Genomic DNA, 57,671 nt, shown 5'->3' with positions numbered 1-57,671 from the left:
CTCATTGGGATCGGCAATATCATCGGTCCAGGTGGATAAGCGCATGCTGAAATCGCCCTTGCGATAGCGGTCGGTTTCGGTGGCGTGGTCCACCTGGGTGATGGCGAGTTTAACCCCCACCTGCGCCCACATCTGCTGTAAGGCGGTGGCGATGCTGATTTCGTCCTCGTTGCCGGCCAACACCATGATGTTGGTGCTGAAACCGTTGGCGAAACCGGCTTCGCCGAGCAACTGTTTGGCCTTGGCCGCATCCACCGGATAAAGCGGCTTATCGCCCACATGTCCCGGGGTGCCGCTGGAAATATAGGATGTCATCGGCGTGCCGATGCCATAGGTCACCAGTTGGATAATGCCTTGCTTATCGGTGGCGTAGTTCAGCGCCTGGCGTACTTTGTCATTGGCCAGCGGATTGGCCGCGCCCTGGTACTGCGCACGCACGTTCAGGCTGACGTATTCCACCCGGGTGGACGGAAACAGCTTCATATCAAGGGCCGGATTGCCCTTGAGTTCATTGACGCGCGAGTAAGGGATAAATTCGGTGGCGTCCAGCTCGCCCGACTGCAATTTCAGGATCCGCGTGGCGTCGTCCGGCACGATCTCGAATTTAATGCCGTCAAGATAGGGCAGCGGCTTGCCGTCGGCGCCGTTGCGCCAGTAATACGGATTGCGCACCAGGGTCATTGTGGCGTTATGCTGCCAGGATTTAAGCACATAGGGGCCGGAGCCCACCGGATGTTCGGCGAAAGCTTCGGCTTTTTGCTGGTCGGTGGCGCCCGGCGTCGCCTCAAACTGCTTTTTCGGCATGATGGAGGTATTAAAGGCCGTCAGTGCGCTGAGAATCGCCGGATCAGGGTGCTTTAGATGCAGGGTAATGGCGTTGGCGCCGTCAATGGAGACGCTCTCGATGGAATCGACCATAAACTGCCATACCCCGTTGCCGGGTTTGCTGGCGCGTTCCAGCGACCATTTAACATCCTCGGCGGTGATCGGCGAGCCGTCGGAGAATTTAATATTATCACGCAGGGTCAGGCTGACGCTTTTGCCGTCGGCGGCAATGTTCCATTTGCTCGCCAGGCCAGGCTCGATGCCTTTGCCGTCGGCGGTGGGGAACAACAGCGTGTCATACAGATTCGACAGGATCCAGATATCGGTATTGTTTTCATTCAGCACCGGCTCCAGGAACGAACTATCGCTATAACGGCCATAAACCAGCGTGCCGCCGCGCTGGACCGTATCCGCCGCCCAAGCGCCGGCCAGTGGAAGCGCGCCCGCCGTCAGCAAGGCGATTAACGTTATTCGATGCATAACCTTCATTGTGCCCATCCCCTTATCGCTTGGAAAAATCATTCCCGCCGGAAAGTACCCGCGTCACTGTTCTAATGTAGTAGTACGATATTTGAAGCAATGATCGCTTAATGTCAATAAAAGGCAGTAAAAAAGGCATTATTTTGTCATAGGAAAATGCTATCGCTTGCGAAGAGCGAAAAACCGCCCGCTGTGCTTGCGTTACATAAGCTTATAACGATAGTGTATTAGTAAATTAGCACGCATTAATGGGCGGTTTGTGGACTTCCAACTTGATAGAACATTGTCGCTCCCGTTGGGGATGCAACTGCGGGGCCTGGTAGAGTACGCCATTACCTTTGGCGCGCTGAAACCCGGGGATAAATTGCCCTCGGTGCGCGATATGGCCGAGCGGGTCGGCGTGGCGCCGATGACCGTGGCGCAGGTTTATCGTGAACTGAAACAGGCGGAGCTTATCTACAGCAAACCCGGCTCCGGCACCTTTATCGCCGATGCCGCCCAGGCTCTGAACCACAGCGACAAACGGCTAACCGATCTGCATCGGCATATCGATTCCCTGATCGATCGGGCGCAGGACCTGTCTTTATCGGCGGGCGATCTCGCCGCCCTGGTCACCAACCGTTTCCACCATCGCCAGCGGCGCGCCAGGACCAAAACGGTACTGGTGGTGGGCAATTTTATCGATTCCGCCCGGGATTACGCGCAGATTATCGCCGACACCCTGGGCGATAGCGCGCAGTTGGACGCCACGACGCTGGCCCTGCTGACAACCGATAAAAGCGCGCGCGAGCAGGCGCACAGCGCCGATCTGATCCTGACCTTCGCCCATCGCCGGCGCGAGGTGATGAGCCTGCTGCCGGGCATGCGGGTCATCAACATCAGCTTTATCCCTTCCGAGCAGACCCGGCGGGCGCTGGCCTCCCTTGATCCCCTCGCCGGGGTGCTGGTGGTGTCGATTTTTCCGGAATTTACCGCGCTGATGAAAACCGGCGTGCAGCGCTTCGCGCCTCATGTGCAGTCTATTACCGTGGTGCACCGGGACGACGCCGAACTGACCCGCCATCTGGCCCTGGCCGATGTGCTGGTCTACGCCACCGGCGCCGAGGCGCTAAAGGATCTGTTGACTCCCGGCCAGCAGGCGTTTGAATACCGGCATATTCCCGACAGCGGCGATATCAGGCGCGTGGTGATGCCGCTGCTGTCGCCGGCTGTGCCCCCCGCGTCAGGATTGAAGGAAATATCATGAAAATCAGCGAAATGAATTGGCGGCAGCTTGAAGATTACCTGGGCCGGGACGACCGGGTGGTGGTGCCGCTGGGCAGCACGGAGCAGCATGCGTTTCTCAGCCTGTCGGTGGATTCCATCCTGGCGGAAAAAGTCGCCGTCGAGGCGGCCGAGCCGCTGGGCATACCGGTATTCCCGGTCATGCCGTTCGGCATGACGCCGGCGTTCAGTGATTTTCCCGGCACCATCAGCCTGCGGGTCGGCACCTATGTCCAATTGCTATACGATATTCTCGACAACCTGAAGCGCCAGGGTTTTAAGCGCATCCTGCTGGTGAACGGCCACGGCGGCAATATGCCGGCGCAGCATATCATCAGCGAATGGATGGTGGCCAATCCCGAGGTGATGGCGCAGTTGCATAACTGGTGGTGCGCGCCGTTAACCTGGGAAAAAGTTCAGCAAACCGACCCGGTGGCCTCGCATGCCTCCTGGATGGAGAATTTTCCCTGGACCCGGCTGCCGGGCGTTACCCAGCCGGACCGGCAAAAACCGATGCTCGATCTGGTCGGCTTTCGCAAGCTCAACCCGGCCAAGGCCCGCGCTATGCTGGGCGACGGCAACTACGGCGGCTATTACCAGCGCGCCGACCAGGAGATGCTGGCCATCTGGCGGGTGGGCGTTGAGGAAACCCGGCGCGTGATGGAACTGCTCTGATCGCCGCCCGGGCAATATAGCGTCCGGGGAGCCGTTCAGGCGGCGGGGCCAGGCACGCTGCCGGCGGCGTTCATTCACCCGGTGGCGAACGCTTAGCCCTGCTGTTCCCGATGCCGGCATTTACGCTCTTGCGCGACCAACAAAGGGCAGCTCGGGCAATATTCCAGTCCGCTGAGCTTATAGCGCAGGCAGCACAGACGACGGATGATTTTCGGGCCGGCGTCGTGCTCCACCAGGTGTACCGGCTTATACAGCCGGTTGGGCGCGCCGTCCGCCAGGGTTTTGGTGTCGAGAAACGCCCTGGCTGCCACGGTGTTGGCGCCTTGTTCCGCCGCCATATCGATGCCATGGGCGACCCTGATGGCGGCGTTATTCCAGAACAGGCCGGGTCTGATGCCGGCCATTAGGCTAAAGGTCCGGCATACCGGCAGCACATGCGTTTCCATCAATTGCCCCAATAAAGTAGGCATAGCGATGCCGTCGGCGATTTTCCCGCCGCGATCGGCCAGGATAAATTTTTCCGGCACGGCCGATTCCACGCCCTGGCTAAACCGGATATCGCGTGGGTCCATCGGCAGTCGCCAGCCATGCAACAGCGCGATCCGCGTCCAGGGCGCCAGCAGCAGGGCAAAATACCATTGCGACCACATGGAAATCACCGCCGCCCGGTCGCCGCCCTCGTGCAGTCGCAGGAAGGGTTCCAATAGCGCGGCCGCCGTGTCCGGCGCGCATAAATCCGCCGCGGAAAACCCGCCGTCGCCTGGGCCGGCGAATAAAAAACTGTCGTTGATATCGTTGGCGCATCCGGCAGTGGGTAATGCTGCGTCAGGCTTCATACGCTTCCTGTTTCGATCGGAACTCTTGATTAAGGACAAGGAAAGAGGCTCCGGCAGGCGGGCGGCTTGCGGTCTCTCTCCGAATGCGCATAATAGGCGATCAAAATCAGAATGATAACTATTAATATTTAAAATTTATGCAGACTCATGATGCTTATCGCCGACGTCTTTTGCAGGCGATGGCCGTGTTGCCCTGGTGGTTTTCCCGCCGCGCCGCCGCCGCGCCCATCGCCGACGCGGCGCGTGTCATCGCGCTGGAGTGGCGCCCGGCGGAACTGTTGCTGGCCCTTGGCGTAACGCCTCTCGCCATTGCCGACGCGCCGAATTACCGCAGCTGGGTGGCGCAACCGGCGCTGCCGCCGTCGGTGCTGGACGTGGGGCTGCGCAACGAACCGAATATGGAAGCGATGCAGCGCCTTAAACCGTCGCTTATCCTGCTGGCGGAGGGTTTCGGTCCGGCGCCGGCAAGCGTCGCGTCCATCGCCCCCACCATGACCTTTCGTTTCAGCCGGCAGGGCGATCGGCCTTTGGCCGTGGCGCGCCAGGATATCGCCGTCCTGGCCGCGCGCCTGGGAATGCCGGGACGGGCGCAACGGCATCTGGCCGCGCTCGATCGGCAACTGGATCACACCCGTCTGCGGCTGGCGTCCTTGCCGGGTCCGCTGCCCGCGGTATTGCTGTTTTCGTTTATCGACAGCCGGCGCATTATGGTTATCGGCAAGAACAGCCTGTTCCAGGATGTGCTGGATCGGGTGGGGGTGGCCAACGCCTGGGACGGTGAGGAAAATATCTGGGGCAGCGCGACGGTAGGCCTCGAGCGGCTGGCGCGGTTCCGCGGCGTCAGGGCGCTGTGTTTTCATCGCGGCGACCAGGATCCCCTGGCGGAAGTGGCCGGTTCCACGCTGTGGCAAACGCTGCCCTTTGTCCGGGAGGAACAGCTGCGCGTGATGCCCGCGGTGTGGTTTTTCGGCGCCACCCTTGCCGCCATGCGCTTTAGCCTGATGCTTGAACAGGCGATGGGGCTACCGGCATGAGCCAACGCGTTCCGCGCCTGTCCTTTGCGCTGGTCCTGGCGTTGGCGCTGTCCGGGCTGTCGCTTACCGTCTTTAATTTAATCCATCAGCTTGCGCCGGGGTTATGGTGGCTGGCGGCGAGCCATCCCGATACCGGCAGTATTGATCAAATGCTGTTTCACTACAGCCTGCTGCCGCGCACCGCGCTCTCGCTGCTGGTGGGCGCCGGCCTGGGCCTGGTGGGGGTGGTGTTCCAGCAGATCCTGCGCAATCCGCTGGCCGAACCCACCACGCTCGGCGTGTCGGCGGGCGCGCAGCTGGGGCTGACGCTTGCGACCCTCTGGGCGCTGCCGGGGGGCGAGGCGACCCGCCAACTGGCGACGATTACCGGCGCGCTGGCCGTGGGAGGGCTGGTGTTCGGCATATCCTGGGGCCGCAGATTATCGCCGGTCACCCTGATACTGGCGGGATTGGTGCTGGGGCTTTACTGCGGGGCGGCCAAAAGCCTGCTGGCGTTGCTTAACTACGAGCGGCTGCAAACCCTGTTTCTCTGGAGTAGCGGCATGCTCAACCAGCAGGATTGGGGTATGGTGCGGTTCCTGCTGCCCCGGCTGGCCGTTGGCCTGCTGCTGATATTGCTGATGCTGCGGCCGCTGATGCTGATGGGACTGGATGACGGGGTGGCGCGCAACCTGGGACTGGGTCTTATCGCTTCGCGCGTCGGCGGACTGGCCGTGGCTGTCGTATTGAGCGCGTTCCTGGTCAATGCCGCCGGCATTATCGGGTTTATCGGCCTGTTCGCGCCGCTGCTGGCGCGGATGCTTGGCGCCCGGCGTCTGCTGCCCCGCCTGGGGTTATCCTGCCTGTTGGGCGCGCTGTTGCTATTGCTTAGCGATCAACTGATGATTCTGCTGGCCCGGCTGTGGCGGGAAATCCCCACCGGCGCCGCCACCGCCCTGATTGGCGCGCCCCTGCTGCTGTGGCTGTTGCCCAAACTCAGGGACACGCGCGTTGCGGCGACGGATAACACCCTGACGCTCAGGCCGGAGCGGCGGATAACGCCGCCCGGCGTGCTGGCCGGGGTGGCGCTGCTGATTCTTGTCGCCGCCGTGGCGCTGACCCTGGGACGCGATAACCATGGCTGGTACTGGTCGGCGCAGGAAATGTGGCGCTGGCGCTGGCCGCGCGTACTGGCGGCCGGCGCGGCGGGCGTTATGCTGGCGGCGGCGGGCACCCTGATCCAGAAAATGACCGGCAATCCGATGGCCAGCCCGGAAGTGTTGGGCATCAGCTCCGGCGCCGCCTTTGGCGTGGTGCTATTGCTGCTGCTGGTGCCGGATGACGCGTTTGCCTGGCTGCTGCCGGCCGGCAGCCTGGGCGCGGCCCTGACCCTGCTGCTGATTATGCTGCTCGCGCAGCGCGGCGGTTTTTCCAGCGGACGTTTGCTGCTGGTGGGCATCGCGCTGAGCACACTGTTTACCACCTTGCTGACCCTGCTGCTGGCCAGCGGCGATCCGCGCATGTCATCGGTACTGACCTGGCTATCGGGTTCCACTTACAAAATCAGCGGCGCCCAGGCGATACGCACCGCCGTTATCGCCGTGGTACTGCTGGCGCTGGCCCCGCTGCTGCGCCGCTGGCTGACCCTGTTGCCGCTGGGGGGCGCCACCGCGCGCGCGGTGGGCGTAGCGCTGAAACCGGCGCGAATGGCTATTTTATTGCTGGCCGCCGGATTGGTCGCCACCGCCACCCTGAACGTCGGCCCGCTCAGTTTTATCGGCCTGATGGCGCCGCATATGGCAAGGCTTGGCGGTTTTCGCCGCCCCTTGGCGCAGATGCTGGCGGCCGGCCTGCTGGGCGGCATGTTGATGATGCTGGCCGACTGGTGCGGTCGATTTATCATTTTCCCTTATCAAATTCCGGCCGGCCTGCTGGCCACATTCTTTGGCGCGCCGTATTTTATCTACCTGCTGCGCCGTCAGGGCGGCTGATACGCGCGTAAACGCTGGATGAATTAACCTGGGACAACAGAATTACTAATTTTCAAAATATTATCTTGCAAATAATGAATGCTCTTGCATAATCCTGAACTCTCATAAGAATCATTCGCATTATTATTCAGCAAGGGTTTTCTGCACATGCGTACTGCCGATTTTTCTCCCATGGGGCGAATCACGCCCTCACCACGCCTGCTGGCGGTGATTATCGGCGCGTGCTGCGGCGCGATGGCGTTACCCGCCAACGCCGCCGCCGCATCCAGCGCCACAACGACCAGCGGCACTGCCGCCGCCACGCCTGCCGCCAATACGGGCACGGGTGAGACCATTACCGTGGTTGCCGCGCCTGAGTCCGGTTTCCAGCCGGGCGGCGATCGGCTGGTGCCGGCATACCTGGATGGCCAGATCGCCAACGGCGGCCGGGTGGGATTTTTAGGGCAGCAGGATGCCGGTAATGTTCCCTTCAGCGTGGTCGGGTTCACGTCAAAGCTGATTGCGGATCAGCAGGCGCGCACGTTGGCGGATGTGCTGAATAACGATGCCTCGGTGCAAAGCGGCTTTGGCTACGGCAACTATGCGGAAAACTTCGTGGTGCGCGGCTTTACCCTGAACGGCGATGATATCTCCTACGGCGGCCTGTACGGCATATTGCCGCGCCAGATATTGCCCACCGAGTTTGCCGAACGCATTGAATTGCTTAAGGGTTCCAGCGCGTTTCTCAACGGCGTGCCGCCGGGCGGCACCGGCGTCGGCGGTACGGTAAACGTCGAACCGAAACGCGCCGGCGATGAACCGCTTAACCGCGTTTCCCTGGACTATACCTCCAAATCCCAGGTCGGCGGCGGGGTTGATATCGCCCGTCGTTATGGGGATAACAACCAGTTCGGCGTGCGTATCAACGCGGCGCACCGCGAGGGCGGCACCGCCATTGATGACGAAAAACGCCGGCTGACCATGGCCTCCATCGGCCTGGATTACCGGGGCGATCGTTTCCGCACCTCGCTGGATTTGGGCGCGAGCAAACAAACGGTACACGGCGGCCGTTCGGTGGTGTATCTGGGCAATGCCACCAAGATCCCCGACGCGCCTTCCGCCAGCAATAACTACAGCCAGAAATGGGCTTACACCGACACGGAAAATGAGTTCGGCATGCTGCGCGGCGAATATGACCTGACGGATTCCTGGACCCTCTATGGCGCGGTCGGCGCCAATCACGATCATGAGAACGGTGACTACGCGTCGCCGACGTTGAGCGATGATAACGGCAACGGCACCATGAGCCGGCTGACGGTGCCATATTTTTCCGATAGTTTCGCAAGCCAGGCGGGGATTCGCGGTAAATTCGATACCGGCTTCGTGAAGCACAACGTCAATGTCGGCTTCTCCACCCTTAACCGCAAGGTGAGCACCGCCTACACTATGTCGGGCGCTGAGATAACCGACAATATCTACGATCCGCACTACTCCGACAGGCCGGAGGAAAATCTCTATACCGGCGGTCATATGGGCGATCCGGGCGTCTTCAACCGGGTGCGCAATAACGGCATCGCCATCGCCGACACCATGTCGGTACTGGATGACAAGGTACAGCTGACCGCCGGCGCCCGGCGCCAGAACGTGGTGGTGACCAATTACGCCTACACCGGCGAGCAGAGCACTCAGTTCGATGAAACCAAGGTGACCCCGGCCTTCGGCCTGGTGGTCAAACCCTGGGATCATATCTCGCTGTACGCCAACCATATCGAAGCGCTGCAGTCCGGCGATAGCGCGGGCCTGACCTATAACGACCAACTGGTGACCAACGGCGGCCAGGTGGCCGGCATCCAGACCTCCAAGCAAAACGAGGTGGGGATCAAGGCGGATTACGGCCGCGTCGCCGGTTCGGTGGCGCTGTTTGAAATCAAGAAACCGGTCGGCGTGTATACCCCCAACGGCGCCAACGGTTATTCCTTCAACAACAGCGGCGAGGTGCGTAACCGCGGCCTGGAGCTGAACGTCTTTGGCGAACCGGTCTACGGCGTGCGGTTAAACGGCAGCATGGCCTGGATGGACCCGGAAATGACCAAGACCCAGGACGGCACTTACAACGGCAATGACGCCATCGGCATTCCGCGCTACCAAATGGTGCTCGGCGGCGAGTGGGATCTTCCCGGCCTGACCGGCATTACCGCCACCGGCAAGGTGATTCATACCGGTTCGCAATATGCCGATTCGGCCAACAACCTGAAGGTGGATAGCTGGAATCGCCTGGACCTGGGCCTGCGCTATAATATGAACCTGCCGAAAAACAATATTATCTGGCGTGCCGGCGTCGAAAATGTCACCAATGAGAAATATTGGGCTTCGGCCTCCGGCGGCTACCTGACCCAGGGCGACCCGCGCGAAGCGAAAGTGTCCATGACGGTAGACTTCTGATAACGCCCGCGGCATAGCGCGCAGGCTGGGAGATAAGCCTCATATAAAACCGCAGCGGCCCGGGCCGCCGCGGTTTTTTTTATTCCGGCGCCGGCGCCTTGCCGCCGCGCTGGTTTTTTATTCCGGCGCCTGCGCCTTGCCGCCGCGCTGGTTTTTTATCGTCATCGGCGTCTTGCCGCCTACCGGCTCCCTTTTTTATGGGCGGCGTTATTCCCGCCGGTCTGAAGGACTTTCCTTGGTCTACAGTAATATCAGGAAATCCCATCAAGGAGCGCGCGATGTTAACCGTTCATCACCTGAATAAATCCCGTTCACACCGTATTCTGTGGCTATTGGAAGAGCTTGGCCTGCCTTATGACGTGATGTATTACCAGCGGGAAAAAACCATGCTGGCGCCTGAATCGTTAAAAAAGATCCACCCGCTGGGCAAATCGCCCATTATCACCGACGGCGCGCTGACGCTGGCGGAGTCGGGCGCCATTATCGATTATGTGCTGGATCGCCACGACGACGCGTTCCTGCTGGCGCCGCAGGACCATCGCGGCGAGGAATGGGTGCGCTATCGCTACTGGCTGCATTATGCCGAGGGTTCGCTCATGCCGTTACTGGTGATGAAGCTGATTTTCGGCATGCTGGGGAAAGCGCCGGTACCGCTGTTGGCGAGGCCTATCGGCGCGGCGGTGGGGAAGGGGGTGTCGCGGAAATACCTCGATCCGCAGTTGCAGACCCACCGGCGGTATCTGGAGAACCATCTCAGCCTTTATCCCTGGTTCGCCGGTGAGCAATTCAGCGCGGCGGATATCCAGATGAGCTTTCCGCTGGAGGGCATGGCGGCGCGCGTGGGCATCGACGGCTATCCGGCGCTGCGGGCCTATCTCGAAAAACTGCGGCTGCGCCCGGCCTATCAGCGGGCAACATTACGCGAACAGCCGCCCGGGCCGGCCTGAGGAGCCATGCCAAATCAATAAAAGGTCAGCTAACGGAATTTTAGGTTGAAACCTCCCCGTCGGGGGCAGGATAATCCCCGCCCTCGCAGGGTGATATCATCGCGTTCGTGACGATAGGTGATGATGAAGCCATATAATTCCAGGGGATTTTTTATGTCCAGTTCAACCCATCCGGCCGGCGGCAACGCCCGGCCGCATTCCTCTCTTGACGCCTGGTTCCAGATTTCCGCGCGCGGCAGTACCCTGCGCCAGGAAGTGCTGGCCGGCCTGACCACCTTTCTGGCCATGGTGTATTCGGTTATCGTGGTGCCCGGCATGTTGGGCAAGGCCGGGTTTCCGCCGGCGGCGGTGTTTGTCGCCACCTGCCTGGTGGCGGCGTTCGGCTCGCTGTTGATGGGGCTATGGGCCAACCTGCCGATGGCAATCGGCTGCGCCATATCCCTGACCGCCTTTACCGCGTTCAGCCTGGTGTTGGGCCAGCATATCAGCGTACCGGTGGCGTTGGGCGCGGTGTTCCTGATGGGGGTGGCGTTTACCCTGATTTCCGCCACCGGCATCCGTTCCTGGATCCTGCATAACCTGCCCCTGGGCGTCGCCCAGGGCACCGGTATCGGCATTGGACTGTTTTTATTGATTATCGCCGCCAACGGCGTCGGCCTGGTGGTAAAAAACCCCATCGAAGGCCTGCCGGTGGCGCTGGGCAATTTCGCTTCATTCCCGGTAATGATGGCGCTTACCGGGCTGGCGGCTATTTTTGGACTGGAAAAACTGCGGGTGCCGGGCGGCATTCTGCTGGTGATCATCGCCATCTCGCTGCTGGGCCTGATATTCGATCCCCAGGTCAGCTATCGCGGGCTGTTTGCCCTGCCGACCCTGTCCGATGCCAACGGGCGTTCGCTGATTTTTAACCTGGATATCAAGGGCGCGCTACAGCCGGCGGTATTGCCAAGCGTGCTGGCGCTGGTGATGACGGCGGTGTTCGACGCCACCGGTACCATTCGCGCGGTGGCCGGACAGGCCAACCTGCTGGATAAGGACGGCCAGATCATCAACGGCGGCCGGGCGCTGACGGCGGATTCCCTGAGCAGTATTTTTTCGTCGCTGGTGGGCGCGTCCCCGGCCGCGGTCTATATTGAATCCGCCGCCGGGACCGCCGCCGGCGGCAAGACCGGACTGACCGCGACCATTGTCGGCCTGCTGTTTCTGGTCATCCTGTTTTTATCGCCGCTGTCTTATCTGGTGCCGGCATATGCCACCGCGCCGGCGCTGATGTATGTCGGCCTGCTGATGCTCGGCAATGTCGCCAAACTGGATTTCAGCGATTTTGTCGACGCCATGTCGGGGCTGTTGTGCGCTACCTTTATCGTACTGACCTGCAATATCGTCACCGGCATCATGCTGGGCTTTGGATCGCTGGTCATCGGCCGCGTATTTGCCGGGGAATGGCGCAGGCTTAACGTCGGCACGGTGCTTATCGCCGTGGCGCTGGTGATGTTTTACGCCGGCGGCTGGGCTATCTGAGAGGTTTATTGCCATCCCCGCGCCGCCATCAGGCCCGCGGGGATAAAAAAATCCGTCCATGGCCGATAACAGGTTTTTAACTTTTGGCAAAATGATCTACTATCAAAACTCGCGTTTCGGTCCGGGATCTTTCCGGGCCGGACGGTAAAGGTTGCCAGAGGGACAAACAAAGGTAAGCATGGAAATCTTTTTCACAATTCTGATCCTCACCTTGATTGTCTCCTTATCAGGTGTGATCACGCGCATTCTCCCGTTTCAAATCCCTTTGCCGTTAATGCAAATTGCGCTGGGCGCGCTGCTGGCCTGGCCGCAGTTCGGCCTGCATGTGGATTTTAATCCGGAACTGTTCCTGGTGCTGTTTATCCCGCCGCTGCTGTTCGCCGACGGCTGGAAAACCCCGGCGCGGGAATTTTTGCGCCACGGCGGCGAAATCGTGGCGCTGGCCCTGGTGCTGGTGCTTATTACCGTGGTCGGCGTCGGTTACCTGATTTATTGGATGGTCCCCGGCATTCCGCTGGTGGCCGCGCTGGCGCTGGCGGCGGTATTGTCGCCTACCGATGCCGTGGCGCTCTCCGGCATTGTCGGCGAAGGGCGCATTCCCAAGAAGCTCATGGATATCCTGCAGGGCGAAGCGCTGATGAATGATGCGTCCGGCCTGGTATCGCTGAAGTTTGCCATTGCCGTGGCCATGGGCACCATGGTGTTCACCGTGGGCGGCGCGTCGCTGGAGTTTGTAAAAGTCGCGGCCGGCGGTTTACTGGCCGGGGTGGCGGTGACCTGGGCCTACAGCAAGTCGTTACGGCTTATCAACCGCTGGAGCGGCGATGACCCCGCCACCCAAACGGTTTTGCTGCTGCTGTTGCCCTTCGCCTCCTACCTGATCGCCGAGCATCTCGGCGTATCCGGCATCCTGGCGGCGGTAGCCTCCGGCATGACCATCGGCCAGTCCGGCATTATCCGCAACGCGCCGCTGGCCATGCGTCTGCGCGCCAACAGCGTCTGGGCGATGCTGGAATTTGTGTTTAACGGCATGGTGTTTATTCTCTTAGGCCTGCAGTTTCCGGAAATACTGGCCACCTCCATCACCCAGGCCGAGCTGGACCCGACCATCGAAACCTGGATGCTGTTTACCGATATCGTGGTGATCTACGCGGCGCTGATGCTGTTGCGGTTTATCTGGCTGGTATTGATGAAAAAATTCAGCCAGCGGTTTTTGAAAAAACGGCCGATGGTGTTTGGGGATTACAGCATGCGCGAAATCCTTATCGCCTCTTTTGCCGGAGTGCGCGGCGCCATTACCCTGGCCGGCGTACTGTCGATACCGCTGCTGCTCAGCGACGGCACCGCGTTTCCTTCCCGCTATCAACTGGTGTTTATCGCCGCCGGGGTGATTCTGTTTTCGCTGATTTGCGGCGTGATTGCCCTGCCGCTGCTGCTGCGCGGCATCGTGGTATCGGACAAGACGCTGCACCGCAAGGAAGAACGCATGGCGCGCGCCGCCGCCGCCGAGGTGGCCATCGAAAGCCTGCGCAAGATGCAGGAGCGTCTGGCCGGCGATAATGAAGAGAATATCGATACCCAGCTGCTTAACGAGGTTAGCGCGCGGGTGATGGGCAACCTGCGCCGGCGCGTCGACGGCAAGAGCGATCAGGGCGATGCGCTGTTGGCGGAAAACCTGGAGCGGCGCATGCGCCTCAACGCGCTGCGCGCCGAGCGGGGGGAATATTATCATTTGCGCGCCCAGCAAAAAATCAGCAATGAAACCCTGATGAAGCTGCTGCACGATTTGGACTTGCTCGAGGCGCTGCTGATCGAGCGGGAATAAAGACTTGGCATTTATGGACGCCTCGGTGTCCCGATGCCGGGCCGGCTAGGTTTGCCGCCAGTGTTGCCGGCAGGCGGCAATCCAGGCCTGGGCGCCGTGCGAAAGATAACTGCCCTGGCGCCAGATAAGCCCCAGTTGCCACATCATCAACGGCGCCACCGGCAACGCCAGCAGCCGGCTTTGGTCCAGCCGCCGGCAGATGGGTTCGGGCAGGATGGCGATGCCGATACCCGCCTCGACCATGGCCGCCAGAAAATCCCATTGCCCGCTGCGTACCGCGATCTGCGGATTGATGCCCTCAGCCTGGAAAGCGGTGATTAACTGCCGGTAAAGCGCAAAATCTTCGTTATAAATCAGTATCGGCCAACCGCCCAGCTCGGCAAAAGGCACCGTGCCGCGCCCAAGCCAGGGCGCCGCGCGCGGCACCACCGCGCAAAGCGGATGGCCGAACAGGGGCAGTACGGTTAGATCGGCCTCGGTATCGGCGGTTAACGCGGTCAGCGCCACATCCAGTTCGCCGGACAATACCGCTTGCTGTACCGTCAATCCGCCAAACTCGGCGATCTGTAATTCCATCCCCGGATATTGGCGGCGGAAATCCCGTATCAGGTCCGCCATCTGTGTGCCGACCATGGGCGGAATGCCCAGCCGCAGGCGTCCTTTTTTCAATGAGCCGATGTCCTCCAGCTCCGTTTCCAACTGATGGAATTGATCGATGATGCCCAGCCCGCGGTGATAAACCGCCTGGCCGCTGTCGGTCAGGCGCAGCCGGCGGCCCTCGCGAATCAGCAGCGTGCAATCCAGCTCCTCTTCCAGATGCTTGAGCATTTTACTGATGGTCGGTTGGGTGACAAACAACGTTTGTGCCGCGCGGGTAAAGCTTTGCTGCCTGACCACTTCCACAAAATATCGCAGGGCGCGGATATCCATGATTATTCCAATAGGTAATGATATGCATGATATTAATTCATTTTCAGCAAGTTTGCCCGCCGGCCTATAATGCTTTTTCTTTTCTGCAAAAAGGATCCGGTCATGCTGACGCAAGGGCATCTGAACCTGCCGCCGCGCGTGATGCAATGTCAACTCCCGCTCCAGGTGGGGCTGTATATCGGCCTGTTCCTGATAGCCCAGCAATTGGTGGCGCGTTTTCATCTGCCGCTGCCCGCCAACGTGGTGGGCATGTTTATGCTGCTGGCGCTGATTTTATCGGGTATTTTGCCCATAAACTGGGTTGCGGCCGGGGCGCGCTGGCTATTGGCGGAGATGCTGCTGTTTTTTGTCCCCGCCGTGGTGGCGGTGATTAATTATACCCAAATGCTGATGGTGGATGGCTGGCGCATTTTTGTGGTGATTGCCTTGAGCACCGTGCTGGTGTTGGGGATAACCGGCTTGGTGGTAGACCGTGTTTACCGTTTTGAAGTCTGGCTGACGCGCAAAAGACCCCATCATGATTGATATTATCCTGGGTATGGTCTGTTTATTTGTGACCTTGGTTTTATATTTTGCTAATAAACACCTTTACCGCCATTTTCATCATCTGATGCTGATGCCGCTGATTTTTACCCCGGCGGTATTAGTTGCCTTGCTGGCGGTGACCCATGTTTCCTATCAGCACTATCTGGTGGAAACCCATTGGCTGTTATGGCTGCTGGGACCCGCCACCATTGCTTTTGCCGTGCCGGTTTATGAGAACCTGGTTATTATCCGCCAGCATTGGCTATCGCTATGCGCCGGCGTTATTGTCGCGACGCTAACGGCGGTCATCAGCTCGGTATGGCTGGCGCGCCTGCTGGCGCTGCCAGAGGTGATACAGCGTAGCCTGGCGGTGCGTTCCATCACCACGCCGTTCGCGCTGGAGGCGGCTAAACAGATGGGCGGCCAGCCGGATCTGGTGGCGCTGTTTGTGGTGATCACCGGCGTGTTCGGCATGGCGATTGGCGATATTGTTTTTTTGCGTCTAGCTGTTACGGGCAAAATGGCCAAAGGCGCCGGCCTCGGCGCGTCGTCCCACGGGGCGGGCACCGCGCGCGCCTATGAGCTGGGCCGGGAAGAGGGCGTGGTGTCAAGCCTGGTGATGATGCTGGCAGGAGTGCTTACGGTAATGGTGGCGCCGCTTATTGGGCGGCTGATGTGGTGAATTCACATTAATGAATTGATTTAATGGGTAAAATAAGTGGGTGACGGCAGGGTTTTCGCTTGCCATGCGTTGGGTGTTATAGGTATTGCCGGGTGCCGGCAAGCGACCAGAAGGGGCGCACGCGCGCCCCTTCTGGACTTCCCCGCGCCCGGCAGGTCGCGCGTCGCTGCGCGATGCCTTCCACCACCCATGCCCCCGTGATGCACCGGCCCGGTTAGCGCTCCCGGCGCTACCGGGCCTTTCGCCGCTCCCGGCGGCTCATGCCGGGGTCACAGGCGCCGTCAGCGCGCTTTATGCCGGGACCTATGTCTCTGTTTGTAATGAATTTCATGCAGCGATAGCGCCGCTAAGGCTGCGGGTAAGGTCTGGCGGCGAGATGCGTTTAACACTATCAGGCGCGGCTGGCAGAGCGAAGAGCAAATTACGGCGTCACAAAGTCATGCACAATGCGGTAAGGCAGGAAGGCAGAAGGTGGTACGGCAGTCACGCAGGAAAGCAGTAAGACAGGAAGGCGATAAGACAGAGAGGAAGTCACGCAGTAAAGCAGGAATGCAGGGAGGCAGTAAGGCTTTAAGTTTCTAAGGTAAACGTGGGCAGCATCAGGCAACGAAGATTGGGCATTCAGTTATCATTCATCAGGTGTATTAGCTCAGACTTGACCTGGAACAACTACGACACAGGGCCAAACCTAATCTGACAGGCAGCTATGCGCCATTACCTGACATTGTATTCTTTTATGCTAATTCCCTTAATGTTGTATATTCCTGTTCGCTTAATTCGCTTGCCCTTTTTGTCCGTAATAGTGGCTGTAATTGTGCTACAGCGAATGGAATGACGTTCATCAATCACCAGCCGAATTGCTTCTGAAGGATCTTCCACCTCCACGAGGTCGTCAGTTTTATCCAGGCCAAATGGTACAAGGTGAAAGGCAGTTTTTCCCGTTGATTTTCTGGTTACCTTTACAGGGTAAAGCACGTCCCCACTTTTATGAATCAATTCAAGGCGTTCAGTGTAAATCATGGCAATTCTCCTTAGTTTGTCTGCATGACTGTACAAATCGAAGATAGGAGATACAACAAAAAAGATAGGTAAAGCTAAAATAGCCTAACGCGCTTCATAATTTATTGAATTAAATCTATATTTTTGCAAAATGTATGTGAGAAATTAAATCGTGACTAACCTTAGAGCCAGTTAAAGTGATCTTCTCCCTATGACTCAAGACACCTTGATTCAAGTATGCATTCCGAACTTCCGCTCACGCCCTGAGACATTCGACAAGCTTTTTATGGCTTCAGTAAGGGCGAGTGTCGTGCTTCGAGAGCCAGCAAATACTTCGCTTCATCGTACTGGGTTCTGGTCTTCCAGCAGCGGTAAATGATCCTTATCCATTTGAAGGCAAGAGCCCGGATTGCAGACTGGTGAGATTTTCCTTTTTCTCGCAGTCCCTGATAATAAAGTCTGGCCCAGTATGATGAGTTAACCGTCTTGGCAGCCCATTCAACGAAGGTCTGCCTGACGAACTTGGCACACTGCCATCTCCAGTGAACCCAGGATTTCTGGCCACTTCTTTCTGTCACCGGTGCAATACCTGCGTAGTTTTGAATTTCTTCAGCGCTATTAAACCGGTTGCGGTTATCACCAAGTGCAGCAAGCATTCTTGGGCCCATACAAGGTCCCATGCCCGGAAGTGATTTGAACAGCCCCGCATCTGGCAACGTGTCAAATAGCCTTTCGATTCGTTCGTCATAGGTTTTGATGATTTCACTCACGACTTTAATTTGTGTCGCCAGTGCTGTTGCCATCAAAGCATTAGCCTCTATAACACTCGAGTCTGTCGTCAATGGGATCGCGTTATCAATACTTACAACACGCTGCTCGGTAAGGGCCATTGCGCGACCACCTTTGGCATTCAGAAAGTTGCGGATCGTGTCGCGCCTGGCTCGTTTAAGTTGTTGCAGACTGGGCCATCGTATAATCAGTTCACACAACAGTAAGCTACCCCGATGTGAGAACCACTCCAGGGGCTGAGGATAATACTGTTTAAGCGTGTTGATTATACGGTTCACAAAACGGCGTTTATCTTCAACCAGTTGACGACGCTGCTCAACCAGTTGCTGGAGTAACCGGATATCCGCATTGTCGGGTTCAATAGCTTTTATCTTTTGGGGATAACGCAGCATTAACTCTAATGCCAGCTCTGCATCCTGCGGGTCATCTTTAGCGCCGCTGGGAGAGAAGGCTTGCCGGTAACGAGCCAGTGACAAAGCGTGGACGGGGAAAACGGTGATAAAGGGATATTTTTGAAGAGCATATACCACGGGTCCCTTCTTAAGCTCGAGAGCTATTGCGATTCTACCTTTTACCTTCTGGTGTAACTCAGTAAGCCAGGCATCAAGCGCTTCTGCTGTATGTTCAATCACATGGAATACGCGTTCGCCGTTTTTAAACTGAACACAGACATCGTGTTTTTTATCTGCCCAGTCCAGACCAACGTGCGCAGCAAACTGATTTATCGCAGTCATCACCAACTCCTTTTTATCGGGGATTGGTATGCATTCCACGCTTTTCGAAAGAAATATAGCCAGCAGTTTATCTGCATGCCCTGAGTATTCGTTAGCGAACGTGGAGCACCTACTGGTTCGAAAGGAAAGCGGCGATCATCACATGATTCTCGCTCAATATTCGTAACCAGTAAGCGCATACCCTGAATCACTTCAAAGTGTAATTCTCAGGGTGCGAATGACTATATCTCGCTCAAACCAGACTGTCAGGTTTGATAATGTTCTACCTACGAAATCTGTCGGATCAAGTCTGAGCTAATACACATCAGGCATTCACTCTTATCCCTGGCGCAAAATTAATACTGATATCTTTTACCGGTAAGTGCATACCGCTATAAACCCAAAACACTATTTTACCCACAGGCGATGGTGTTGACCTTGTGCCGGCATCGAGTGCGCCGGCGGCGCGCATCGCGGCTGGATGAGCCGCCGGGAGCGGCGAAAGCCAAGGGTCGCGCCGGGAGCGCGTCCCTTGCGGTCCTAAAGCCGTGATGAAGCGTTGCCGGGGACCGCGCAGCGGCGCACGATCTGCCGGACGCACGGGGATCAAAGGGGGCCGGGCGAACGGCCCCCTTTGTCGCTTGCCGGCGCCGGGCAATACATATAACAACCTAACCCATTGCAAGCGAAACCCTGACCAAGGCTTCATAATCCGCTGCGCCAGTCGCCGGCGAAACCCTGACCAAGGCTTCATAATCCGCTGCGCCAGTCGCCGGCGAAATCCTGGCCAAGTCAATCAGGCTTTTTTAAACGCAGCCGGAGCCGGCGTTTCCGGCCGTACGGCGTTAGGCTCGCGCACACCGGTCAGCGAGCGGATAAACTGGGCAAAGAATAGCGCGCGTTCCCCAGCCCCCTGCGCCGAGGTATCGGTAATGGAAAACACCCAGATACCGATAAACGCCGCCAGCATGGAAAACAGCGCCGGATACTCATACGGGAAAATCGGCGCGGCATGGCCCAGTACCTGCACCCAGACGGTCGGCCCCAGGATCATCAGCGTCACGGCGGTAATCAATCCCAGCCAGCCGCCCACCATGGCCCCGCGCGTGGTCAGCCTGGACCAGTACATCGACAGCAGGATAATGGGAAAATTACAGCTGGCGGCGATGGAGAAGGCCAGCCCCACCATAAAGGCGATATTCTGCTTTTCAAATGCGATGCCCAGCGCGATGGCGACGATGCCCAGGATCAGTACGGTGATTTTCGAGACTTTCAGCTCATCGCGCTCGGTGGCTTTGCCTTCCTTGATGACGCTGGCATAAAGATCGTGGGAAACCGCCGACGCCCCGGCCAGGGTCAGGCCCGCCACCACCGCCAGGATAGTGGCAAAGGCCACCGCCGAAATAAAGCCGAGGAAGAAATTGCCGCCCACCGCGTTGGCCAGGTGGATGGCCGCCATATTGGAGCCGCCCAGCAGCGCGCCGGCGCTGTCCTTGAACACCGGGTTGGCGCCGACCAGCAGAATCGCGCCAAAGCCGATGATAAAGGTTAAAAAGTAGAAATATCCCATAAAGCCAGTGGCGTACAGCACGCTTTTACGCGCTTCCCGGGCGTCGCTGACGGTGAAAAAACGCATCAGGATATGCGGCAGGCCGGCGGTGCCGAACATTAGCGCCAGCCCGAGCGACAGCGCGGAAATGGGATCGGAAACCAGCCCGCCGGGCCGCATGATCGCGGCGCCTTTGCTATGTACCTTCATGGCTTCGGAAAATAGCGTATCAAAACTGAAATTAACGGTTTTCATCACCATCAGCGCCATAAAACTGGCCCCGGCCAGCAACAGAACCGCCTTGATAATCTGCACCCAGGTGGTGGCCAGCATGCCGCCGAACAGCACATACAGCACCATCAGAATACCGACCAGCACCACCGCCACATGATAATTAAGGCCGAACAGCAATTGGATAAGCTTGCCCGCGCCCACCATCTGGGCTATCAGGTACAGCGCCACCACCACCAGCGAACCGCAGGCGGACAGGATGCGGATGGGTTTTTGCTTCAGGCGGTAAGAGGCGACGTCGGCAAAGGTGTAACGGCCGAGATTGCGCAGACGTTCCGCTATCAGAAACAGGATAATCGGCCAGCCGACCAGGAAACCCAGGGAATAAATCAGTCCGTCATAGCCTGAGGTATACACCAGCGCGGATATGCCCAGGAATGACGCCGCCGACATAAAGTCGCCGGAGATGGCCAGGCCGTTTTGCAGACCGGTAATATTGCCGCCGGCGGTATAATAATCCTTGCGCGAACGGGTTCTTTTCGAGGCCCAATAGGTGATATACAGCGTCAGGGCGACAAACAGCACGAACAGGATAATGGCCTGGACGTTCAACGGTTGCCTGTCGCCAGGCGCCGCCTGCGCCAGCAGAGGGAAGCTAAACAGCAATCCCGCCGGGAGCCTGAGGAATTTAACCATTGTACCGTACCTCGCGCAGGAGCTGTTGAGTCAGGCGTTCAAACTCGCCATTGGCGCGGATGACATACACCGCGGTCAGGACAAAAGAGAGCACGATAATACCGACACCTATCGGGATCCCGCGCGTGATGCTGGTTCCCTCATGGATAGGCGTGCCCAGCCAGCCCGGCGCAAAGGCTATCAGCAGGATAAAACCGTAATAGACGACCAGCATAATCAACGACAGCAGTGCGGCAAAATGCTGGCGTTTGGTCACCAGTTCCTTGAAATGCGGGTTATTCGCTATCCTTTGATAAATGACGTCATTCATCACGGACTCTCCAGTAGGGTAAAGGTAAAGATCGGAAAGCGCCGTCCGCGGACGGCGTGGTTTTTTTTATGAAGGCATATCCATTGAGTGTTTTTCTTCCAACAGCTTTTCAACGACGCCGGGATCGGCAAGCGTCGAGGTGTCGCCAAGATTACTGGTGTCGCCTGCGGCAATCTTGCGCAGAATGCGCCGCATAATCTTGCCGGAGCGGGTTTTAGGTAATGAGTCGGTCCAGTGCAGAATATCCGGGGTGGCGATGGAGCCTATTTCCTTGCGCACCCAACTGCGCACCTCGTTGTAGAGGTCGGCGGTGGGCATCTCGCCGTGGTTAAGGGTGATATAGGCATAGATAGCCTGTCCTTTGATTGCGTGCGGGATGCCCACCACCGCCGCCTCGGCGATTTTCGGGTGCGATACCAGCGCCGACTCGATTTCCGCGGTGCCGAGGCGGTGGCCGGAAACGTTCAGCACATCGTCCACCCGGCCGGTTATCCAGAAATAACCGTCCTCATCGCGCCTGGCGCCGTCGCCGCTGAAATACATGCCTTTGAAGGTGGAAAAATAGGTTTGCTCGAACCTGTCGTGATCGCCGTACAGGGTACGTGCCTGTCCCGGCCATGAATCGGTAATCACCAGGTTACCCTCGCCGGCGCCTTCCTGGAGCGCGCCGCCGTTATCCACCAGCGCAGGCTGGACGCCAAAAAACGGCAGAGTGGCGGATCCGGGTTTTAACGCCACGGCCCCCGGCAAGGGGGTTATCATGAAACCGCCGGTTTCGGTCTGCCACCAGGTATCCATGATCGGACATTTGGCACTGCCGATTTTATGGTAATACCACTCCCAGGCTTCCGGATTGATGGGTTCTCCCACCGAACCCATAATGCGCAGCGATGCGCGGCTGGTGCCCTCGATAGCCTTGTCGCCCTCGGCCATCAGCGCGCGGATGGCGGTCGGCGCGGTGTAGAGAATATTGACTTGATGCTTATCCACCACCTGCGCCATGCGCCGGGCGTCGGGCCAGTTCGGCACCCCTTCGAACATCAGGGTAACGGCGCCGCAGGCCAGCGGGCCGTAGAGCAGATAGCTGTGGCCGGTGACCCAGCCGACGTCGGCGGTACACCAGTAAATATCGCCGGGATGATAATCAAAGACATATTTAAAGGTCAGGGCGGCATAGACCAGGTAGCCGCCGCTGGTATGCAGTACGCCTTTGGGTTTACCGGTCGACCCGGAGGTGTAAAGGATAAACAGCGGATCCTCGGCGTTCATTGCCGTCGGCGGGCAGTCGTCCGCGGCTTGCGCCACCGCTTCATGCCACCAGAGATCGCGCCCGTCGGTCCAGTCGATTTCTTTACCGGTGCGCTTGAACACAATCACCCGCTCGATGGTTTTTACCGCCGGATTATTCAGCGCGTCGTCGATATTCTTTTTCAACGGGATCTTTCGTCCGGCACGGATGCCTTCGTCGGCGGTGATAACCAGTTTGGCGCTGGAATCGACAATGCGTCCGGCAATCGCCTCGGGGGAGAATCCGCCGAAAATCACCGAATGGATTGCGCCGATGCGGGCGCAGGCCAGCATGGCCACCGCCGCTTCAGGCACCATGGGCATATAAATCGCCACGACATCGCCTTTGGCGACGCCCTGCTGTTTAAGCACGTTGGCGAAACGGCACACCGCCAGATGCAGTTGCCGGTAGGTCAGGGTCTGGCTTTCCCGTGCGTCGTCCCCCTCCCAGATAATGGCGGTCTGATCGCCGCGTTCCGCCAGGTGCCGGTCCAGGCAGTTGGCGGATACATTGAGAGTTCCGTCCTCAAACCAGCGAATTCGCACGTGGCCGGGGTCGAAAGAGGTGTTTTTCACCTTTTGGTAAGGCGTGATCCAATCAATAATCTTTCCCTGTTCGCCCCAGAAGGCGTCGGGATCGGTGACAGACTGTTGATAAAGCTGCCGATATTGCTCCCGGGATAATAAGGCGCGTTGCGCAATCGCGTCGGAAATAGGGTACGTATGGGGATGGCTCATGGTTTCCTCCTTGTATTTGTTAATAATATGTCAAGCGGTGGTTAATTAAACCTGCCGTGAAACCTTTGTTTCTTTTTTGCGCGTTAGATCACGCATCAATAATGAGGTTTTGCGAAAGCGTGCATAAATCTGCCGGGAGTTACACTTTTTGTGGCTGTATGGGGATTTTATTTATCATACATAAGCTGGTTTTTTGCTCGCTTTTTCGCCGTAGATAAAAGGGGGAAAATAAATAAATACTGGCTGAAAACCGAAGGGTTAACTGGGGAAAATTGCGTGGAAAAATTAAATTTATCAATATAAAACAATAAATTATTTGTTATTTCATTCCTATTTACCACGCAACAAGTTAAATCGCGTCCAAGCTGGTATAAATCAGGGCTTGCATTAAGTGTTTTCAAGATGGTACAGAGTGACGTCCTTTTTTTTATGCAGCCTGTAAACAGGCTCGGCCGCGCCCCACGACAAGGGGCAAAAAAGGACGCGCGACGACGTACTTGGGCCGCTATTGGCCACGACGGAATCACTTCGGGAAATTGTAAATGTTATGAAAAAGTTAAAAATTACGCTTGCCTGGCAAATTCTTTTGGCGCTTATCCTGGGCATCGGCGTCGGAGCGATGCTGCATGATCAGGTAGAGGCCAGGATATGGTTCATCGGTAATATCCTTGCGCCGGCGGGCGAGATTTTCATCCGTCTTATCAAGATGATCGTGGTGCCCATTGTCATATCCACGTTGGTGGTGGGCATCGCGGGCGTCGGCGACGCTAAAAAGCTCGGTCGCCTGGGTCTGAAGACTATCGTTTATTTCGAAATTATCACTACCCTGGCCATAGTGTTGGGTATTACGCTTGCCAATGTGTTCCAGCCTGGGCATGGGATTGATATGTCTACGCTTGCGGTGGCGGATATTTCCCAATATGAAAAAACCACGGAACAGGTGCAAAGCGGCAACCATAGTCTGGTGGGCACTCTCCTTTCGCTGATACCGCAAAATATTTTCGCCGCCATGGCGCGTGGCGATATGCTGCCGATCATTTTCTTCTCGGTGTTATTCGGTTTAGGCCTGGCGGCGTTGCCCTCCGAGACCAAAACGCCGCTGCTTAACGTGTTTAAGGCCGTGGCCGAGACCATGTTTAAAGTGACCCATATGATCATGCGTTATGCGCCGGTGGGGGTATTCGCGCTGATTGCGGTGACCGTGGCCAATTTTGGTTTCGCCTCGCTGCTGCCGTTGGCCAAGCTGGTACTGTTGGTGTATGCGGCGATCCTGTTTTTCGCCCTGGTGGTGTTGGGGCTGGTGGCGCGGTTGTGCCATTTGCGTATCTGGACGCTTATCCGCATCCTTAAGGAAGAGCTGATCCTGGCCTATTCCACCGCCAGTTCGGAAAGCGTGCTGCCGCGCATTATCGAGAAGATGGAGGCCTATGGCGCGCCCGCGGCTATCACCAGCTTTGTGGTGCCGACCGGTTATTCCTTTAACCTGGACGGTTCCACGCTGTACCAGAGTATTGCGGCTATTTTTATCGCCCAGCTGTATGGCATCGAGCTGTCGATCGGCCAGGAGATCGTATTGGTGCTGACGCTTATGGTGACCTCGAAGGGGATTGCCGGCGTGCCGGGGGTATCATTCGTGGTTTTGCTGGCGACGCTTGGCAGCGTGGGCATTCCGTTGGAAGGGCTGGCGTTTATCGCCGGCGTCGATCGGATTTTGGATATGGCCCGTACCGCCCTGAATGTGGTGGGCAACGCGCTGGCGGTGCTGGTGATTGCCAAGTGGGAAAACCAGTTCGATGGCGATAAAGCCCTGGCGTATGAAAAGCAGATGCTGGCGCTGAAGGCGTCAACCGCGACGCCATTCTGAAGATGGCATGCTCTCCCGTGAACACGTCCGCATTGCGTTCAGCGTTAGCGGGCCTGGCATGCCGTTGGCGCGTTAACCTTTGCGGTGCAATAGGCGATACAGCGCCGGTATCACCAGCATCGACAGCAGCGGCGCGCTGACCATGCCGCCGATCATCGGCGCGGCGATGCGTTGCATCACTTCGGACCCGACGCCGCCGCCCCACATGATGGGCAGCAGGCCGGCCATGATGGTGGCCACCGTCATCACCTTGGGCCGTACGCGCAGCACCGCGCCTTCGCGGATGGCCGCCAGCAGTTGCGCTTCGCTGAGCGGTTCGTTGCCGGTGCGGTGGTTTTCCATGGCATGGTTAAGGTAGAGCACCATGATCACCCCGAACTCCGCCGCCACCCCCGCCAGGGCGATGAATCCCACCGCCGCCGCCACCGAGAGATTATAATGCAGCAGGTAGAGCAGCCAGACGCCGCCTATCAGGGCGAAGGGCAGCGTGCCCATAATCAGCAGCGCGTCCCTGACCCGGCCGAAGGTGACATAGAGCAGGACAAAAATTATCGCAAGCGTAAAGGGCAGTACGATTTTCAGCTTGGCGCTGGCGCGTTCCAGGTATTCAAACTGTCCCGACCAGCTTAAGGATACGCCCTCCGGCAGTTGCACCTGCCGCGCCACCGTGCGCTGCATTTCCTGCACGGCGGATTTAAGATCGCGGCCGCGTAAATCGACGTAGATCCAGTCCGAAAGGCGGGCGTTTTCGCTTTTCAGCATCGGCGGGCCTTCGCTGACGCGGATATCCGCCAGGTCGGACAGGCTGACCTGCGCCCCGCCGGCGGTCACTACCGGCAGGTCGCGTAGTTTTTGCACCGAATCGCGCAGCTCGCGCGGATAGCGCACGTTGATAGGGAAACGTTCGCGGCCTTCTATGGTTTCGCCGATATTATCACCGCCGATGACCGCCGCCACGATGGACTGCAGCTCGGCCACCGATACGCCGTAGCGGGCGGCCCGCACCCGATCGATATTGATATCGATATAGCGACCGCCGTTCAGCCGTTCCGCCAGCGCCGAGGTGACGCCGGGGACGTTTTTCACCACCCGCTCGATCTGCTGGGCCACCGCCTCGACCTGCTCGATATTATTGCCGTTCACTTTGATCCCCACCGGGCTCTTAATCCCGGTTGCCAGCATATCCAGCCGGTTGCGGATGGGGGGCACCCAGATATTGGCCACCCCCGGCAGCGAGACCGTCCGGTCCAGTTCCTGCACCAGCTTTTCAGTGGTCATGCCTGGACGCCACTGATCTTTGGGCTTGAAATGGATGGTGGTTTCCAGCATCGTCAGCGTCGCCGGGTCGGTGGCGGTTTCGGCCCGTCCCGCCTTGCCGAAGACCGTGGCCACTTCCGGTACGGTTTTAATCAGCCGGTCGGTTTGCTGCAGCAGCCGGGCGGCTTCCCGCGCCGATATGCCGGGCAGGGTGGAGGGCATATATAATAAATCTCCCTCGTCCAGGGCCGGCATAAACTCGGTACCCAGGCGGCTGAGCGGCAGCAGGGTGACCACCAGCAGCGCCAGCGACAGGGCCAGCGTGGTTTTCGGCCATTGCAGCACCTTGTCCAGCAGCGGCTGGTACATGCGGATTAGCCCGCGGTTAAGCGGGTTGGCGTGTTCATCCGGAATACGCCCCCGGATAAAATAGCCCATCAACACCGGTACCAGGGTAATGCCCAACCCCGCCGAGATCGCCATGGCATAGGTTTTGGTAAACGCCAGCGGGCCGAACATCTTGCCCTCCTGCGCCTCGAGCGAAAACACCGGAATAAACGACAGGGTGATGATAAGCAGGCTGCAAAACAGCGCCGGTCCCACCTCGGTGGAGGCGCGGGCCGAGATTTCCCAGTAGTCCTCGCCCGCCGGGGTCTGGCCGGGATGCTCATGACGCCATTTTTCCAGCACCTTGTGCATATTCTCAATCATGACTATCGCCGCATCCACCATGGCGCCTATGGCGATGGCGATGCCGCCGAGCGACATGATATTGGCGTTAACTCCCTGGTAATGCATGACGATAAAGGCGCCGAGGATGCCCAACGGCAGGGTAATGATCGCCACCAGCGCCGAGCGGAAGTGAAACAGGAACAGGCTGCACACCAGCGCCACGACGATAAACTCTTCCAGTAGCTTATGGGACAGGGTTTCAATGGCCTGCTTGATAAGGCTGGAGCGGTCATAGACCGGCACGATTTGCACGCCCGGCGGCAAGCTGCGCCGCACCTCGTTCAGTTTTTGTTTTACGGCGTTTATGGTTTCCAGCGCGTTTTTACCGTAGCGCATGATAACGATGCCGCCGGCCACTTCTCCTTCGCCGTTCAGCTCGGCCACGCCGCGCCGCATTTCAGGTCCCAGGCGGATGTCGGCCACATCGGACAGCAGCACCGGGACGCCGCCGCGCGAGGTAATGACGATATGGTCAAAATCCCCCGGGGTTTTAAGGTAGCCGGCGGCGCGTACCATGTACTCGGCTTCGCTCATTTCCAGTACCGAACCGCCGCCTTCCTGGTTGGCTTGCTTAACCGCGTCGATAACCTGCTGGTGGGACAGGTTCAGCGCCCGCAGCCGGTCCGGTTTCAGCAGGATTTGGTATTGGCGCACCATGCCGCCGACGCTTGCCACCTCCGACACGTTCGGCACGGTTTTCAGCTCGAATTTCAGCACCCAATCCTGGATGGCGCGCAGATCGGCCAGGCTGTGGCGGCCGGTTTTGTCCACCAGCGCGTATTCGTATACCCAGCCGACGCCGGTGGCGTCCGGCCCCAGGCTGGCCTTGGCCTCCGCCGGCAGCGTAGACTGCACCTGGCTGAGATACTCAAGCACCCTAGATCGCGCCCAGTAGGGATCGGTGCCGTCCGCGAACAGGATATAGACATAGGCGTCGCCAAACATCGAAAATCCGCGCACGGTGGTGGCCCCCGGCACCGACAGCATGGTGGTGGTCAGCGGATAGGTCACCTGATCCTCCACCACCTGCGGCGCCTTGCCGGGATAACTGACGCGGATAATCACCTGCACGTCGGACAGATCCGGCAGCGCGTCCACCGGCATACGCTGCAGGGACCAGATGCCCCAGGCGGTAAGCAGGCCGGCGGCCAGCAGTACCAGCAGCCGGTTGCGCAGCGACCAGCGAATAATAAAGGCAATCATTTGGCGCCCTCCAGCGGCAGCATTTGGGTGATGCGCGCGCCGCCGTCGTCAAGCGTAAAGTGGAATGCGACGCGGCTGCCGACGGCGATGCCCTTGGGCATCCCTCCCGCGGGCAGGATAAAATCCATGGTCATCGGCGGCCAGTTCAGGCCGGGTACCGCATGGTGCGATAACGTCGCCATTTCGCCGTTTACCGCATCGATAACGCCTTCGGTGGCGTATTCCTGCGCGGCGGCGGACGGATGCGCCGCGCCGGCTGGAGCCGACCGGTCCATGCCCTCCATGCCGCCCATGGATGGGTCATCCGTTGCCGCGGCTGGCGATGCCACCCCGGCGTCCTGTGCCGTCGGCGATGAGGCGTCCGTCTCGTCCGTCATCTGCGGCAGGGCGCTGCGCAGGCTGGCTTCGGAGTCAATCAGAAACTGTCCCGAGGTGACCACCCGGTCGCCGGCGGCCAGCCCTTTTCGCACTTCCACCCAATCGCCGAACTCCCGCCCGGCGGTAACGCTGACCGGGGTGAAATGCCCATCGCCCTTGGCCAGCAGCACGGTATTGCGGCTGCCGGTCTGGATCAGCGCGTCCTGCGGCATGGTTAATACGGTTTCTCCCTGCGCCGCCTGCGCCAGGCGTACGTTAAGATACATGCCGGGCTGTAGCCTGCCGTCATGGTTTTCCAGCGCGATGCGCGCCCGGTAGGTGCGGGTGGCGTTATCCACCACCGGCAGCATTTCCGCAATCCGGCCGTGGAACATGTCTCCCGGCCAGCGTGAGGTCGTGGCCTGGACGTCGCTGCCGGGCTGGAGAGCCCCGGCCTGGGATTCAGGATAATCCACCACCACCCAGACCGGATCGAGCGAGCTAAGCTCAAACATCGCCTGGGACGTGGCGACCTGGCTGCCTTCGCGCACGTCCAGGCGGCTGATAAATCCCTGCTCCGGCGCCCGCACGTCGATACGGGTCTGCGGCCGGCCGGTTTTTTCAATCGCGCGGATAATATCCTCCGGTATAAACAACAGTTGCAGACGCTGGCGCGCCGCCGCGGTGAGCGACGCATCGCCCAGATGCCGCACCGCCAGATACTCCTGCTGGGCGGCGCTCCATTCCGGGATCCACAGCCGTGCCAGCGGCTGGTTCTTTTTCACCAACTGTTGTTCGGCGCGCACATAGAGTTTTTCCACCAGTCCGTTGGCGCGCGCCGGTATGACCTGAATACCCCGATCGTCGATACTGACGGTACCGAACGCATCGAAGCGCGGCTGCACCACCCGCGGCTCCACCGTACCCAAACGCACGCCCAGGTTTTGCTGCTGGCGGGCGCTGACGGTCACGCCGCCGTCCTGCTGCGTCTCGTCGGCGTAACGCGGCGTCAGCGGCATATCCATAAAAGGTGATTTCCCGGGTTTGTCAAAGCGCTGCGCCGGCGACATCGGATCGTACCAATACAGAACCCGGCGGCCGCTGTCCGCCGCCGGCGCGGGATTGGCCTGGGCCGGCGCGGTTGCCGCCTCCGGCGGGCGGCGCAGGAAATAACCGGCGGCGAAGGCGGCGCACAGCGCGGCCAGGGCCAGGACGACGGCGAGGATACGTCCGGTGGTGATACGGTTCATGACCTGTTCTCCTGCGGAATAAGATAACGAATGGCGGCCCAGCTTTGCGCCAGTTCCCTGGCCGCGCGGTTTTCATTCTGCTCGCTGGCCAGCAGCGCGCTGCGCGCGCCCAGCAGTTCGGCGAGCGTGGCGCTGCCGGCGCGATACTGCGCCTGTATCAATTGCAATCGCTGTTTCTGCAGCGGCAGCACTTCGTCCCGCTGCCGCAGCCAGCGTGCCTGGGCGGCCTGGTACTGCGCCACCAGGATATTCAGCTGCGCGGTATGATCCCGAATGGTCTGCGCCAGGCGATCGTTGGCCTCGAAGGTACGCGACTGGTCGGCGGCATGATCCTTATCCTGACGCTGAGACTGGAACAACGGCAGATCGACGGTAAACATAATACCGGCCATATCGTCGCGGCCGCTGTCGCGCTTGCCGTAATAGACTTCCACGCCGACATCCGGAATAGCCGCCACCGCCGACTGGGCGGAACGGGCCTGAGAGACTTCCGCCTCGCGCCGCGCCTGCATGATTTCGGGGTGCTGGTTCACGCCCTGGGCCAACACCTCCGGGTCGGCCGGCAAACGGTCGATCCGCGGCAGGGAACCGCCGGTCTGGATGCCCTCGACGCCGGTCAGCTGCAGCAGGCGCGCCTGCGCCATCGCCACATCCCGTTGCGCATCGCTAAGCGCATCGCGCATATCGATCACCACCAGGCGGCCGTCCAGCACCGCGGCGGCGCTGCCGCCGCCGGCTACCGCCGCCCGCTGCACGGCTATCTGCCGCTGGCTTTCCGTCAGCAGATGGCTCGCCGCCTCCACCGCCTGCTGCGACAGGGCCAGATCCAGCCAGGCCTGGGCGGTATCCCGCTGTAGCCGTGCGCGCAGATTTTGATAACCGGCGGCGGTGGAGGCCGCTTCGGCCCTGATCGCGTCCGCTTTGCGCTCGCGTTTGGCGCCGCTGACATAATCCTGCATGATGCCGATGCGCTGCATGGTCATGTCTTCACGGGTAAAACGCCGGGCATTGCCGCCGCCCACCGGCAGGTTATCGATGCCGAATTTCAGCTTGGGGTCGGGTAGTTGCAGGGCTGAATCGGCCATATTTTCCAGCGCTTGCCGTTGATGGAGATTAGCCGAAAGATCCGCGGAATATCGTTCGGCCCGGGCCAGCGTCTCATCCAGGCTCATTTGCGCCGCGGGAGCCGCGGCGGAAACGAACAGCATAAGGACCAGCCACGTCCGGGAGGAGCATGGTAGCAACATAAAGATCCTCGCTTACTGCTGGAGAGAATGAATGGCGGTGAGCGTATAGCCCTGGGCGTCCTGGCGGAAGCTGAAGTCCACCCTGGCGCCGACCGCAAGCTTTGCCGCGTCCAGCTCGGCCGGCACGGCGAAGGTCATGGTCATCGGCGGCCATTTCAATGCCGGGATGGCCTGATGGGCGATAGCCACATGCTGGTTATCCCAGCGCTTGATAATGCCGTTTGAATGGTAGTCTGCGGGGGAGGCGTTAACGTTTGACGCGGCCATCATGCCGTGATCTGGATGCATACCGGCCATATCGCCCATGCCGGCCATATCATCGGCAAGCGCGGGCAGGGCAAAAACAGTAATAGCGGAGAGAACAACAATAAAGAATGTGCGCATTGAATTGATTCCTGAACATAAGTCATCCACTACCGTCGCTTTCAGGCGACGGCAACCGTTGGCGTTATGTCAGGATCTATAACCGGTACCGGCAGAACTGAATCTCCGCCGGCGGCCCTACAATGGGCGGGGTAAGCCAGGCGACATCCGGCAGGCGCGGTTCATCGCGCCATTCGGCCACCTGGAGATCGGTTTGGCTGGGCAGGACCACGAAGGGCGCATGCTGGGTATCTTGTTGCGCGGAATCCGGCACGCAGTGCTTATCGCATAATAAACCGGGCGCGGCGGCGCGCTGCTGCGGCATCGGCATAGTATCGCGCAGCATGTGCTCGCTGTGTTCAAGGGCCGCCGGCAGCGCGGTAACCGGCATCGAGCACTGGTGGCTGGCCAGCGCCAGCTGGGCGTTCAGTAACAGCCAAAAGGCCAGCAGAATCATGGCGAATACCCGCCGCCTGCGGCAGCGTAGCTTGACCATGAATTCTGTTACTGAAGCGGAGGACACGATAATTCCCTTGATCTGCTATCCCGGCGCGGGAAACGCACCGGTCGGCTTAAGTGAACGCGAAAAGCATCCACAGCTTCTTGATGCGCATCAATTTATGCTGGATAAGGGAAAAAGGGCAAGGGTAATTTGCACTAACTGACAAATCCAGCGCGGTAATGCTGTGCATCCTGCCAGGCGACAATCCGTGCGAGACGGCCGGTCAACCAGATGACTAGCGGTAAACGGGCCGGCGTGCCGGAGGGGTCATACGACGGAAAAAGTCCTGTGGCCGGTGCATCCATGGCTGGGCCTGACCGTGATGTCGATATCAAATCCCAACCGGTTCAGGCAATCCATCAGCTTTTGTTCCGACATATTGAAAAATTTGCCGTTATAAAGTGCTGAAACCCGGGCCTGGGGCAGGTTCATGCGTTTGCCGGCGTCGGCCTGGTTCAATCCGAGCGCCTGGATGGCGATGATAATCTGCAGGGCGATATCCGCTTTTATTTTCATGCTGTCGGCATCGGGCAAATTCAGGTCGGCAAAGACATTGCCCGATCCCAGTTCAAAATCCTGTTCGTTACAGTTTGCCATTTTTCATATCCTCATATATTTTCCTGGCTCTCTCGAGGCGGCATCGTATCAACTCGATATCATGTTTGGGTGTTGCTATGCCGGTACGGGATTTTTTTTGAAAACAGTGCAGTACAAAGATTGCATGGAGAAATTTCACGGTGTAGACAGCGCGATAGGTATCGCCGTTATGATTCTCGACGATTTCGAGCACGCCCGCGCCATGAAAACCCGCCAGTGGCTTGGCATCGGGCGGCGTTAGACCCGCTTGAGCCAGATGCAAGGCATAGCCCACCGATTTAACGACCTTTGCAGGCAGGGATGATAGGTCTTTTTTGCTGCCGGCCATCCATACCAGCTGTTTTTTGAATCTGAATTCCATCCTGTTTCTCGTCCGTGATTATTACATAACTGATATAAAATGCAACATCCTTTTTTGTGCTTTGCCGCGACCAGTCTTTTGGCCGTCGGGCGGGGTTACCGGGTCGTTTTAACATAAACAGCAGCGGGCAAGGGGGGAATGACTGAACCGGATGATGAAACTGGAAGGGTTTTGGCAACGCCGCGCGGGTTCACCGGCAGCGTTGCATTGACGTTGTTGCGCATGATTCCAAATCTTAACGCAGGTGGTGCACCACCTGGTTGCTGCTGCCGCGCCAAATCAGCGCCGGGTCGCGCAGTTCCTGGATAAACTTGCCGTCGATCAGCACGTTAATCAACGCGGCCACTTCCTGCTGGGCCGTGGTTAACTCCTCCAGCCGGTAACCGGTCCAGACCCAGATATCCTTGGCCGGACACTCCGCGCGCACGCGCCGCACCAGTTGCAGCACGGCGTCGAGATTCTGCGGATGCAGCGGATCGCCGCCCGAAAGCGTCAGCCCCTGGCGGTGGATCCGGGTGTCCTGTAAATCGGCGATAATCCGGTCTTCCATCGCCGGCGTAAAGGGCACGCCGGAGTTAAGCCGCCAGGTGCTTTTGTTATAACAGCCCGGGCATTCATGCACGCAGCCGGACACAAACAGCGTACAGCGCGTGCCGGGGCCGTTTATCACATCCACCGGGTAATACTGATGATAATTCATCCCTGTCAGCCCAACTGGCCGTCGGGCAAATGTTTCACCCGCCGTTTCACTTCTTCCTGCTTGCCGGCATTGAACGGCCGCGCGTCCGGGCTGCCCAGATAGCCGCACACCCGGCGCGTTACCGACACCTTGGCCGGATTGTGATTGCCGCATTTCGGGCAGGTGAAGCCTTTGCTGGTACAGGAAAACTCGCCGGTAAAACCACACTCATAGCATTCGTCGATCGGCGTATTGGTGCCGTAATAAGGCACCCGGGTATAGCTGTAGTCCCAGACGTCTTCCAGCGCTTTCAGGTTATGCTGCAGGTTCGGATATTCGCCATAACAGATGAACCCGCCGTTGGAGACCGGAGGATAGGGCGCCTCGAAATCCAGTTTGTCGTAAGGATTGACCTGTTTTTCCACGTCCAGGTGGAAGCTGTTGGTATAATAGCCCTTATCGGTTACGCCCTCGACGATGCCGAACTCGGCGGCGTCCAAACGACAGAAGCGGTCGCACAGGTTTTCGCTCGGCGTGCTGTACAGGCTGAAGCCGTAACCGGTCTCGTCTTTCCAGCGGTCGGTCGCCGCCTTCAGATGGGCCACGATGGCCACGGCCTTGTCGCGCAGTTGCCGATCGTCATAGACATGGGTTTGGCCGCCGAACAGGGCGTTAATGGTTTCATGCACGCCGATAAAGCCCAGCGAAATGGAAGCCCGGCCGTTTTTGAAAATCTCCGCCACGTCGTCATCGGCTTTTAAGCGCACGCCGCAGGCCCCTTCCATATACAGGATTGGCGCCACGCGGGCCTTGACCCCGTCAAGACGGGCAATACGGGTCATCAGCGCTTTTTTCGCCAGCACCAGACGTTCATCCAGCAGCTGCCAGAAACGCGCTTCGTCACGCTTGGCCTCCAGGGCGATGCGCGGCAGGTTAAGGCTGATAACGCCCAGATTGTTGCGCCCGTCGTGGATTTGCCTGCCGTTCTCCTCGTAAACGCCGAGGAAGCTGCGGCAGCCCATCGGGGTCTTAAATGAACCGGTAACCTTCACCACCTGATCATAATTAAGGATATCCGGGTACATGCGTTTGCTGGCGCACTCCAGCGCCAACTGCTTGATATCGTAGTTGGGATCGCTGAATTTATGGTTCAGGCCGTCGCGAATGGCGAACACCAGCTTCGGGAACACCGCGGTTTTGCGGTTTTTACCCAACCCGGCAATGCGGTTGCGCAGGATGGATTGCTGGATCAGGCGCGATTCGCGGCTGGTGCCCAGGCCAAAACCGAAGGTCACGAACGGCGTCTGGCCGTTGGCGGTGTGCAGGGTGTTCACTTCATATTCCAGCGATTGGAAAGCGTCGTAACACTCTTTTTCGGTGCGCGACAAGGCATAACCTTCCGCGTCGGGAATTTTCCACTGCGTGGCGGTATTGCGATGCTTGTCGTAGCTGGCGGCCACGTAGGGCGCCAGGATCTCGTCGATACGATTAATGGTGGTGCCGCCGTAGATATGGCTGGCCACCTGGGCGATAATCTGCGCGGTGACCGCCGTGGCGGTGGAGATGGAGCGGGGTGGCTCGATTTCCGCGTTGCCCATTTTAAAGCCTTTGGTCAGCATGCCCTCCAGATCGATCAACATACAGTTGAACATCGGGAAGAACGGCGCGTAATCCAGGTCGTGGTAATGGATCTCGCCGCGTTCATGGGCCAGCACCACGTCGCGCGGCAGGATATGCTGGCGCGCGTAATGCTTGGCGACGATGCCGGCCAGCAGATCGCGCTGGGTGGGGATGACCTTGCTGTCTTTATTGGCGTTTTCGTTGAGCAGCGCCATATTGCTCTGCTCGACCAGACCGCGGATTTCCTGGTTCAGGCGGCCGCGTTGTTCACGGGCGACGTCGCGATCGTGGCGATACTCGATATACAGGCGGGCCAGCGTTTTATGCGGCCCCGCCATCAGCTGGTTTTCCACCGCGTCCTGGATATCGCGGATATCGACATGGGAGCGGGAATTCATCTGCTGGCCCACCAGTGCGGCGACGGTGGCGCAATAATCGTTATCCTGAACACCGGCGGCCTGCGCGGCATGCATTATGGCCTGGTAAATCCGTTGCTCATCAAAATTGACCTGGCAACCGTCTCGTTTGATCACTACCGGTTTCACGATGCGACTCCTGTATGCGGGTTATGGGTTGCTTTCGCCGCCGATGGTTTTCAGGCTACGCCACGCTTGGGGCGTTAACCGTGCGTTGCTACCGGTAGAGAAGGCAACCACTATATCTAGTTTGTTAAAATTAACTATGCCACTAGATGTAGAGTATGAGCCAGGAGAATGTAACTAAACTTGACCTTGCTCAATAAAAAACATACCCGGTCGAAGTGTTGTACAGCGTGGTTTTTAAGCAAAAAACGGCAAGGCTTGATTTATGCTACTGAAAATAAATCATTAAATTTCCGGGCGGCCGGCAAACGCCGCAAAAAAATATTTATTGCGATTTCACCGGCAATTTTTTCTCCGGTAGTGTATGCGGGCGCCGCCGCATAATGGCGATGGTTGCCCCGCCGCGATTACCCGCGCAGCCAGTAAACCGCTTCATAGGGGCGCAGCGTCAACGCCCGGGGAACCGGGGAAATATCGTCGGGATAATTGCCCATCAGGCGCCGCCAGGAGCCGGTATACGCCTTGGCCGGTTGCCACGCCTGGGGCTGGCGGCTCAAATTCGCCAGTACCATGAGGCGCTGGCGGCCCAGAGTTCGCTGGTAATGCCAAAGCGCGGGATGTTCGGGGCATAAATCGCGGTAATCCCCTGCGGCCAGCACCGGCAACGATTTGCGCAGGGCGATAAGCTGCTGATAACAATAAAATACCGAATCGCTATCCGCCAAGGCGGCCTGCGCATTGATGAGATCGGCATTTTTGCAGCCGTCGATCCAGGGGGTGCCGGTGGTGAACCCCGCGTGCTTACCGGCATCCCACTGCATGGGCGTGCGGCTGTTGTCCCGCGAGCGGGCGGACAGGATTTTGAGCAACTGTCCGGCATCGCTTCCCTGCGCTACGCCGCCGTGGTACATATTCAGGCTTTCCACGTCCCGGTATTGATCGATGGCGGTAAAACCGGGGTCGGTCATGCCCAGTTCCTCGCCCTGATAAATAAACGGCGTTCCCTGCATGCCGTGCAGCGCCATGGCCAGCATTTTGGCCGATACGACCCGCAGTTCGCCCTCGTCGCCAAAGCGGGAAACAATGCGCGGCTGATCGTGGTTACACCAAAACAGCGTATTCCAGGCCCGGTTATGCATACCCCGCTGCCAGCGGTTGAAAATCTGCTTGAGCAAAACATAGTCCGGGGCCGCCAACGACCATTTTTCGCCGTTGGGATAATCCACCTTGAGATGATGGAAATGGGCCGCCATCGAGAGCTGCTCGCCGTTAAGGTTGGCGTAGCGGCGGCATTTAGCCAGAGAAGTGGACGACATTTCCCCCACGGTCATCAGCCCCAGCGGCGCAAATATCTCCCGGTTCATCTCCCGCAGGTACTCTTCTACCTGGGCACGATCGGTATAATAAGGCCGGCCGTCGCCCATTGGCGCGTCGGGCAGGCGGGGATGCTTGGCAATCACATTAATCACATCCAGGCGCAGTCCGTCCACGCCGCGGTCGGCCCAGAACCGGCAGAGATTTTTCAGTTCGGCGCGCAGCGGCGGATGCGCCCAGTTCAGGTCGGCCTGTTCGCGGGAATAAAGATGCAAATAATATTGGCCGCCGGGGGTCGGCTGATGCCAGGCGCTGCCGCCAAATTTGGACACCCAGTTATTGGGCGGGCCGGAACCCTTGCCGTCGCGCCAGAAATAAAACGGGCGATAGGGGCTGGCGGGGTCCTGGGAGGCGATAAACCAGGGATGCGAGGTGGAGCTGTGATTGAGTACCATATCCATCACGATGCGCATGCCCCGCCGATGGGCGGCCTCCACCAGCGCGTCGAAGTCCGCCATCGTGCCGTAGGCGGGATCGATGGCATAATAATCGGCGATGTCGTAGCCGCTATCCACCTGGGGAGAAACAAAAATCGGCGTCAGCCACAGCGCGTCCACCCCTAGCGTATGCAAATAATCCAGACGCCGGGTAATGCCGGCCAAATCGCCGAAGCCATTGCCGGTGCTGTCCTGGAAGCTTTTTGGGTAAATCTGGTATATCACCCCGCTGCGCCACCAGGAGGAGGTCATGATAACCACCCGTTACGCTGCCGGTATCCAACGGCCGGGGCGCCGCCTGTTTCGCTATGATCGATGATGTGCCGTTCTCCCTGGTGTCATCCTTAGCCGGACCCTGTGGTTTTTAAACGCACAAAACGCATGTTGTTTATTTAGCGTTGATGTTTTTGACCGTATAGTCCGCAGTTAATCATATAGCCTTCAGCTTACCACCCTAAAGAAGTTGCTACGCCAGGGACAGCATTTTCGTCATCTGGCGGCCGGATTTGCCGGCCATGACCTGTTTCCCGTATTTAACCGGAGGTGTTTCACCTATATGGACCCCGCACCGAATCCTGATTGTCATTCGCCCAGCCGGTAACCCGTCCCGATTTTTCGTGTCTGCTTACCGGCTGATAAACGGTAGGCAGAAGCATAACTCTTCTGCTGCTTAAGCTTTTGCCTTTACCCGGCGCATTGCGTCCCGGCGGGGCAAGGAATACAGCATCATGTTCAACATCATTTCCCGGCAACTGTTCACCCGGCTTTATCGTCATCTACCCCGTCGTTTGTTCCAACGCGACGTCATGCTGGACGGACTCAATAAAAGCGATAACCGCCGCGTACCGGCGGCCCTGGCCCAAAGCTGCATGGCCTGTGCCCGGGCCGATGGGCCGGAACTTTTTGCGCGTTTTGCCAGCAGCCGGCTGGGTCTTGGCGAACCGGCGGCCGAGGCGGCGCGCCAGCGGTTCGGCCTCAATAGCATAGCCCGCGAGCAGCCGCTGCCCTGGTGGCGGCATTTATGGTTATGTTATCGCAACCCGTTCAATATCTTGTTAACGGTATTGGGTATCGTCTCTTACGGCACCGACGACAGCATTGCCGCGGCGGTCATCGCCATCATGGTGATGATTGCCACGCTGCTCTATTTTGTGCAGGAATCGCGCTCCAATAAGGCCGCTGATGCGCTAAAAAAGATGGTGGGCAATACGGCCACGGTATTGCGCAGCGACGGGGCGGGCGATGACGGCGCCTGGCGGGAGATCGCCATCGATCTGCTGGTGCCAGGCGATCTGGTCAAATTAGCCGCGGGCGATATGATCCCGGCTGATTTGCGGATTTTACAGGCCAGGGATCTGTTTATCGGCCAGGCGGCCTTAACCGGCGAGGCGCTGCCGGTGGAAAAAAACGCCCGGCCTTTGTCGGACCCCGACACTCCGCCGCTGGAGTGCGCCAACCTGTGTTTCATGGGGACCAATGTCATTAGCGGCACGGCCCGGGCCATCGTTATCGGTACCGGCGACAATACCTGGTTCGGCCAGCTGGCCGGCCATTCCACGCAGCGATCGGCGCCGCCCAACGCCTTCCAACTGGGGATCAGCCGGGTAAGCTGGCTGCTGATCCGTTTTATGCTGGTCATGACGCCGGTGGTGCTGCTGGTCAATGGTTTCACCAAAGGGGACTGGTGGGAAGCGGCGCTGTTCTCGCTGTCGGTGGCCGTCGGGCTGACCCCGGAAATGCTGCCGATGATTGTCACCTCTTCGCTGGCGAAAGGGGCGGTGCAGCTCTCGCGCCAGCAGGTGATCGTCAAACGGCTGGACGCCATACAGAATTTCGGCGCCATGGATATTCTGTGCACCGATAAGACCGGCACCCTGACCCAGGACAAGATCGTGCTGGAATGCCATACCGACGTGTTTGGCTCCCCCAGCGATCGGGTATTGCAAAGCGCCTGGCTTAACAGCTATCACCAGACCGGATTAAAGAATTTGCTGGATACGGCGGTACTGGCCAGCGTGAGCGACCAGCGTCCCGGCCTGGCCCAGCCCGATTGGCGTAAAATCGATGAGATCCCTTTTGATTTCGAGCGCCGGCGCATGTCGGTAATCGTGGCCGATGAGCAGGGGATTCCCCAACTGATTTGCAAAGGGGCGCTGGAAGAAATGCTGGGGGTTTGCACCCGGGTGCGCCACGATGATGACATCATGCCGCTCACCGCCGAGCTGATGGCGCGTATCGGCGCGGTGACCGGCGAACTGACCCGCCAGGGCCTGCGGGTGGTGGCGGTGGCCAGCCGCGCCATGGCCCGGGATCGTACCGATTTCAGCCGGCGGGATGAGTCGGATTTGATTCTCGAAGGGTATATCGCTTTCCTCGACCCGCCGAAAGAGAGCGCCGCCCCTGCGCTGGAAGCGTTGGCCAAACATGGGGTCACGGTCAAGATCCTGACCGGCGACAACGAACGGGTGGCGGCCAAAGTCTGCAAAGAGGTGGGCCTGTCGGTCAGCAGGGTGCTTACGGGCGAGGATATCGAACCCATGAGCGACGCCGAGCTGGCCCATGCCGCCCGCGAAACCACGGTATTCGCCAAACTCGCCCCCCTGCAAAAGGCGCGCATTGTGGGGGTGCTGCGCCGCGCGGGGCACGTGGTGGGCTTCATGGGCGACGGCATCAATGACGCCCCCGCCCTGCGCGCAGCCGACATCGGTATTTCGGTGGACTCGGCGGTGGATATCGCCAAGGAAGCGGCGGATATCATTCTGCTGGAAAAAAGCCTGATGGTGCTGGAAAAAGGGGTGGTCGAAGGACGCCGCACCTTTGTGAATATGATGAAATATATCCGCATGACCGCCAGTTCCAATTTCGGCAATGTGTTCAGCGTGCTGGTGGCCAGCGCATTTTTGCCCTTTCTGCCCATGTTGCCGCTGCATTTATTGGTACAAAACCTGATTTATGATATTTCACAGATCGCTATTCCGTTCGATAAGGTGGATGAAGATCAGCTGCGCCAGCCGCAGCGCTGGCGCAGCGGGGATTTGGGCCGCTTCATGGTGTTTTTCGGACCGATTAGCTCGATATTCGATATTCTGACATTTTGCCTGATGTGGTGGGTGTTCAAAGCCAATACCATCGACCAGCAGACATTATTCCAGACCGGCTGGTTTGTGGTGGGCGTGCTGTCACAGACCCTGATTGTCCATATGTTGCGCACCCGCAAAATACCGTTTTTGCAAAGCCGCCCGTCATGGCCTTTGGGGATTACCACCCTGACGGTAATGGTGCTGGTTATCGGCATGACCTTTACGCCGGTGGCCGGATTTTTACACCTGCAATCGCTGCCGGCCGGCTATTTTCCGTGGTTGGCGGTGATCCTGGCTGGTTATATGGGGCTGGTACAGGCCATGAAAGGCTGGTATGCCAGGCGTTACGGCTGGCAATAACGCATATACCGCAAGCGGGGAGGAACGTCATATACCTTCCCCGCCCAGCCGCATTTATTCATTAACCAGAGAGCTTCAATTTTTGCAGCGATTAACTGGATGAAAATTCACTCCTATAGCATTCCATACGATATCAGCGTCGCCGAGGCCCCCGCAGCCAGCCATCCTGGGCAGTTTATACCCGCCGCTTTTAACGGGCGCGACATCGTATTGCTCAATCCTTTTTGCTCAGGAAACGGCGATCGCGTATTAGCCGATAAAATTTCATTTATCCTCGCCAAAGAAGGATGCCGGGTCAGCATCCTGTCTTTTGATTGCATTCAGGAGACGTTCTGCCCATTCCCGGCGCGCAAGGGATATCAGGATCTCGCGGTGCTGCATAACCCGCTGTTTTTGGTTTCCCCCGTCAGCATCATGCCCCCTCAAATAATGAATCAATTGATAAAATCCATTGCGGATCAATATGAGTTTCCCACCGAAGATATCGCACTAATCGACGAAATGGACAGCAATGTGGCCTTATTGCAAACCCCGACGCATTACGTCAATTCCCTGAGGGATATAGGCTTCAGGCAGGTTCGGTTTTACCGGCTCGGTTTCAGCGATGCCGCTATTGGTTATTTACCGCTGGATAACGCCGCCATAAATGATATTAAGCAACGATGCAGGCATGAGCTTGAGCTGCTGTTTGATAGCCTTAATCTGACCCTGGACCGAAGCAGCCATTATTTTATTGGTTACATCAGCTCGGAAACGCCGGTTACCGCCATGCAAACCTTTGTGGTCAATACCCTGTTCGAGCACGCCCAGGACGAGGCGGATATGAACTATATCCTGGTGGTACGGGAACTGGATAACTGTATGGGCAGGCTGCCGGCGGCCATGGAGAATGTGCTGCTGGAGCCGGCGGATGATAATTTCAACTACAACACCTATTTTGGCCGGGTCAAAATGATGCTCTGCGTTCCCGACGAAAACCGCCTTAGCCCTTTAATCACGGTCCAGGGCAGCGGCAAGAAGAATATTAATATTGTTTTTTGCCCCATGCTGCCCAATAACCTGTTCCATGATTTTATCGCGTTAAGCCGGTCGGGCATCATGAGCGGCGATCAATCGTTGAGCGAGTTTTTATCCCTTAAAGGGGAGGTGCCTTATTATGATATGCAGACCTGGAAAACCCCATTGGTCAAGGCGCTAATCAAGCAGGCCAGGCGAACTGGCCGCCCCGAGCTGGAAAATTATATGCGGACTAAATATATAGGCATGATATGTAGCACGAACGAGATTTATTTCAAATTAAACCAAGGGCCGCCCGACCAGTTCGCTTCGGCGCAGTTTAAAGCGGCCAATGCGCGCTTTAACCATAAAATCAGCTCCATGCTTGCCACGGATTATATTCGCGCCCTGGCCCGGCCGGCCGGGGCGGGCCCTAGTTCTCTTTGAGCTGTAGCGGCGGCAACTTCAAAAACGTGTTCAACAGCCCTTCGGCCCAGGCTTTGCGGATAGTGGCGTAATAGGGGTGCTGTTCGGTAATGCGGTACTGCTCGTCGCTGGCAAAACTGTCGCGCCGATAAATCATCACATCCAGCGGCAGGCCGACGGACAAATTGCTGCGCAGGGTGGAATCAATGGAGATCAGCGCGCAGCTCATGGCCTGTTCCAGCGAGGTGTCGAAGGTCAGCACCCGATCGATAATGGGCTTACCGTATTTGCTTTCGCCAATCTGGAAATACGGCGTATCTTCCGTGGCCTCGATAAAGTTGCCCTCCGGATAAATATGGAACAGCCGCGGCCCTTCCCCCGCAATCTGCCCCCCGAGCAGGATGCTGCAACTAAAATCGGTGCTGCTGCCGCTTTGCTGCGCGCTGCTGTCGCGGAAAATCACTTCCCGCACCGTTTCGCCAACCAGGCTGGCGGCATCGAACAGGGTGGGCACGGTGAGCAGGTTCGGCCGCTCCGGGTCCTTGGCGCGCAGGCGCAGCAGATTAATGATGCTCTGCGTGGTCGCCAGGTTGCCGGCGCTTTGCAGCACCAGCGTGCGCTCGCTATCCTGATGCAGGACGTGCAGCTTGCGAAAGGTCGAAATATGATCCACACCGGCATTGGTGCGGGAGTCGGACGCGAAAACCAGGCCGTCCGCCAGGCGCATCGCCACGCAGTAGGTCATACGCTGATATCCTTTAAATGACGTTATTGTTGTTGGCCACCAGCCTGCTGCTCCTCGGTTTGCTCCACGGTCGCCTCCGAAAACATCTCTTCGTAGCCGCCGCCGATACGCGAACCGCGCACCGGGCAGGCATCGAGATAATCGAACCCGACCGCCAGCTTCAGGTGCTGGCTGGGGTTGCAGGTATTATTGGTGATATCGAAGCTTTGCCAATGCTCATTCAGCCAGACTTCCACCCAGGCATGCATCGCCACATGTTTGGTATCTTCGCTATAAATATACCCGCTCACGTAGCGCGCGGGAATACGCAGGCTGCGGCAACAGGCCAGAAAAACGTGGGCGTGATCCTGGCAAACCCCGTGCTGGGCGGCAAAGACTTTGGCGGCCGAATCCTGCACCTGGGTGGCGCCCGGCGTATAAGGCATACGCTGGCGCAGCTCCGCCATGAGCTCCCGCAGGCTTTCGTCCGCCGCCTGGGCGCGGTAATAGCGGGCGGCGAAGGCGCGGATCGCCTCGTCTGCCTGGGTCAGCGGGCTGGAGCGCAAAAACACCAGCGGCGATAGCGGGCCGCACTCCTCCAGGATCGCTTCGCTATTATCGGCGATTTCCACCACCCCTTTGGCGCGGATGGCGATCACCTCATGGGGCCGGTCGAGGGTCAGCACATGCTGCAGATTGCCAAAACCGTCCACCACCCGGGTGGCCTGCTCCGGCAGGTTCAGCGACCACTCGACGATACGCTGCCGGGCGGTATTTTGCGGCGTCAGGCGCAGATACTGCGTGCTGAATTTGACTTCATGATCATAACGATAATGCGTCAGGTGATCGACGGCCAGTTTCATAACGCCTCCAGATAGGTATGGTTAATGCTTTCCGCCAGGGCGTTGATTTTACCCTGGAACTGCATCATATATGCCTGCAGCCCCAGTTCCAGCACCTCATCAAGCGAACTAAAACGCAGCTCCACGTGCAGCGTATGCGCCAGGCGCCGGGGCACATTGGCCCGCTGGCCGCCGATGCGCTCCAGTTGCTGCACCACATCGCCGACGCAGGCGCGCAGCGAACGGGGCATATCGTTGCGCAATACCAGCAGTTCGGCCACCGTTTCGCGGCTGATCGGATGTTTATACAGGCTGTGATAGGCCTCGCGGGCGCTGACCGCGCGTAACAGCGTATCCAGGCGATAATATTCCCGTACCGGATCGGGGTCGGTATCCAACTGCTGATCTTTCACGCCCAACAATTGCGCGGTGGCATAAGCGCGCTCGATCAGGGTGCCGAGGCGGATAAAACACAGGGCGTCATTACGCAGCAGCGTGCCGAACATCGCGCCGCGAAACAGGTGCGCCCGCTCCTTGGCCCAGTCAAAAAAAGCATCGGTGCCCACTTTCGCCACGCCTTTGCTGCGCATCAGTTTCATTTCAATCCAGGTGGCGTTAATGCTTTCCCAGACTTCCGACGACAGGCTGCCGCGCACCGCGTGGGCGTTATTCCAGGCCATTTCAAAGCAACTGTAGATGCTGCTGGGATTACGCGGATCGAGGGCAAAAAAATTCAGCAGATTCGTCATGGTCAGGCGGGAGTAATGCTCTTCAAACAGCGCATGGCCGCCCGTCAGGTTCAAGGGCAGGGTTAAATCCTCGTTTTGCTGGTTGCGGATCGGCATCAGGGATAATTTATAGGTGACGTCCAGCACCCGGGCGATGCTTTCGGCCCGTTCCAGGTAGCGGGCCATCCAATAGAGTTCGCTGGCGGTTCTGCTTAACATGGGTCGTCCTCCATTATCCAGGTATCCTTGGTGCCGCCGCCCTGGGACGAGTTCACCACCAGCGAGCCGGCGTTGAGCGCCACCCGCGTCAATCCGCCCGGCACCAGCCGGATTTCGTCGCCGGTCAGGGCGAAGGGGCGTAAATCGATATGACGCGGCGCCAGCCCTTCCTCCACAAAAGTGGGGCAGGTGGACAGCGCCAGCGTTTCCTGGGCGATATAATTGCTCGGGTTGGCCAGCAGCCGCTGGCGGAATTCGGCCAGCTCCGCCCGGGAGGCTTTCGGCCCGACCAGCATGCCGTAGCCGCCGGCGCCGTGCACCTCCTTCACCACCAGTTTTTCCAGGTTGGCCAGGACATAGGATAAAGCGCTGGGATCGCGGCACTGCCAGGTGGGGATATTGCCCAGAATGGGCTCCTCCGAGAGGTAAAAACGGATCATTTCGGGCACATAGGGATAGATGGATTTATCATCCGCCACCCCGGTGCCGAGCGCATTGGCCAGCACCACTCCCCCGGCGCGGTATACCGATAGCAGCCCGGGCACCCCAAGCGTGGAATCGGCGCGAAACGCCAGCGGGTCGATATAGGCATCATCGATGCGCCGGTATATTACATCCACCTTGCACGGCCCTTCGGTGGTGCGCATAAATACCGCGCCCTGCTTCACAAACAGGTCGGCGGCTTCCACCAGTTCCACCCCCATTTGCTGCGCCAGGAAACTGTGCTCGAAATAGGCGCTGTTAAAACGGCCCGGCGTCATCACCACTACGGTGGGGTCTTCCACCGCCGTGCTTTCGCGCAGGGTTTGCAGCAATTCAAAGGGGTAACGCTCGATGGTGGCGATATGCTGGCTGGCGAACAAGTCCGGATAGAGCCGCATCATCATTTTGCGGTTTTCCAGCATATAGGAGACGCCGGAAGGGGTGCGCAGGTTATCCTCCAGCACATAATAATGCCCGTCGCTGTTGCGCACCATATCGGTGCCGATAATGTGCGCATAGGTATTATTATGCAGGTCCACTCCGTGCATGCAGGGCTGGTATTGTTCGTTGGCCAGCACCTGTTCCGCCGGCACGATGCCCGCTTTGAGGATATGTTGTTCGTGATAAATGTCATAGAGAAACGCATTCAGGGCTTTTACCCGCTGGCGAATGCCGCGATCCATCCACGCCCATTCTTTGGCCGGGATAATGCGCGGCACGCTGTCGAACGGGATTAAACGCTCCGTTCCCCCCTCTTCGCCGTAAACATTGAAGGTGATGCCCACCCGGTGGAACAGTAATTCAGCTTCTTCTTTTTTTTGCTGGATGGCCTGCCGATCGGCCTGCTGCAACCATTGCCAATACGCATTGTAATGGCCGCGGTGCGTCCCATCGGCCAAGACCATTTCATCAAAAAACGGCGACCCGGAAAGATTTATGTTTATCATCTGCATACCTTTGCTGGCCCATCAACGCTGATAACAGCACCATGCATAAAGCGCGCCAGCGCGGCGCTGGTTTCCATAGGGAAAAATTACCGTACCCGAGGCAGGTTTGCATGGTAATGGTGCGGCCGGTTGCGCAGGGGGATTTTTATAGCCAAAAAAGGGCAAGAAATTAACATTGCCCGCGTACGCTAAACATCAAAATTGCTATAATTTTTCTATAAGCACCATGTGGAGGTAGTGATATGTCGCAAAGCACGGTTTTTATCAATAACCGCTCCCAGGCAGTAAGAATTCCAGCGGAGATGCGTTTCGCAGATGATATTAAGGTTGTCACCGTCAGGGCCTTGGGCCATGAAAGAATAATTTCGCCCGCTGGGCATACCTGGGATAGTTTCTTTTTCTCAGACGAGCATGCCACTGATGACTTTATGGATGAACGGCCATCTCAGGAATAAAAAGAGCGCGAGTCTTTTTAATGTATAAATACATGCTCGATACAAATATTGTCATTTTTGTTATTAAGCGCCGTCCCATGGAGGTATTTGCAGCTTTTAACGTCAATGCCGGGCGCATGGTGATTTCGTCGATTACCTATGCCGAGTTATTGTATGGCGTGGAGAAAAGCGATGCGCCGGTGCGAAATCAACGAGCTGTTGACGAATTTGTGTCCCGTTTGGATGTTCTCAATTATGATAGTAAAGCAGCTATGCATTATGGCGACATCAAAGCCGATCTAGAACGCAAAGGTACGCCAATCGGCGTCAACGATATCCATATCGCCGCTCATGCCCGTAGCGAGGGACTGATCGTCATAACCAACAATACCCGGGAATATGACCGGATAAACGGTTTGTTGGTGGAGAACTGGCTTAGTTAGTTTATTTCAGGTTTTATGTCAGGCGCGCCGTCATCCGCGCGCCTGCGCTATCGCACGTTGGATTTTACCGCCGCACGGCAATCGCTTCGATTTCAATCTGCACATCTTTTGGCAAACGCGCCACTTCCACGCATGAGCGGGCCGGGAACGGCGCGTTATGCTCGTTGAAAAACGTTTCGTAGGTGGCGTTGACGGTGGCGAAGTCGTTCAGGTCCTTGACGAACACCGTGGTTTTAATGATATCCGCCACTTTCAGCCCGGCCGCTTCAATGATGGCCCGCACGTTGTCCAGGGACTGCCGCGCCTGCGCCGCGATATTATCGGCCACCAGGCCGGTTTTCGGACAGACCGGGATTTGGCCGGAGGTAAACACCATATTGCCGAGATCCACCGCCTGTACGTAGGGTCCGATGGCTGCCGGTGCGTTTTCGGTATTGATAATACGGGACATGCTGGCTCCTGGTGTTGATAAGTATATGAACGAAACATTGCCGCTTATTATAAGGACTTAAGCGGCGAATGCACAGCTCAGGCGTTTTGGATCACGGCCTGATGCTCAAACTCTTTCTCGCAGTATTTGCACTTGAGGTGCACCTGGTTACCCCGGCTTTTTACCGTAAAGCTTGAGGCGACCGGCTCGCTGCGGCTGATGCAATTGCTGTTGGGGCAGGTCAGCACGCCGTCGATGCGATCGGGCAGCGACAGCGTCAGCTTGCGCACCACTTCGTAATTATCAATCCGATTGACGGTGGCATGGGGGGCGTACATGGCCAACTGGTTGGCCTGCTGTTCGGTGAGAAAGACATTTTCGATCTTGATCAGGTCTTTTTTGCCCAATTGGTTGGAGGGCAGGTTCAGGCCAATGGTGATGCGCTGATCGGTGGCGGTCAGCTTAAACAGCGTCAGCAGCTTAAAACCCACCTGCGCCGGGATATGGTCGATAACCGTGCCGCGATTAATCGCTTCGACCTGCAATTTGGTATCCTGAGTCATCATATTCCCCCTGTTAGCCTGCCTGTTGATCGTTAAGTACCAGGGACAACAACGCCTGGCGCGCGAAAATGCCGTTGCCCGCCTGCTGGAAGTAGTAGGCGTAAGGCGTGTTGTCCACATCATGGGCGATTTCATCGACCCGCGGCAACGGATGCAGCACCTTCATATTGTCGCGGGCATGGTGCAAATCGCCGGCGCGCAGGACGAACTGCGCCTTGACGTTGGCGTATTCGGACGGGTCCAGCCGCTCCTTCTGCACGCGGGTCATATACAGGATATCCAGCTCCGGCACCACTTCTTCAATGGTGGCGTGCAGGCTGAATGTAATCTCTTTTTCCGCCAGCATATGCAGGATATACGCCGGCATCGCCAGGGCTTCCGGCGCGATAAAAAAGAAATGATTGCCGGTAAACTTGGCCAGCGCCTGGGTCAGGGAGTGGACGGTGCGGCCATATTTCAAATCCCCGACCATGGCGATATTCAGGTTATTGAGCCGCCCCTGGGTTTCCTGGATGGTAAACAGGTCCAGCAGGGTCTGGGTAGGGTGCTGGTTGGCGCCGTCCCCGGCGTTCAGGATGGGGACGCCGCCGGAAAACTCGGTGGCCAGGCGGGCGGCGCCCTCCTGCGGATGGCGCATGACGATGGCATCGACATAGGTACTGATTACCGACACGGTATCCGCCAGGGTTTCGCCCTTCTTGCCCATGGACGTATTGCCGGCGTCGGAGAATCCAACCACCGAGGCGCCGAGCCGGTGGATGGCGGTTTCAAACGACAGGCGGGTGCGGGTGGAGGCTTCAAAAAAACAGCTGGCCACCACCTTATGTTTCAGTAGCTCCGGCCGCGGGTGGGCTTTCAGATCGGCAGCGGTGCGCAGCACCAGCTCCAGCTCTTCGCGGCTCAGGTCATTAATGGAAATGATGTGCTTTTGATAAAGTGGATTAGCCATGTTTTTTTCCTCCTTACGGATGTCGGTAACGCCGATGCCTGACGCAAGTTTAGATTGCGCCCTGAATACCGCGCAAAAAAAAGCCCCTCAACGAGGGGCCTGTACTGAAATAATAAAAAGGGCAACGGGAGCAGCAATGGCCGTTGGCTGCCAACGGGCAGGGGGCGATCGTCATAGGCGTCGAATACCGCGTCCAAAACAACAGTGCTGTTCATTTATCCTCCCGGCAAACTGCCCGGAATTATACTCGCGTAACGGGACACTTCAAGCGCAAAAAAGACCATTTTCATGATTAAGCAAACGATTGGCCAGCTAATCAAAATAAGTGTTAAATAACTCTCACTTTCCGATCGGCAGCTGTTTTACAATGAAACGTTATTTCATTTTTTAAGGAACAATTATGATCACCGGTAACATCAACCATTTGGATCTCGTACCCTATCTGCCGGCCAAACTCCGCGCAGCCATCGAATATGTCAAACAGCATATCACCCCGGAAACGCCGCTGGGCAAGCATGATATCGAAGGCAACCAGGTGTTTGTGCTGATTTCCAACGACAGCACCGACCTGCTGGAAAACCGTCGCGCCGAATATCATGCCAAATACCTGGATATCCAGATTATCCTCGACGGCGTGGAAGGCATGACCTTCAGCAACCTGCCGGCGGGCAAGCCCGATACCGACTGGCTGGCGGACAAAGATATCGCCTTCCTGGCCGCGGGCGAGCAGGAAAAACAGTTTGTGATGCACAGCGGCGACTTCGTGGTGTATTACCCCGGCGAAGTCCACAAGCCGCTGTGCGCGGTGGGCGAACCGGCCCACGTGCGCAAAGCGGTAGTAAAAATCGATACCGCGCTGGTCCGTTAAGTCAGCGCCGGACGATGACGGGCGCCGGGCGCCCGTTAAATAATCCGCTGACGGATCACGCTTGCGCCAGCGTCGCCACCATCACCGCTTTTATGGTATGCAGCCGGTTTTCCGCCTGATCGAATACCACGCTGCATTCCGATTCAAACACCTCATCGGTCACTTCCATGCCCCCCGCCAAGCCGTACTGTTCGGCCATTTCCTTGCCCACCGTGGTTTGGTCATCATGGAACGCGGGCAGGCAGTGCAGGAATTTAACCCGGGGATTGCCGGTCTGGCGGATCATGGCCATATTGACCTGATAAGCGCGCAACAGGGCGATGCGCTCCTGCCAGATGGCTTTAGGTTCGCCCATGGATACCCAGACATCGGTATAAATAAAATCCACGCCCGCCACGCCGGCGGCGACATCCTCGGTCAGGGTGATTTTGCCGCCGTTAAGCCGCGCCGCCTCGCCGCACCGCGCCACCAGCTCCGGTTCCGGCCAGCAGGCGCGCGGGGCCACCAGCCGCACGTCCAGCCCGGTCAGCGCCGCCGCCTCCAGCATGCTATTACCCATATTGTTGCGGGCGTCGCCGACGTAGGCGAATTTCATCTGGCCAAAGCTTTTTTCCGGCAAGTGTTCTTGCATGGTCAGCAGATCGGCCAGTAACTGGGTCGGATGGAATTCGGTGGTCAGACCGTTCCATACCGGCACGCCGGCGTACTGCGCCAGTGTCTCGACGATCTCCTGACCGTAACCGCGGTATTGGATGCCGTCATACAGGCGGCCCAGCACCCGGGCGGTATCCTTGATTGATTCCTTGTGGCCGATTTGGCTGCCGTTCGGGCCGAGATAGGTGACGCGCGCGCCTTGATCGAATGCGGCAACTTCGAAAGAGCAGCGGGTGCGGGTCGAGTCTTTTTCGAAGATGAGCGCGATATTTTTCCCGGCCAGGCGCGGTTTTTCCTGCCCCGCGCGTTTTTCGCGCTTCAGCGCGGCGGCCAGCGCCAGCAAATCGAGAATTTCAGCGGGGGTAAAGTCCATTAACTTCAGAAAATGGCGTTGATAGAACTGACTCATAAGCACGGTTCTCCGGACATAATTTTAATTAATATGAATTTAAATTCACTTTATATGTATGAATATTCAATTTCAAGCATTGATATCAATTCTTTCATGTTTAAGCTGGAGCCTTAACCGCCGCTGTGGGAAAATAGAAACCTAACAGGCCGACCGACGCATTGAGGATAGGGGCATGGCACATCAATTTCTGGAAGAGCAGCGTGATGAAACACGTTTGATTATCGAAGAACTGCTGGAAGATGGCAGCGATCCCGAAGCGCTTTATACCATCGAGCACCATTTTTCCGCCGAGAATTTCGATATTTTGGAAAAAGCCGCTGTTGAAGCCTTTAAACTGGGTTATGAAGTCACCGATGCCGAAGAACTGGAAGTGGAAGACGGTTCCGTGCTGATGTGTTGCGACGCAGTCAGTGAAATCGCGCTTAATGCGGATCTGATCGACGCGCAGGTCGAGCAGCTGTTTACGCTGGCGGAGCGCCTGGGCGTCAACTATGACGGCTGGGGCACCTACTTCGAAGACGGCGAGGACGAAGACGAAGGTGAAGACGGCGATGACGCCGAAGAAGGCGTTGACGGCACCCCGCCGGTGCGCGGCATTATCGACCAGGACGATAACGGCACCCGCCACTAATCATCGTCATCAGGGGGCGCATTAATGTCCCCAACCGCCGGACACGGTTATGGCCGCGTTCGGCGCGTCGCTCAGTCCAGCATGTTTAACCCAGCGCTTTCAACATCCTCACTTCGCAGTCCACATGCCCCGTAGTGCCCATCGGACCGTCGATATGCACAAATCCCAGCCGCTCATAGAGGCTTATCGCCCGGGTCAGGGTGGCGGTGGTTTCCAGATAGCAGTGGGTAAATCCCTGGGTCCGCGCAAACGCCAGCGCCCGCAATGCCAGCTCATGGGCCAGGCCGCGGCCGCGCAGGGCGCTCATAAAATACATCTTTTGCAATTCACAAATATCCGCCCCGGCCCCGGCCAAAGGCGCAATCCCGCCGCCGCCGGCAATCCGTCCTTCGAACTCGATTACCCAGTACGCGCTGCGCGGCTGGCTGTAGAGCTGATATAACTTATCCAGGTTAGGGTCGGATACGGTATAGCCTTTATCCGCCGTCAGGCCGAACTCGGCCGATACCTGGCGAATCACGTCGGCGATGGCATGGTTATCTTCCGGCGTGATGGGACGCACCAGAATATTGACTGAAGTAGCAAAGGACATCGTCATTACCCAAGAAAGTGAAACAAAAAAATCGGGTTAATCGTTATGATTAATAGCATCGCCGATGCCGATGATGCAATTAAATTAACCGGAGGATAAACCTCCGGCTGATTTATGACAACCGCCTTGGCGGGAGGAGGAAGGGGCTATTTACAGATTGGCGATGGTCGCCTGCTGTTCAAGCAGCTTGGCTTTGGCGTCCACATAACCCGCCATTTTTTCCCGCTCTTTCGCCACTACCGCTTCCGGCGCGCGGGCGACGAACCCTTCGTTGGACAGCTTGCTTTCGATGCGGCCGATTTCCGTTTCCAATTTCAGCACTTCGTTGGCCAGGCGGTCCAGCTCCAGCGCTTTATCGATAATGCCCGCCATCGGGATCAGCAGTTCGCCTTCATCCACCAGCTTGACGATGGACACCGGGCCTTTATCGCCGTCGGCCAGGATATCCAGGCTTTGCAGCCGGGCCAGCGTCTGGATAAAGCTGCGGTTGGCGTCGATGCGCCGGCGGGTCAGCGGCGTGGCGCCGCGTACCAGCACGTCCAGCGGCTTGCCGGGGGAAATATTCATTTCGCTGCGAATGGTGCGCACGGCGATAATCAACTGCTTGATCCACTCCACGTCGGCCAGCGCCGCGGTATCGTCCAGGGTGGCGTCGAACACCGGGAAGGGTTGCAGCATCAGCGTATCGGCGTCGATGCCTTTAAGCACTTTCACCCGCTGCCAGATGGTTTCGGTAATAAACGGCACGATGGGATGGGCCAGGCGCAGCAGGCCTTCCAGCACTTCCACCAGCGTATGGCGGGTACCGCGCAGCTCGGTTTCGCCGCCGCCGGCCATTACCGGTTTGGTCAGTTCCAGGTACCAGTCGCAGAACTGGTTCCAGGTAAAGTCATACAGGATATTGGCGGCCATATCGAAACGGTAGCCGTCCAGCGCGTCGCGATAGGTTTTCACCGTGCGGTTGAACTCCGCCAGTATCCAGCGATCGGCCAGCGACAGGGTCATCTCGCCGCCCTGCTGCCCGCAGTCCTGATCCTCGGTATTCATCAGCACGAACCGGCTGGCGTTCCACAGCTTATTACAGAAGTTGCGATAACCTTCCAGCCGCTTCATATCCCAATTGATATCGCGGCCGGTGGAGGCCAGGGCCGCCAGGGTAAAGCGCAGCGCGTCGGTGCCGTGCGGCTCGATGCCCTGCGGGAACTGTTTCTCGGTGCGTTTGCGGATTTTATCCGCCAGCTGCGGCTGCATCATATTGCCGGTACGCTTATCCACCAGCTCCGCCAGGGAAATACCGTCCACCATATCCAGCGGATCGATGACGTTGCCTTTGGATTTCGACATCTTCTGGCCTTCGTCATCGCGGATCAAACCGGTCATATAAACGGTCTTGAACGGCACCTGGGGACGGTTGTTTTCATCTTTGACAAAGTGCATGGTCAACATGATCATGCGCGCAATCCAGAAGAAAATAATATCAAAACCGCTCACCAGCACGCTGGTGGGGTGAAAGGTTTTCAGCGCTTCGGTCGGTTCCGGCCAGCCCAGGGTAGAGAAGGTCCACAGGCCGGACGAGAACCAGGTGTCCAGCACGTCTTCGTCCTGGCGCAGCGTCACCGACGCGTCAAGATGGTTTTCCCGGCGCACTTCGGCCTCGTCATGGCCCACATAGACCTTGCCGGCGGCGTCGTACCAGGCCGGAATGCGATGGCCCCACCACAGCTGGCGGGAGATGCACCAGTCCTGGATATCGCGCATCCAGCTGAAGTACATATTTTCATACTGCCTGGGCACGAACTGGATCTCGCCGTCTTCCACCGCGGCAATGGCCACCTTGGCCAGCGGCCCGGTGCGCACATACCATTGATCGGTAAGCATAGGCTCAATCACCACGCCGCCGCGATCGCCGTAGGGCACGGTGAGGGCATGGGGTTTGATCTCTTCCAGCAGGCCCAGGCCGTCAAACGCCGCGACCACCGCCTTGCGGGCGGCGAAACGCTCCAGGCCGCGGAATTCGGCCGGGATATCGCCGCTCCAGGCGTCGCTGGCCTCGCCCTGGGTGTCGAACACTTCCGCCTGCTCGCGGATATCGCCGTCCAGGGTCAGGATATTGATCATGGGCAGGGCGTGGCGCTTGCCGACCTCATAATCGTTAAAATCATGGGCCGGAGTGATTTTCACGCAGCCGGTGCCCTTGGTCATGTCCGCATGTTCGTCGCCGACGATGGGAATGCGGCGGCCGGCCAGCGGCAGGATCACGCTTTTGCCGATCAGGTCTTTATAGCGCGGGTCTTCCGGGTTGACAGCCACGCCGGTATCCCCCAGCACGGTTTCCGGCCGGGTGGTGGCGACGACCAGGTAATCCCTGCCGTCGGCGGTTTTGGCGCCGTCGGCCAGCGGATAACGCAGGTGCCACATGGACCCCTGGGACTCGCGGTTTTCCACTTCCAGATCCGAAATGGCGGTGCGTAATTTCGGGTCCCAGTTCACCAGGCGTTTGCCGCGGTAAATCAAATCCTGCTTAAACAGCTGGACGAAAACTTCCTTCACCGCGTCAGACAAGCCGGCGTCCATGGTGAAGCGCTCGCGCTCCCAATCCACCGACGCGCCCAGGCGGCGCATCTGGCGGGTAATGGTGCCGCCGGATTCCGCCTTCCACTGCCAGATTTTTTCGATAAACGCTTCGCGCCCGTAGTCGTGGCGGGTTTTACCCTCTTCGGCGGCGATCTTGCGCTCCACCACCATTTGCGTGGCGATGCCCGCGTGGTCGGTGCCCACCTGCCACAGGGTGTTTTTGCCCTGCATGCGCTGGTAACGCACGATAATATCCATAATGGTCTGCTGGAAGGCATGACCCATATGCAGGCTGCCGGTCACATTCGGCGGCGGGATCATGATGCAGAAGCTCTCTTTGCTGGTATCGTTATGCGGCTTGAAATAGCCCTGTTTTTCCCAGTGCTCGTAGAGCGGCTGCTCGATGTCGTGCGGGTTATATGTCTTTTCCATTATGCGTATATTTCACTGCGTTGGCGGCGTGGCCGTGGTCAATTGGAAGCCGACGCTGCGATAGGCTTTATACCGATCGCGCGCCAGCTGTTTTAAATCGTCTTCATCTGGAACGAAGTCTATCACTTCATGGAAAGCAGAGGCAAAATCCGCGCATTGCGGCAACAGGCTGATTAGCAGGTCGCGCGGCGCGTTGCCCCGGCGCTTGGGCCAGCAAATCTCCACCGGCGCGCCGTAGCGCGGCCCTTCGCCCGCCAGGTTATGCGGGACGAAAGCCTCCGGATCGCGCTGCCACAGGGCTTCATCCAGTTTCAGCGCCTGCTCCTCGTCGCCACAGGCGATCAGCACCCTTTTCCCGGCGCGCCAATGGATGGCCGCCAACTCGCAGGCAAGCCGCTCCACGGCGGACAAATCGTCCTGGATATCCTGGCGATCGAGCAGATAAAAGGTTGCGTTTTTCATGTGCCGTATTTATTAAGCCTGAGGGGAATGACGGAAAAAATAACGGGCGGCCCGCGCCGCCCGTCCAAGCATACCTTTTTTAAGCTTATTCGTCACCGTTCAGGCCGGAGCGATTGAGCAGGAACTGCGCCAGCAGCGACACCGGCCGGCCGGTGGCCCCTTTGGCTTTGCCAGAGCGCCATGCGGTGCCGGCGATATCCAGATGCGCCCAGCTGAATTTACGGGCGAAGCGGGACAAGAAGCAGCCGGCGGTGATGGCGCCGCCGGGACGGCCGCCGATATTGGCCATATCGGCGAAATTGGATTCCAGCTGTTCCTGGAACTCATCGCCCAGCGGCAGGCGCCAGGCGCGATCGCCGGATTGTTCGGCGGCGGCGATCAGCTCATGGGCCAGCGGATTGTGGTTCGACATCAAGCCGGTCAGATGATGGCCCAGGGCAATCACGCACGCGCCGGTCAGGGTGGCCACGTCAATGACCACGTCCGGATCGAAGCGCTCGACGTAGGTCAGCGCATCGCACAGCACCAGGCGCCCTTCGGCGTCGGTATTAAGCACTTCCACCGTCTGGCCGGATAGCGTGGTCAGCACGTCGCCGGGACGGAACGAGCGGCCGTCGACCATATTCTCGCAGCCGGCCAGCACGCCGACGATATTCAGCGGCAGGCTCAATTCCATGGCCATGCGCATCACGCCATAGACCGTGGCGGCGCCGCACATGTCGTATTTCATCTCGTCCATGCTGTCGGCGGGTTTGATGGAGATGCCGCCGGCGTCGAAGGTCAGCCCCTTGCCCACCAGCACGATCGGCCGGCTTTCCGGGTCCGGGCTGCCTTTGTATTCAATCACCGACATCAGCGATTCATTTTGCGAACCCTGGCCCACCGCCAGATAGGCGTTCATGCCCAGCTCTTTCATCTGCTGCTCGCCGATAACGCGGGTCGTGGTGGTTTTACCGTATTTATCCGCCAGCTGGCGCGCCTGGGAGGCCAGGTAGGCCGGATTGCAGATATTGGGCGGCATATTGCCCAAATCCTTGGCGGCTTTGATGCCGGCGGCAATGGCCAGGCCGTGCTGGATGGCGCGCTCGCCGCCGGTCAGCTCGCGGCGGGTGGGGACGTTGAATACCATTTTGCGCAGCGGCCGGCGCGGTTCGGCTTTATTGCTTTTAAGCTGGTCGAAGGTATACAGCGACTCTTTGGAGGTTTCCACCGCCTGGCGCACTTTCCAATAGGTGTTACGCCCTTTGACATGCAGTTCGGTCAGGAAACAAACGGCTTCCATGGACCCGGTGTCATTCAGCGTATTGATGGTTTTCTGGATCACCTGCTTATACTGGCGTTCATCCAGCTCGCGCTCTTTTCCGCATCCGATGAGCAGGATGCGTTCAGACAGCACATTGGGAACATGGTGCAGCAGCAAGGTCTGACCCACTTTTCCTTCCAGTTCGCCGCGGCGCAGCAGGGCACTGATGTAGCCGTCGCTGATCTTATCGAGCTGTTCAGCGATGGGCGACAGACGGCGCGGTTCGAAGACGCCGACGACAATACAGGCACTGCGTTGTTTTTCCGGGCTACCGCTTTTTACACTGAACTCCATGCACTCTCCTGAATCTTAAAGACAAAGACGGTCAACCGGGATAAAATAAATCTTTCCCTATCGTATCCCCCGCCTTTGCATTAACTCTTATGTGTTAATCTGAACGACGCAAAGGACGTTATTCCGGCAATAATCAGTGCGTTCTCATAGCACAGCCGAACGCTTAATGTTGTTATACTCTATCTGGCGATAAA

Annotated in this window: 48 protein-coding genes (1 of these 48 running past the window's edge); 18 read left to right on the top strand and 30 right to left on the bottom strand. The window is 58.2% G+C overall.

The window, feature by feature from the left end:
* A protein-coding gene (locus VGC33_RS14000; RefSeq protein ID WP_331121381.1) for an ABC transporter substrate-binding protein crosses the window boundary here: on the bottom strand, positions 1–1,314 show its 5' portion. 282 nt of this gene lie to the left of the window's left edge; only the first 1,314 of its 1,596 coding nucleotides appear in the window; its start codon is at positions 1,312–1,314; its stop codon lies beyond the left edge, outside the window.
* 250 nt (positions 1,315–1,564) lie between these two features.
* Here VGC33_RS14000 and VGC33_RS13995 point away from each other — a divergent pair, with 250 nt between their 5' ends.
* Entirely contained in the window at positions 1,565–2,551 is a 987-nt protein-coding gene (locus tag VGC33_RS13995; RefSeq protein WP_331121380.1) for a GntR family transcriptional regulator, read from the top strand.
* Positions 2,548–3,243, top strand: coding sequence for a creatininase family protein (locus VGC33_RS13990; RefSeq protein ID WP_331121379.1), 696 nt, complete (start codon positions 2,548–2,550; stop codon positions 3,241–3,243). Before VGC33_RS13995 ends, VGC33_RS13990 begins: the two co-directional genes overlap by 4 nt.
* A gap of 92 nt (positions 3,244–3,335) precedes the next feature.
* On the opposite strand, the gene fhuF is transcribed toward VGC33_RS13990, so the two are convergent.
* Positions 3,336–4,079, bottom strand: coding sequence for a siderophore-iron reductase FhuF (gene fhuF / locus VGC33_RS13985; RefSeq protein WP_331121378.1), 744 nt, complete (start codon positions 4,077–4,079; stop codon positions 3,336–3,338).
* A 137-nt stretch (positions 4,080–4,216) separates the two neighbouring features.
* Here fhuF and fhuD point away from each other — a divergent pair, with 137 nt between their 5' ends.
* The 6 genes from fhuD (at position 4,217) to VGC33_RS13955 (ending at position 13,797) form a co-directional block, all read left to right on the top strand.
* Positions 4,217–5,113, top strand: coding sequence for a Fe(3+)-hydroxamate ABC transporter substrate-binding protein FhuD (fhuD, locus tag VGC33_RS13980; protein ID WP_331121377.1), 897 nt, complete (start codon positions 4,217–4,219; stop codon positions 5,111–5,113).
* Complete coding sequence (gene fhuB / locus VGC33_RS13975; RefSeq protein WP_331121376.1) at positions 5,110–7,083, top strand: Fe(3+)-hydroxamate ABC transporter permease FhuB; 1,974 nt, start codon at positions 5,110–5,112, stop codon at positions 7,081–7,083. The genes fhuD and fhuB overlap by 4 nt, the downstream gene beginning before the upstream one ends.
* Before the next feature lie 147 nt (positions 7,084–7,230).
* Positions 7,231–9,504: a TonB-dependent receptor gene (locus tag VGC33_RS13970; protein ID WP_331121375.1), complete on the top strand. Its 2,274-nt coding sequence runs from the start codon at positions 7,231–7,233 to the stop codon at positions 9,502–9,504.
* A gap of 278 nt (positions 9,505–9,782) precedes the next feature.
* Positions 9,783–10,451: a glutathione S-transferase gene (locus VGC33_RS13965; RefSeq protein ID WP_331121374.1), complete on the top strand. Its 669-nt coding sequence runs from the start codon at positions 9,783–9,785 to the stop codon at positions 10,449–10,451.
* Between the two features lie 153 nt (positions 10,452–10,604).
* Positions 10,605–11,972, top strand: a complete 1,368-nt coding sequence (locus VGC33_RS13960) for an NCS2 family permease (RefSeq protein WP_331121373.1) — start codon at positions 10,605–10,607, stop codon at positions 11,970–11,972.
* A 178-nt stretch (positions 11,973–12,150) separates the two neighbouring features.
* Positions 12,151–13,797, top strand: coding sequence for a Na+/H+ antiporter (locus tag VGC33_RS13955; RefSeq protein ID WP_331121372.1), 1,647 nt, complete (start codon positions 12,151–12,153; stop codon positions 13,795–13,797).
* A gap of 45 nt (positions 13,798–13,842) precedes the next feature.
* Here VGC33_RS13955 and VGC33_RS13950 read toward each other — a convergent pair whose 3' ends face one another.
* The gene (locus VGC33_RS13950) at positions 13,843–14,727 is read right to left on the bottom strand and encodes a LysR family transcriptional regulator (protein WP_331121371.1); all 885 of its coding nucleotides are present in this window, start codon (positions 14,725–14,727) and stop codon (positions 13,843–13,845) included.
* A 102-nt stretch (positions 14,728–14,829) separates the two neighbouring features.
* Between VGC33_RS13950 and VGC33_RS13945 the strand changes: the two genes are divergently transcribed.
* Both VGC33_RS13945 and VGC33_RS13940 read left to right on the top strand, forming a co-directional pair.
* The gene (locus tag VGC33_RS13945; RefSeq protein ID WP_331121370.1) at positions 14,830–15,252 is read left to right on the top strand and encodes a CidA/LrgA family protein; all 423 of its coding nucleotides are present in this window, start codon (positions 14,830–14,832) and stop codon (positions 15,250–15,252) included.
* Positions 15,245–15,934 carry an LrgB family protein gene (locus VGC33_RS13940; protein WP_331121369.1) on the top strand — a complete coding sequence of 230 codons (690 nt, stop codon included), beginning with the start codon at positions 15,245–15,247 and terminating at the stop codon, positions 15,932–15,934. Before VGC33_RS13945 ends, VGC33_RS13940 begins: the two co-directional genes overlap by 8 nt.
* Positions 15,935–16,648: 714 nt before the next feature.
* Here the strand turns inward: VGC33_RS13940 and VGC33_RS13935 are convergent.
* The 5 genes from VGC33_RS13935 to acs all read right to left on the bottom strand — a co-directional run bounded on the left by VGC33_RS13935 (position 16,649) and on the right by acs (position 23,246).
* Positions 16,649–16,954 (bottom strand): transposase, encoded by a 306-nt coding sequence (locus tag VGC33_RS13935; protein WP_331121368.1) that lies wholly within the window; start codon positions 16,952–16,954, stop codon positions 16,649–16,651.
* 263 nt (positions 16,955–17,217) lie between these two features.
* Positions 17,218–18,456, bottom strand: coding sequence for an IS110 family RNA-guided transposase (locus VGC33_RS13930; protein WP_331121367.1), 1,239 nt, complete (start codon positions 18,454–18,456; stop codon positions 17,218–17,220).
* Between the two features lie 775 nt (positions 18,457–19,231).
* Positions 19,232–20,911 carry a cation acetate symporter gene (gene actP, locus VGC33_RS13925; RefSeq protein WP_331121366.1) on the bottom strand — a complete coding sequence of 560 codons (1,680 nt, stop codon included), beginning with the start codon at positions 20,909–20,911 and terminating at the stop codon, positions 19,232–19,234.
* Positions 20,904–21,221 (bottom strand): DUF485 domain-containing protein, encoded by a 318-nt coding sequence (locus VGC33_RS13920; protein ID WP_331121365.1) that lies wholly within the window; start codon positions 21,219–21,221, stop codon positions 20,904–20,906. Before VGC33_RS13920 ends, actP begins: the two co-directional genes overlap by 8 nt.
* 66 nt (positions 21,222–21,287) lie before the next feature.
* On the bottom strand, positions 21,288–23,246 hold the full coding sequence (gene acs, locus VGC33_RS13915) for an acetate--CoA ligase (RefSeq protein WP_331121364.1): 1,959 nt from the start codon (positions 23,244–23,246) through the stop codon (positions 21,288–21,290).
* A 547-nt stretch (positions 23,247–23,793) separates the two neighbouring features.
* Here acs and gltP point away from each other — a divergent pair.
* Positions 23,794–25,110 carry a glutamate/aspartate:proton symporter GltP gene (gltP, locus tag VGC33_RS13910; protein ID WP_331121363.1) on the top strand — a complete coding sequence of 439 codons (1,317 nt, stop codon included), beginning with the start codon at positions 23,794–23,796 and terminating at the stop codon, positions 25,108–25,110.
* Positions 25,111–25,182: 72 nt separating this feature from the next.
* Here gltP and VGC33_RS13905 read toward each other — a convergent pair whose 3' ends face one another.
* The 9 genes from VGC33_RS13905 to nrdD form a co-directional block, all read right to left on the bottom strand.
* Positions 25,183–28,302: an efflux RND transporter permease subunit gene (locus VGC33_RS13905; RefSeq protein ID WP_331121362.1), complete on the bottom strand. Its 3,120-nt coding sequence runs from the start codon at positions 28,300–28,302 to the stop codon at positions 25,183–25,185.
* Positions 28,299–29,909 carry an efflux RND transporter periplasmic adaptor subunit gene (locus tag VGC33_RS13900; RefSeq protein WP_331121361.1) on the bottom strand — a complete coding sequence of 537 codons (1,611 nt, stop codon included), beginning with the start codon at positions 29,907–29,909 and terminating at the stop codon, positions 28,299–28,301. The genes VGC33_RS13905 and VGC33_RS13900 overlap by 4 nt, the downstream gene beginning before the upstream one ends.
* Positions 29,906–31,117, bottom strand: coding sequence for a TolC family protein (locus VGC33_RS13895; protein ID WP_331121360.1), 1,212 nt, complete (start codon positions 31,115–31,117; stop codon positions 29,906–29,908). Before VGC33_RS13895 ends, VGC33_RS13900 begins: the two co-directional genes overlap by 4 nt.
* A gap of 51 nt (positions 31,118–31,168) precedes the next feature.
* Positions 31,169–31,540, bottom strand: a complete 372-nt coding sequence (locus VGC33_RS13890) for a copper-binding protein (protein ID WP_331121359.1) — start codon at positions 31,538–31,540, stop codon at positions 31,169–31,171.
* Between the two features lie 76 nt (positions 31,541–31,616).
* Positions 31,617–32,042, bottom strand: a complete 426-nt coding sequence (locus VGC33_RS13885; protein WP_331121358.1) for a hypothetical protein — start codon at positions 32,040–32,042, stop codon at positions 31,617–31,619.
* 246 nt (positions 32,043–32,288) lie between these two features.
* The gene (locus VGC33_RS13880; protein WP_331121357.1) at positions 32,289–32,618 is read right to left on the bottom strand and encodes a helix-turn-helix domain-containing protein; all 330 of its coding nucleotides are present in this window, start codon (positions 32,616–32,618) and stop codon (positions 32,289–32,291) included.
* Positions 32,605–32,979, bottom strand: coding sequence for a type II toxin-antitoxin system RelE/ParE family toxin (locus tag VGC33_RS13875; RefSeq protein ID WP_331121356.1), 375 nt, complete (start codon positions 32,977–32,979; stop codon positions 32,605–32,607). The genes VGC33_RS13880 and VGC33_RS13875 overlap by 14 nt, the downstream gene beginning before the upstream one ends.
* 235 nt (positions 32,980–33,214) lie before the next feature.
* A complete protein-coding gene (gene nrdG, locus VGC33_RS13870) occupies positions 33,215–33,679 on the bottom strand; it encodes an anaerobic ribonucleoside-triphosphate reductase-activating protein (protein WP_331121355.1) in 465 nt (154 codons plus the stop codon).
* A 5-nt stretch (positions 33,680–33,684) separates the two neighbouring features.
* Positions 33,685–35,823: an anaerobic ribonucleoside-triphosphate reductase gene (gene nrdD / locus VGC33_RS13865; protein ID WP_331121354.1), complete on the bottom strand. Its 2,139-nt coding sequence runs from the start codon at positions 35,821–35,823 to the stop codon at positions 33,685–33,687.
* A 180-nt stretch (positions 35,824–36,003) separates the two neighbouring features.
* Here nrdD and VGC33_RS13860 point away from each other — a divergent pair, with 180 nt between their 5' ends.
* The gene (locus VGC33_RS13860) at positions 36,004–36,204 is read left to right on the top strand and encodes a hypothetical protein (RefSeq protein WP_331121353.1); all 201 of its coding nucleotides are present in this window, start codon (positions 36,004–36,006) and stop codon (positions 36,202–36,204) included.
* 23 nt (positions 36,205–36,227) lie between these two features.
* On the opposite strand, the gene VGC33_RS13855 is transcribed toward VGC33_RS13860, so the two are convergent.
* Positions 36,228–37,883: an alpha,alpha-phosphotrehalase gene (locus VGC33_RS13855; protein ID WP_331121352.1), complete on the bottom strand. Its 1,656-nt coding sequence runs from the start codon at positions 37,881–37,883 to the stop codon at positions 36,228–36,230.
* Between the two features lie 473 nt (positions 37,884–38,356).
* Between VGC33_RS13855 and mgtA the strand changes: the two genes are divergently transcribed.
* Both mgtA and VGC33_RS13845 read left to right on the top strand, forming a co-directional pair.
* A complete protein-coding gene (mgtA, locus tag VGC33_RS13850) occupies positions 38,357–41,071 on the top strand; it encodes a magnesium-translocating P-type ATPase (protein WP_414636934.1) in 2,715 nt (904 codons plus the stop codon).
* Positions 41,072–41,170: 99 nt separating this feature from the next.
* Complete coding sequence (locus VGC33_RS13845; RefSeq protein ID WP_331121350.1) at positions 41,171–42,514, top strand: hypothetical protein; 1,344 nt, start codon at positions 41,171–41,173, stop codon at positions 42,512–42,514.
* Here VGC33_RS13845 and VGC33_RS13840 read toward each other — a convergent pair.
* From VGC33_RS13840 to VGC33_RS13825, 4 genes are read right to left on the bottom strand one after another with little or no spacing between them, the layout of a single operon-like run.
* A complete protein-coding gene (locus VGC33_RS13840) occupies positions 42,501–43,238 on the bottom strand; it encodes a proteasome-type protease (protein WP_331121349.1) in 738 nt (245 codons plus the stop codon). The two genes, VGC33_RS13845 and VGC33_RS13840, sit on opposite strands and share 14 nt — an antisense overlap.
* Before the next feature lie 23 nt (positions 43,239–43,261).
* Complete coding sequence (locus VGC33_RS13835; protein ID WP_331121348.1) at positions 43,262–44,080, bottom strand: transglutaminase family protein; 819 nt, start codon at positions 44,078–44,080, stop codon at positions 43,262–43,264.
* Entirely contained in the window at positions 44,077–45,006 is a 930-nt protein-coding gene (locus tag VGC33_RS13830; protein ID WP_331121347.1) for an alpha-E domain-containing protein, read from the bottom strand. The genes VGC33_RS13835 and VGC33_RS13830 overlap by 4 nt, the downstream gene beginning before the upstream one ends.
* Positions 45,000–46,436: a circularly permuted type 2 ATP-grasp protein gene (locus VGC33_RS13825; protein WP_331121346.1), complete on the bottom strand. Its 1,437-nt coding sequence runs from the start codon at positions 46,434–46,436 to the stop codon at positions 45,000–45,002. The genes VGC33_RS13830 and VGC33_RS13825 overlap by 7 nt, the downstream gene beginning before the upstream one ends.
* A 242-nt stretch (positions 46,437–46,678) precedes the next feature.
* Between VGC33_RS13825 and vapB the strand changes: the two genes are divergently transcribed.
* Complete coding sequence (gene vapB / locus VGC33_RS13820; protein ID WP_331121345.1) at positions 46,679–46,891, top strand: type II toxin-antitoxin system VapB family antitoxin; 213 nt, start codon at positions 46,679–46,681, stop codon at positions 46,889–46,891.
* Between the two features lie 20 nt (positions 46,892–46,911).
* The gene (gene vapC, locus VGC33_RS13815) at positions 46,912–47,313 is read left to right on the top strand and encodes a type II toxin-antitoxin system tRNA(fMet)-specific endonuclease VapC (protein WP_331121344.1); all 402 of its coding nucleotides are present in this window, start codon (positions 46,912–46,914) and stop codon (positions 47,311–47,313) included.
* Positions 47,314–47,377: 64 nt separating this feature from the next.
* On the opposite strand, the gene ridA is transcribed toward vapC, so the two are convergent.
* The 3 genes from ridA to pyrB form a co-directional block, all read right to left on the bottom strand.
* Positions 47,378–47,764 (bottom strand): 2-iminobutanoate/2-iminopropanoate deaminase, encoded by a 387-nt coding sequence (gene ridA, locus VGC33_RS13810; protein ID WP_331121343.1) that lies wholly within the window; start codon positions 47,762–47,764, stop codon positions 47,378–47,380.
* A gap of 77 nt (positions 47,765–47,841) precedes the next feature.
* Entirely contained in the window at positions 47,842–48,306 is a 465-nt protein-coding gene (gene pyrI / locus VGC33_RS13805) for an aspartate carbamoyltransferase regulatory subunit (protein WP_331121404.1), read from the bottom strand.
* 13 nt (positions 48,307–48,319) lie between these two features.
* On the bottom strand, positions 48,320–49,255 hold the full coding sequence (pyrB, locus tag VGC33_RS13800) for an aspartate carbamoyltransferase (RefSeq protein ID WP_331121342.1): 936 nt from the start codon (positions 49,253–49,255) through the stop codon (positions 48,320–48,322).
* Positions 49,256–49,655: 400 nt separating this feature from the next.
* Between pyrB and VGC33_RS13795 the strand changes: the two genes are divergently transcribed.
* A complete protein-coding gene (locus tag VGC33_RS13795; protein WP_331121341.1) occupies positions 49,656–50,123 on the top strand; it encodes a NanQ anomerase/TabA/YiaL family protein in 468 nt (155 codons plus the stop codon).
* 55 nt (positions 50,124–50,178) lie between these two features.
* Here the strand turns inward: VGC33_RS13795 and argF are convergent, their stop codons facing one another.
* Entirely contained in the window at positions 50,179–51,186 is a 1,008-nt protein-coding gene (gene argF, locus VGC33_RS13790; protein ID WP_331121340.1) for an ornithine carbamoyltransferase, read from the bottom strand.
* Between the two features lie 175 nt (positions 51,187–51,361).
* Here argF and rraB point away from each other — a divergent pair, with 175 nt between their 5' ends.
* Positions 51,362–51,820 carry a ribonuclease E inhibitor RraB gene (gene rraB, locus VGC33_RS13785; protein WP_331121339.1) on the top strand — a complete coding sequence of 153 codons (459 nt, stop codon included), beginning with the start codon at positions 51,362–51,364 and terminating at the stop codon, positions 51,818–51,820.
* Between the two features lie 85 nt (positions 51,821–51,905).
* Here the strand turns inward: rraB and VGC33_RS13780 are convergent, their stop codons facing one another.
* The 4 genes from VGC33_RS13780 to pepA all read right to left on the bottom strand — a co-directional run bounded on the left by VGC33_RS13780 (position 51,906) and on the right by pepA (position 57,477).
* Positions 51,906–52,412 carry a GNAT family N-acetyltransferase gene (locus VGC33_RS13780; RefSeq protein ID WP_331121338.1) on the bottom strand — a complete coding sequence of 169 codons (507 nt, stop codon included), beginning with the start codon at positions 52,410–52,412 and terminating at the stop codon, positions 51,906–51,908.
* A 150-nt stretch (positions 52,413–52,562) separates the two neighbouring features.
* Positions 52,563–55,418: a valine--tRNA ligase gene (locus VGC33_RS13775; RefSeq protein ID WP_331121337.1), complete on the bottom strand. Its 2,856-nt coding sequence runs from the start codon at positions 55,416–55,418 to the stop codon at positions 52,563–52,565.
* Between the two features lie 12 nt (positions 55,419–55,430).
* On the bottom strand, positions 55,431–55,880 hold the full coding sequence (locus VGC33_RS13770; RefSeq protein WP_331121336.1) for a DNA polymerase III subunit chi: 450 nt from the start codon (positions 55,878–55,880) through the stop codon (positions 55,431–55,433).
* Positions 55,881–55,965: 85 nt separating this feature from the next.
* Positions 55,966–57,477, bottom strand: coding sequence for a leucyl aminopeptidase (pepA, locus tag VGC33_RS13765; protein ID WP_331121335.1), 1,512 nt, complete (start codon positions 57,475–57,477; stop codon positions 55,966–55,968).
* Between the last annotated feature and the right edge of the window lie 194 nt (positions 57,478–57,671).

The organism is Acerihabitans sp., from assembly GCF_036398755.1.
Lineage (GTDB): Bacteria > Pseudomonadota > Gammaproteobacteria > Enterobacterales > Enterobacteriaceae > Acerihabitans.
The sequence above is the reverse complement of the archived record's forward strand: the minus strand, read 5'-3'. Positions and strand labels throughout refer to the sequence as shown.

What these genes read in the sequence shown, in the direction of transcription:
- ridA (WP_331121343.1), bottom strand. Translation starts at nt 47,764, where the DNA reads ATGTCCCGTATTATCAATACCGAAAACGCACCGGCAGCCATCGGACCC.
- VGC33_RS13770 (WP_331121336.1), bottom strand. Translation starts at nt 55,880, where the DNA reads ATGAAAAACGCAACCTTTTATCTGCTCGATCGCCAGGATATCCAGGAC.
- fhuF (WP_331121378.1), bottom strand. Translation starts at nt 4,079, where the DNA reads ATGAAGCCTGACGCAGCATTACCCACTGCCGGATGCGCCAACGATATC.
- pepA (WP_331121335.1), bottom strand. Translation starts at nt 57,477, where the DNA reads ATGGAGTTCAGTGTAAAAAGCGGTAGCCCGGAAAAACAACGCAGTGCC.
- VGC33_RS13840 (WP_331121349.1), bottom strand. Translation starts at nt 43,238, where the DNA reads ATGACCTACTGCGTGGCGATGCGCCTGGCGGACGGCCTGGTTTTCGCG.
- VGC33_RS13900 (WP_331121361.1), bottom strand. Translation starts at nt 29,909, where the DNA reads ATGAACCGTATCACCACCGGACGTATCCTCGCCGTCGTCCTGGCCCTG.
- VGC33_RS13930 (WP_331121367.1), bottom strand. Translation starts at nt 18,456, where the DNA reads ATGACTGCGATAAATCAGTTTGCTGCGCACGTTGGTCTGGACTGGGCA.
- VGC33_RS13935 (WP_331121368.1), bottom strand. Translation starts at nt 16,954, where the DNA reads ATGATTTACACTGAACGCCTTGAATTGATTCATAAAAGTGGGGACGTG.
- VGC33_RS13825 (WP_331121346.1), bottom strand. Translation starts at nt 46,436, where the DNA reads ATGATAAACATAAATCTTTCCGGGTCGCCGTTTTTTGATGAAATGGTC.
- fhuB (WP_331121376.1), top strand. Translation starts at nt 5,110, where the DNA reads ATGAGCCAACGCGTTCCGCGCCTGTCCTTTGCGCTGGTCCTGGCGTTG.
- VGC33_RS13955 (WP_331121372.1), top strand. Translation starts at nt 12,151, where the DNA reads ATGGAAATCTTTTTCACAATTCTGATCCTCACCTTGATTGTCTCCTTA.
- VGC33_RS13905 (WP_331121362.1), bottom strand. Translation starts at nt 28,302, where the DNA reads ATGATTGCCTTTATTATTCGCTGGTCGCTGCGCAACCGGCTGCTGGTA.
- VGC33_RS13855 (WP_331121352.1), bottom strand. Translation starts at nt 37,883, where the DNA reads ATGACCTCCTCCTGGTGGCGCAGCGGGGTGATATACCAGATTTACCCA.
- VGC33_RS13780 (WP_331121338.1), bottom strand. Translation starts at nt 52,412, where the DNA reads ATGTCCTTTGCTACTTCAGTCAATATTCTGGTGCGTCCCATCACGCCG.
- vapB (WP_331121345.1), top strand. Translation starts at nt 46,679, where the DNA reads ATGTCGCAAAGCACGGTTTTTATCAATAACCGCTCCCAGGCAGTAAGA.
- VGC33_RS13835 (WP_331121348.1), bottom strand. Translation starts at nt 44,080, where the DNA reads ATGAAACTGGCCGTCGATCACCTGACGCATTATCGTTATGATCATGAA.
- VGC33_RS13880 (WP_331121357.1), bottom strand. Translation starts at nt 32,618, where the DNA reads ATGGCAAACTGTAACGAACAGGATTTTGAACTGGGATCGGGCAATGTC.
- nrdG (WP_331121355.1), bottom strand. Translation starts at nt 33,679, where the DNA reads ATGAATTATCATCAGTATTACCCGGTGGATGTGATAAACGGCCCCGGC.
- VGC33_RS13845 (WP_331121350.1), top strand. Translation starts at nt 41,171, where the DNA reads ATGAAAATTCACTCCTATAGCATTCCATACGATATCAGCGTCGCCGAG.
- argF (WP_331121340.1), bottom strand. Translation starts at nt 51,186, where the DNA reads ATGAGTCAGTTCTATCAACGCCATTTTCTGAAGTTAATGGACTTTACC.
- VGC33_RS13795 (WP_331121341.1), top strand. Translation starts at nt 49,656, where the DNA reads ATGATCACCGGTAACATCAACCATTTGGATCTCGTACCCTATCTGCCG.
- VGC33_RS13875 (WP_331121356.1), bottom strand. Translation starts at nt 32,979, where the DNA reads ATGGAATTCAGATTCAAAAAACAGCTGGTATGGATGGCCGGCAGCAAA.
- VGC33_RS13895 (WP_331121360.1), bottom strand. Translation starts at nt 31,117, where the DNA reads ATGCTGTTCGTTTCCGCCGCGGCTCCCGCGGCGCAAATGAGCCTGGAT.
- fhuD (WP_331121377.1), top strand. Translation starts at nt 4,217, where the DNA reads ATGCAGACTCATGATGCTTATCGCCGACGTCTTTTGCAGGCGATGGCC.
- vapC (WP_331121344.1), top strand. Translation starts at nt 46,912, where the DNA reads ATGTATAAATACATGCTCGATACAAATATTGTCATTTTTGTTATTAAG.
- rraB (WP_331121339.1), top strand. Translation starts at nt 51,362, where the DNA reads ATGGCACATCAATTTCTGGAAGAGCAGCGTGATGAAACACGTTTGATT.
- VGC33_RS13960 (WP_331121373.1), top strand. Translation starts at nt 10,605, where the DNA reads ATGTCCAGTTCAACCCATCCGGCCGGCGGCAACGCCCGGCCGCATTCC.
- VGC33_RS13940 (WP_331121369.1), top strand. Translation starts at nt 15,245, where the DNA reads ATGATTGATATTATCCTGGGTATGGTCTGTTTATTTGTGACCTTGGTT.
- VGC33_RS13920 (WP_331121365.1), bottom strand. Translation starts at nt 21,221, where the DNA reads ATGAATGACGTCATTTATCAAAGGATAGCGAATAACCCGCATTTCAAG.
- VGC33_RS13775 (WP_331121337.1), bottom strand. Translation starts at nt 55,418, where the DNA reads ATGGAAAAGACATATAACCCGCACGACATCGAGCAGCCGCTCTACGAG.
- pyrI (WP_331121404.1), bottom strand. Translation starts at nt 48,306, where the DNA reads ATGACTCAGGATACCAAATTGCAGGTCGAAGCGATTAATCGCGGCACG.
- pyrB (WP_331121342.1), bottom strand. Translation starts at nt 49,255, where the DNA reads ATGGCTAATCCACTTTATCAAAAGCACATCATTTCCATTAATGACCTG.
- gltP (WP_331121363.1), top strand. Translation starts at nt 23,794, where the DNA reads ATGAAAAAGTTAAAAATTACGCTTGCCTGGCAAATTCTTTTGGCGCTT.
- VGC33_RS13970 (WP_331121375.1), top strand. Translation starts at nt 7,231, where the DNA reads ATGCGTACTGCCGATTTTTCTCCCATGGGGCGAATCACGCCCTCACCA.
- VGC33_RS13990 (WP_331121379.1), top strand. Translation starts at nt 2,548, where the DNA reads ATGAAAATCAGCGAAATGAATTGGCGGCAGCTTGAAGATTACCTGGGC.
- VGC33_RS13890 (WP_331121359.1), bottom strand. Translation starts at nt 31,540, where the DNA reads ATGCGCACATTCTTTATTGTTGTTCTCTCCGCTATTACTGTTTTTGCC.
- actP (WP_331121366.1), bottom strand. Translation starts at nt 20,911, where the DNA reads ATGGTTAAATTCCTCAGGCTCCCGGCGGGATTGCTGTTTAGCTTCCCT.
- VGC33_RS13830 (WP_331121347.1), bottom strand. Translation starts at nt 45,006, where the DNA reads ATGTTAAGCAGAACCGCCAGCGAACTCTATTGGATGGCCCGCTACCTG.
- acs (WP_331121364.1), bottom strand. Translation starts at nt 23,246, where the DNA reads ATGAGCCATCCCCATACGTACCCTATTTCCGACGCGATTGCGCAACGC.
- VGC33_RS13945 (WP_331121370.1), top strand. Translation starts at nt 14,830, where the DNA reads ATGCTGACGCAAGGGCATCTGAACCTGCCGCCGCGCGTGATGCAATGT.
- VGC33_RS13950 (WP_331121371.1), bottom strand. Translation starts at nt 14,727, where the DNA reads ATGGATATCCGCGCCCTGCGATATTTTGTGGAAGTGGTCAGGCAGCAA.
- VGC33_RS13965 (WP_331121374.1), top strand. Translation starts at nt 9,783, where the DNA reads ATGTTAACCGTTCATCACCTGAATAAATCCCGTTCACACCGTATTCTG.